Source organism: Fictibacillus aquaticus (assembly GCF_002245695.1).
Taxonomy (GTDB): domain Bacteria; phylum Bacillota; class Bacilli; order Bacillales; family Fictibacillaceae; genus Fictibacillus; species Fictibacillus aquaticus.
In genome coordinates this window covers 1,088,400-1,145,461 of the sequence record NZ_NOII01000001.1, presented here as the reverse complement: position 1 = coordinate 1,145,461, position 57,062 = coordinate 1,088,400, and the positions used below count along the sequence as shown (strand labels likewise).

63 protein-coding genes (2 of these 63 cut by a window edge) are annotated in these 57,062 nt (G+C 40.1%); 49 read left to right on the top strand and 14 right to left on the bottom strand.

Annotated features, from left to right (window positions below; genetic code table 11):
* Positions 1-614: the 5' portion of a heme o synthase gene (gene cyoE / locus CGZ90_RS05970; RefSeq protein ID WP_094251393.1), read on the bottom strand. It extends 295 nt beyond the left edge of the window; the window shows 614 of its 909 coding nt (coding positions 1-614); the start codon lies at positions 612-614; the stop codon falls past the left edge of the window.
* Between the two features lie 209 nt (positions 615-823).
* Complete coding sequence (locus CGZ90_RS05965) at positions 824-1,702, bottom strand: AraC family transcriptional regulator (protein ID WP_094251392.1); 879 nt, start codon at positions 1,700-1,702, stop codon at positions 824-826.
* Positions 1,703-1,856: 154 nt separating this feature from the next.
* Between CGZ90_RS05965 and CGZ90_RS05960 the strand changes: the two genes are divergently transcribed.
* The 7 genes from CGZ90_RS05960 to tatC all read left to right on the top strand — a co-directional run bounded on the left by CGZ90_RS05960 (position 1,857) and on the right by tatC (position 8,202).
* Positions 1,857-2,753: an aminoglycoside 6-adenylyltransferase gene (locus tag CGZ90_RS05960; protein ID WP_094251391.1), complete on the top strand. Its 897-nt coding sequence runs from the start codon at positions 1,857-1,859 to the stop codon at positions 2,751-2,753.
* Entirely contained in the window at positions 2,750-3,094 is a 345-nt protein-coding gene (locus tag CGZ90_RS05955; protein WP_094251390.1) for a beta/alpha barrel domain-containing protein, read from the top strand. Before CGZ90_RS05960 ends, CGZ90_RS05955 begins: the two co-directional genes overlap by 4 nt.
* Positions 3,095-3,129: 35 nt before the next feature.
* Positions 3,130-4,044, top strand: a complete 915-nt coding sequence (locus tag CGZ90_RS05950; RefSeq protein ID WP_094251389.1) for a DMT family transporter — start codon at positions 3,130-3,132, stop codon at positions 4,042-4,044.
* Positions 4,045-4,101: 57 nt separating this feature from the next.
* Positions 4,102-5,361, top strand: a complete 1,260-nt coding sequence (locus CGZ90_RS05945) for an aminopeptidase P family protein (protein WP_094251388.1) — start codon at positions 4,102-4,104, stop codon at positions 5,359-5,361.
* A gap of 205 nt (positions 5,362-5,566) precedes the next feature.
* Complete coding sequence (locus CGZ90_RS05940) at positions 5,567-7,201, top strand: PhoX family protein (protein WP_094251387.1); 1,635 nt, start codon at positions 5,567-5,569, stop codon at positions 7,199-7,201.
* An 11-nt stretch (positions 7,202-7,212) separates the two neighbouring features.
* Positions 7,213-7,398 (top strand): twin-arginine translocase TatA/TatE family subunit, encoded by a 186-nt coding sequence (locus CGZ90_RS05935; protein ID WP_094251386.1) that lies wholly within the window; start codon positions 7,213-7,215, stop codon positions 7,396-7,398.
* 57 nt (positions 7,399-7,455) lie between these two features.
* Entirely contained in the window at positions 7,456-8,202 is a 747-nt protein-coding gene (gene tatC / locus CGZ90_RS05930; RefSeq protein WP_094251385.1) for a twin-arginine translocase subunit TatC, read from the top strand.
* A gap of 39 nt (positions 8,203-8,241) precedes the next feature.
* Here tatC and CGZ90_RS05925 read toward each other — a convergent pair whose 3' ends face one another.
* Both CGZ90_RS05925 and CGZ90_RS05920 read right to left on the bottom strand, forming a co-directional pair.
* Positions 8,242-9,207 carry a TIGR03943 family putative permease subunit gene (locus CGZ90_RS05925; protein ID WP_094251384.1) on the bottom strand — a complete coding sequence of 322 codons (966 nt, stop codon included), beginning with the start codon at positions 9,205-9,207 and terminating at the stop codon, positions 8,242-8,244.
* A gap of 9 nt (positions 9,208-9,216) precedes the next feature.
* A complete protein-coding gene (locus CGZ90_RS05920; protein ID WP_240515355.1) occupies positions 9,217-10,242 on the bottom strand; it encodes a permease in 1,026 nt (341 codons plus the stop codon).
* Between the two features lie 107 nt (positions 10,243-10,349).
* Here CGZ90_RS05920 and CGZ90_RS05915 point away from each other — a divergent pair, with 107 nt between their 5' ends.
* Together CGZ90_RS05915 and CGZ90_RS05910 are read left to right on the top strand one after the other, a co-directional pair.
* Positions 10,350-11,279: a CobW family GTP-binding protein gene (locus CGZ90_RS05915; protein ID WP_094251383.1), complete on the top strand. Its 930-nt coding sequence runs from the start codon at positions 10,350-10,352 to the stop codon at positions 11,277-11,279.
* 41 nt (positions 11,280-11,320) lie between these two features.
* Positions 11,321-12,340: a Gfo/Idh/MocA family protein gene (locus tag CGZ90_RS05910; protein WP_094251382.1), complete on the top strand. Its 1,020-nt coding sequence runs from the start codon at positions 11,321-11,323 to the stop codon at positions 12,338-12,340.
* 154 nt (positions 12,341-12,494) lie between these two features.
* On the opposite strand, the gene CGZ90_RS05905 is transcribed toward CGZ90_RS05910, so the two are convergent.
* Positions 12,495-12,677, bottom strand: a complete 183-nt coding sequence (locus CGZ90_RS05905) for an alpha/beta-type small acid-soluble spore protein (protein WP_094251381.1) — start codon at positions 12,675-12,677, stop codon at positions 12,495-12,497.
* A gap of 155 nt (positions 12,678-12,832) precedes the next feature.
* Between CGZ90_RS05905 and CGZ90_RS05900 the strand changes: the two genes are divergently transcribed.
* The 3 genes from CGZ90_RS05900 to CGZ90_RS05890 all read left to right on the top strand — a co-directional run bounded on the left by CGZ90_RS05900 (position 12,833) and on the right by CGZ90_RS05890 (position 16,783).
* Positions 12,833-14,980, top strand: a complete 2,148-nt coding sequence (locus CGZ90_RS05900; protein WP_094251380.1) for a type IA DNA topoisomerase — start codon at positions 12,833-12,835, stop codon at positions 14,978-14,980.
* 161 nt (positions 14,981-15,141) lie between these two features.
* Positions 15,142-15,705 carry a phosphatase PAP2 family protein gene (locus CGZ90_RS05895; RefSeq protein ID WP_094251379.1) on the top strand — a complete coding sequence of 188 codons (564 nt, stop codon included), beginning with the start codon at positions 15,142-15,144 and terminating at the stop codon, positions 15,703-15,705.
* A 298-nt stretch (positions 15,706-16,003) separates the two neighbouring features.
* Positions 16,004-16,783: a TerC family protein gene (locus CGZ90_RS05890; protein WP_094251378.1), complete on the top strand. Its 780-nt coding sequence runs from the start codon at positions 16,004-16,006 to the stop codon at positions 16,781-16,783.
* An 82-nt stretch (positions 16,784-16,865) separates the two neighbouring features.
* Here CGZ90_RS05890 and CGZ90_RS05885 read toward each other — a convergent pair whose 3' ends face one another.
* Together CGZ90_RS05885 and CGZ90_RS05880 are read right to left on the bottom strand one after the other, a co-directional pair.
* Entirely contained in the window at positions 16,866-17,411 is a 546-nt protein-coding gene (locus tag CGZ90_RS05885) for a hypothetical protein (protein ID WP_094251377.1), read from the bottom strand.
* A 58-nt stretch (positions 17,412-17,469) separates the two neighbouring features.
* A complete protein-coding gene (locus CGZ90_RS05880; protein ID WP_094251376.1) occupies positions 17,470-19,038 on the bottom strand; it encodes an ATP-binding protein in 1,569 nt (522 codons plus the stop codon).
* Positions 19,039-19,185: 147 nt separating this feature from the next.
* Between CGZ90_RS05880 and CGZ90_RS05875 the strand changes: the two genes are divergently transcribed.
* From CGZ90_RS05875 to CGZ90_RS05845, 7 genes are all read left to right on the top strand, one after another.
* Entirely contained in the window at positions 19,186-20,412 is a 1,227-nt protein-coding gene (locus CGZ90_RS05875) for an MFS transporter (protein WP_094251375.1), read from the top strand.
* Between the two features lie 224 nt (positions 20,413-20,636).
* Positions 20,637-21,068: an RNA polymerase sigma factor gene (locus CGZ90_RS05870; RefSeq protein WP_276206761.1), complete on the top strand. Its 432-nt coding sequence runs from the start codon at positions 20,637-20,639 to the stop codon at positions 21,066-21,068.
* Positions 21,040-21,960: a hypothetical protein gene (locus CGZ90_RS05865; RefSeq protein ID WP_094251374.1), complete on the top strand. Its 921-nt coding sequence runs from the start codon at positions 21,040-21,042 to the stop codon at positions 21,958-21,960. Before CGZ90_RS05870 ends, CGZ90_RS05865 begins: the two co-directional genes overlap by 29 nt.
* A gap of 114 nt (positions 21,961-22,074) precedes the next feature.
* The gene (locus tag CGZ90_RS05860) at positions 22,075-22,296 is read left to right on the top strand and encodes a hypothetical protein (RefSeq protein WP_094251373.1); all 222 of its coding nucleotides are present in this window, start codon (positions 22,075-22,077) and stop codon (positions 22,294-22,296) included.
* 39 nt (positions 22,297-22,335) lie between these two features.
* Positions 22,336-22,713, top strand: coding sequence for a DUF4440 domain-containing protein (locus CGZ90_RS05855; protein WP_094251372.1), 378 nt, complete (start codon positions 22,336-22,338; stop codon positions 22,711-22,713).
* A 61-nt stretch (positions 22,714-22,774) separates the two neighbouring features.
* A complete protein-coding gene (locus CGZ90_RS05850) occupies positions 22,775-23,332 on the top strand; it encodes a GNAT family N-acetyltransferase (RefSeq protein ID WP_094251371.1) in 558 nt (185 codons plus the stop codon).
* A gap of 230 nt (positions 23,333-23,562) precedes the next feature.
* Positions 23,563-24,831, top strand: coding sequence for an MFS transporter (locus tag CGZ90_RS05845; protein WP_094251370.1), 1,269 nt, complete (start codon positions 23,563-23,565; stop codon positions 24,829-24,831).
* A gap of 68 nt (positions 24,832-24,899) precedes the next feature.
* On the opposite strand, the gene CGZ90_RS21270 is transcribed toward CGZ90_RS05845, so the two are convergent.
* Complete coding sequence (locus CGZ90_RS21270; RefSeq protein WP_094251369.1) at positions 24,900-25,304, bottom strand: hypothetical protein; 405 nt, start codon at positions 25,302-25,304, stop codon at positions 24,900-24,902.
* Positions 25,305-25,482: 178 nt separating this feature from the next.
* On the opposite strand from CGZ90_RS21270, the gene CGZ90_RS05835 reads away from it, so the two are divergent.
* The 9 genes from CGZ90_RS05835 to CGZ90_RS05795 all read left to right on the top strand — a co-directional run bounded on the left by CGZ90_RS05835 (position 25,483) and on the right by CGZ90_RS05795 (position 33,162).
* Complete coding sequence (locus CGZ90_RS05835) at positions 25,483-28,227, top strand: CHASE3 domain-containing protein (RefSeq protein ID WP_094251368.1); 2,745 nt, start codon at positions 25,483-25,485, stop codon at positions 28,225-28,227.
* 16 nt (positions 28,228-28,243) lie between these two features.
* The gene (locus CGZ90_RS05830; RefSeq protein WP_094251804.1) at positions 28,244-29,089 is read left to right on the top strand and encodes a CheR family methyltransferase; all 846 of its coding nucleotides are present in this window, start codon (positions 28,244-28,246) and stop codon (positions 29,087-29,089) included.
* Positions 29,090-29,194: 105 nt separating this feature from the next.
* The gene (locus CGZ90_RS05825; RefSeq protein WP_094251367.1) at positions 29,195-29,623 is read left to right on the top strand and encodes a hypothetical protein; all 429 of its coding nucleotides are present in this window, start codon (positions 29,195-29,197) and stop codon (positions 29,621-29,623) included.
* 22 nt (positions 29,624-29,645) lie between these two features.
* Positions 29,646-30,116: a DinB family protein gene (locus CGZ90_RS05820; protein ID WP_094251366.1), complete on the top strand. Its 471-nt coding sequence runs from the start codon at positions 29,646-29,648 to the stop codon at positions 30,114-30,116.
* 97 nt (positions 30,117-30,213) lie between these two features.
* A complete protein-coding gene (locus CGZ90_RS05815) occupies positions 30,214-30,681 on the top strand; it encodes a hypothetical protein (protein ID WP_094251365.1) in 468 nt (155 codons plus the stop codon).
* 116 nt (positions 30,682-30,797) lie between these two features.
* Positions 30,798-31,163, top strand: a complete 366-nt coding sequence (locus CGZ90_RS05810) for a hypothetical protein (protein WP_094251364.1) — start codon at positions 30,798-30,800, stop codon at positions 31,161-31,163.
* A gap of 21 nt (positions 31,164-31,184) precedes the next feature.
* Positions 31,185-31,709 carry a 2'-5' RNA ligase family protein gene (locus CGZ90_RS05805; RefSeq protein WP_094251363.1) on the top strand — a complete coding sequence of 175 codons (525 nt, stop codon included), beginning with the start codon at positions 31,185-31,187 and terminating at the stop codon, positions 31,707-31,709.
* A gap of 62 nt (positions 31,710-31,771) precedes the next feature.
* On the top strand, positions 31,772-32,416 hold the full coding sequence (locus tag CGZ90_RS05800) for a uridine kinase family protein (RefSeq protein ID WP_094251362.1): 645 nt from the start codon (positions 31,772-31,774) through the stop codon (positions 32,414-32,416).
* A gap of 314 nt (positions 32,417-32,730) precedes the next feature.
* Positions 32,731-33,162: a GNAT family N-acetyltransferase gene (locus CGZ90_RS05795; protein WP_094251361.1), complete on the top strand. Its 432-nt coding sequence runs from the start codon at positions 32,731-32,733 to the stop codon at positions 33,160-33,162.
* Between the two features lie 53 nt (positions 33,163-33,215).
* On the opposite strand, the gene CGZ90_RS05790 is transcribed toward CGZ90_RS05795, so the two are convergent.
* The 3 genes from CGZ90_RS05790 to CGZ90_RS05775 all read right to left on the bottom strand — a co-directional run bounded on the left by CGZ90_RS05790 (position 33,216) and on the right by CGZ90_RS05775 (position 36,372).
* Positions 33,216-34,352: a SpoIIE family protein phosphatase gene (locus CGZ90_RS05790; RefSeq protein WP_094251360.1), complete on the bottom strand. Its 1,137-nt coding sequence runs from the start codon at positions 34,350-34,352 to the stop codon at positions 33,216-33,218.
* Between the two features lie 305 nt (positions 34,353-34,657).
* On the bottom strand, positions 34,658-35,209 hold the full coding sequence (locus CGZ90_RS05785) for a hypothetical protein (protein WP_094251359.1): 552 nt from the start codon (positions 35,207-35,209) through the stop codon (positions 34,658-34,660).
* Between the two features lie 452 nt (positions 35,210-35,661).
* Positions 35,662-36,372: a phosphatase PAP2 family protein gene (locus CGZ90_RS05775; protein ID WP_094251357.1), complete on the bottom strand. Its 711-nt coding sequence runs from the start codon at positions 36,370-36,372 to the stop codon at positions 35,662-35,664.
* A 173-nt stretch (positions 36,373-36,545) separates the two neighbouring features.
* On the opposite strand from CGZ90_RS05775, the gene CGZ90_RS05770 reads away from it, so the two are divergent.
* From CGZ90_RS05770 to CGZ90_RS05735, 8 genes are all read left to right on the top strand, one after another.
* The gene (locus CGZ90_RS05770) at positions 36,546-37,028 is read left to right on the top strand and encodes a DinB family protein (RefSeq protein WP_094251356.1); all 483 of its coding nucleotides are present in this window, start codon (positions 36,546-36,548) and stop codon (positions 37,026-37,028) included.
* An 82-nt stretch (positions 37,029-37,110) separates the two neighbouring features.
* Positions 37,111-37,662 (top strand): NUDIX hydrolase, encoded by a 552-nt coding sequence (locus tag CGZ90_RS05765; protein WP_094251355.1) that lies wholly within the window; start codon positions 37,111-37,113, stop codon positions 37,660-37,662.
* A 22-nt stretch (positions 37,663-37,684) separates the two neighbouring features.
* Complete coding sequence (locus CGZ90_RS05760) at positions 37,685-38,251, top strand: DUF2199 domain-containing protein (RefSeq protein ID WP_094251354.1); 567 nt, start codon at positions 37,685-37,687, stop codon at positions 38,249-38,251.
* Positions 38,252-38,267: 16 nt separating this feature from the next.
* Positions 38,268-38,663 carry an NUDIX hydrolase gene (locus CGZ90_RS05755; protein ID WP_094251353.1) on the top strand — a complete coding sequence of 132 codons (396 nt, stop codon included), beginning with the start codon at positions 38,268-38,270 and terminating at the stop codon, positions 38,661-38,663.
* Positions 38,664-38,700: 37 nt separating this feature from the next.
* Positions 38,701-39,135 (top strand): SMI1/KNR4 family protein, encoded by a 435-nt coding sequence (locus CGZ90_RS05750; protein WP_094251352.1) that lies wholly within the window; start codon positions 38,701-38,703, stop codon positions 39,133-39,135.
* A 143-nt stretch (positions 39,136-39,278) separates the two neighbouring features.
* Positions 39,279-39,536 (top strand): hypothetical protein, encoded by a 258-nt coding sequence (locus tag CGZ90_RS05745; protein WP_240515353.1) that lies wholly within the window; start codon positions 39,279-39,281, stop codon positions 39,534-39,536.
* Between the two features lie 35 nt (positions 39,537-39,571).
* Positions 39,572-39,838 carry a YesK family protein gene (locus CGZ90_RS05740; RefSeq protein WP_240515385.1) on the top strand — a complete coding sequence of 89 codons (267 nt, stop codon included), beginning with the start codon at positions 39,572-39,574 and terminating at the stop codon, positions 39,836-39,838.
* A 50-nt stretch (positions 39,839-39,888) separates the two neighbouring features.
* Positions 39,889-40,818 carry a phosphotransferase enzyme family protein gene (locus CGZ90_RS05735; RefSeq protein ID WP_094251350.1) on the top strand — a complete coding sequence of 310 codons (930 nt, stop codon included), beginning with the start codon at positions 39,889-39,891 and terminating at the stop codon, positions 40,816-40,818.
* A 327-nt stretch (positions 40,819-41,145) separates the two neighbouring features.
* On the opposite strand, the gene CGZ90_RS05730 is transcribed toward CGZ90_RS05735, so the two are convergent.
* Together CGZ90_RS05730 and CGZ90_RS05725 are read right to left on the bottom strand one after the other, a co-directional pair.
* Positions 41,146-41,592, bottom strand: a complete 447-nt coding sequence (locus CGZ90_RS05730) for a GNAT family N-acetyltransferase (protein WP_094251349.1) — start codon at positions 41,590-41,592, stop codon at positions 41,146-41,148.
* A gap of 94 nt (positions 41,593-41,686) precedes the next feature.
* Positions 41,687-43,117, bottom strand: a complete 1,431-nt coding sequence (locus tag CGZ90_RS05725; RefSeq protein WP_094251348.1) for an aminotransferase-like domain-containing protein — start codon at positions 43,115-43,117, stop codon at positions 41,687-41,689.
* A 127-nt stretch (positions 43,118-43,244) separates the two neighbouring features.
* Between CGZ90_RS05725 and CGZ90_RS05720 the strand changes: the two genes are divergently transcribed.
* From CGZ90_RS05720 to CGZ90_RS05675, 10 genes are all read left to right on the top strand, one after another.
* Positions 43,245-44,006, top strand: a complete 762-nt coding sequence (locus tag CGZ90_RS05720) for an ABC transporter permease (RefSeq protein ID WP_094251347.1) — start codon at positions 43,245-43,247, stop codon at positions 44,004-44,006.
* Positions 44,003-44,782, top strand: coding sequence for an ABC transporter permease (locus CGZ90_RS05715; RefSeq protein WP_094251346.1), 780 nt, complete (start codon positions 44,003-44,005; stop codon positions 44,780-44,782). Before CGZ90_RS05720 ends, CGZ90_RS05715 begins: the two co-directional genes overlap by 4 nt.
* A gap of 13 nt (positions 44,783-44,795) precedes the next feature.
* Complete coding sequence (locus CGZ90_RS05710) at positions 44,796-45,776, top strand: ABC transporter ATP-binding protein (protein ID WP_094251345.1); 981 nt, start codon at positions 44,796-44,798, stop codon at positions 45,774-45,776.
* Positions 45,777-45,793: 17 nt separating this feature from the next.
* Positions 45,794-46,225 (top strand): GNAT family N-acetyltransferase, encoded by a 432-nt coding sequence (locus CGZ90_RS05705; protein ID WP_094251344.1) that lies wholly within the window; start codon positions 45,794-45,796, stop codon positions 46,223-46,225.
* Between the two features lie 97 nt (positions 46,226-46,322).
* Positions 46,323-46,910 carry a histidine phosphatase family protein gene (locus CGZ90_RS05700; protein ID WP_094251343.1) on the top strand — a complete coding sequence of 196 codons (588 nt, stop codon included), beginning with the start codon at positions 46,323-46,325 and terminating at the stop codon, positions 46,908-46,910.
* 176 nt (positions 46,911-47,086) lie between these two features.
* Complete coding sequence (locus CGZ90_RS05695; RefSeq protein ID WP_094251342.1) at positions 47,087-47,296, top strand: helix-turn-helix transcriptional regulator; 210 nt, start codon at positions 47,087-47,089, stop codon at positions 47,294-47,296.
* 1 nt (position 47,297) lies between these two features.
* Positions 47,298-47,594, top strand: coding sequence for a hypothetical protein (locus CGZ90_RS05690; RefSeq protein WP_094251341.1), 297 nt, complete (start codon positions 47,298-47,300; stop codon positions 47,592-47,594).
* A gap of 143 nt (positions 47,595-47,737) precedes the next feature.
* Positions 47,738-48,238 (top strand): DinB family protein, encoded by a 501-nt coding sequence (locus tag CGZ90_RS05685; protein ID WP_094251340.1) that lies wholly within the window; start codon positions 47,738-47,740, stop codon positions 48,236-48,238.
* 144 nt (positions 48,239-48,382) lie between these two features.
* A complete protein-coding gene (locus CGZ90_RS05680; RefSeq protein ID WP_094251339.1) occupies positions 48,383-49,069 on the top strand; it encodes an HAD family hydrolase in 687 nt (228 codons plus the stop codon).
* A gap of 148 nt (positions 49,070-49,217) precedes the next feature.
* A complete protein-coding gene (locus CGZ90_RS05675; RefSeq protein ID WP_094251338.1) occupies positions 49,218-50,240 on the top strand; it encodes an HNH endonuclease in 1,023 nt (340 codons plus the stop codon).
* A gap of 40 nt (positions 50,241-50,280) precedes the next feature.
* Here CGZ90_RS05675 and CGZ90_RS05670 read toward each other — a convergent pair whose 3' ends face one another.
* Positions 50,281-51,264, bottom strand: a complete 984-nt coding sequence (locus CGZ90_RS05670) for a Gfo/Idh/MocA family protein (protein WP_094251337.1) — start codon at positions 51,262-51,264, stop codon at positions 50,281-50,283.
* 188 nt (positions 51,265-51,452) lie between these two features.
* On the opposite strand from CGZ90_RS05670, the gene CGZ90_RS05665 reads away from it, so the two are divergent.
* The 3 genes from CGZ90_RS05665 to CGZ90_RS05655 form a co-directional block, all read left to right on the top strand.
* Entirely contained in the window at positions 51,453-54,128 is a 2,676-nt protein-coding gene (locus CGZ90_RS05665; protein ID WP_094251336.1) for a DEAD/DEAH box helicase, read from the top strand.
* On the top strand, positions 54,119-56,818 hold the full coding sequence (locus CGZ90_RS05660; protein ID WP_094251335.1) for a DEAD/DEAH box helicase: 2,700 nt from the start codon (positions 54,119-54,121) through the stop codon (positions 56,816-56,818). Before CGZ90_RS05665 ends, CGZ90_RS05660 begins: the two co-directional genes overlap by 10 nt.
* A 165-nt stretch (positions 56,819-56,983) precedes the next feature.
* On the top strand, positions 56,984-57,062 hold the start of the coding sequence (locus CGZ90_RS05655) for a UvrD-helicase domain-containing protein (protein ID WP_165766780.1). Its footprint extends 3,125 nt past the window's final position; the window shows 79 of its 3,204 coding nt (coding positions 1-79); the start codon lies at positions 56,984-56,986; the stop codon falls past the right edge of the window.

Below are 57,062 nucleotides of genomic sequence, written 5' to 3'. Positions count from 1 at the left end.
TTGGCTGCCTTATACTCGTCATGGCGCCGTATTGCGATCGCGTAAAAATGAGGCATCTGCCAAATTACTTGAATGATAAACAATGCGAACACTGCAGGATGGGCAAGGGTTCCTGTCATTGCAGCCCAGCCTATGAGTGGCGGCATCGCGCCGGAGATGCTCCCGATTTCCGTGTTGTAAACGGTTCTGCGCTTGCTCCACATCGTGTACGGCACCACATAAAAGAACAAGCCAAGAAAGCCAAGCACGGCAGCTAGCGGCGTTGTGAATGCGAGAGCGGTGATACCTGCTGCCGCCATTACAGCTGCAAGCATAAGTGCAGTCTTGACTTTGATTTCCCCTGTAACGGTTGGCCTGTTTTTCGTGCGCTCCATAATTGCATCAATATCACGGTCGTAGATGTTATTAAACGTTCCGGCAGCTCCGATTACGAGAATCGTCCCAATCAAGACAAAAAGCACATCTGCTAGCTTTTCAGCGGGATTCAGATTGTACGTATATAATGCCAGCGTCAGACCCGCAAACATCGGAACAAGATTGGACTTAATGATCCCTGTCTTCACCGTTTGGGAAAGTACACCTGGCTTTTTCTGTTTTTTTAACTTTCTTTCCATGTGAACAGACACCAACTTCACTATATTTGTATTTCTCTTTTTATACCATCTTTTTAAGTATATCCTGAAAATGGTACTAATAGAGTAGAGTCGTGCTGTTTTATTTTATAGAAAAAGAACGGAAAATCCAAAGAACTTTTCGTGAATTTTTTTAAATAAGCATCAAAAAGGAGCGTAACAGCATGATTTAGCTGTTACACTCCTGGATTTTAAAGCGCTCTTTTTTTAACGGGTATCCAAATTTCGCTCCTGAACGTTGGGGAAGTGACGTCTTTATGTTCGTTCCACAAGATCTCAGGACCGTTAATTTGCTCATAGATTGAGGATGGGAACCACTCGGAATAAACGCGGCCCCAAACATCCTGCAGTGTTTCTGGAAATGGACCAACTGCTTCAAAAACGGCCCATGTGCCAGCAGGAATCTCATACTTTTCAAGGTCTCCACGGCAATCTTTAGTAGTCGCCGCACCGATATAGTGATCGAGCTCGCCTTTTTCCTCCATTCTTCCTTCAGAAAAATTTGCTGAGGCACTGATCAAGCCATGAGGTTCAACATTGGATAAGTTCTTAAGCAACTGGATGGTTTCACTGTTAAGACTCTGCCACATAGCGGCGATTTCAGGGTTCACACCATTAAACACAAGCGGAACGCGTTTTTTTATCCCAGCAATATGAAAGGCCTCTTTATCAACTAAACGATAGTTCATTTCACTTCCTCCTTTAATGGACAGCTGGAAGGTCATGCGAGGATATGCTTTCAGCGAATGGCTGCTGTTTTTCGCTTCAGACGGTGTAATGCCGTGAAGCTGCTGGAAAGCTCTTGTGAACGAATCAGGTGACTGGTATCCGTATTTCAACGCGATATCAATGACCTTGACGTTCTGTTCCCTGATCTCAAAAGCCGCCAGTGTCAGCCTTCTGCGTCGAATATATTCAGACAATGAAATACTAGCAAGAAAAGAGAACATCCGTTTAAAGTGGTATTCCGAACAATACGACATCCGAGCGGCTTCTTTTATATCAATGTTGTCTGTTAAATGGTCCTCGATATACTGCATCGAACCATTCATAGAAGCAAGCAAATCCATGTTCTGACCTCCTTTATCTATACATTAACAGGAGCAATCTGCCGCAGCCCGACTTTCCGTGCCGTGTTCTGCAGGGGCTGTTATTCTCAGTATAGAGGAAGAGCCGGTATGATAGCGAATATACATACGACCTGAAATGAACAGGAGGTACCTTATGCGCAGCGAAAGAGAAATGATGGATTTAATTATAGAAACAGCGGAAAAAGATGACCGTATACGAGCGGTGTACATGAACGGCTCGCGCACCAACCCGAGAGCGCCACGAGATCTGTTTCAAGATTATGATATCGCGTATGTCGTAAAAGAAACAGCGTCATTCTTAGCTGATGAAGAATGGATATCAGTCTTTGGCGACCGTATCATGATGCAGGAGCCGGACAAGCTTGACCAGATAATCGGACAGAAAGTGAGCATCGAGGAGTCATACGCGTATCTTATGCTGTTTTCAGACGGCAACCGTATCGATCTGACGTTAAAAACAGCAAATCGAGCGATCGGTGAATATACCGGAGACAGCCTTACGATTCCGTTGCTCGACAAAGACGGAATATTACCAGACATACAACCGGCGAACGACTATGATTATCATGTAAAAAAACCTACCGAGGCGCACTACTTTGGTTCTTGCAATGAGTTCTGGTGGGTGTCACAAAACGTAGCAAAAGGACTTTGGCGTGATGAACTGCCTTACGGGAAGGCAATGTTCGAACGGTATGTACGCGCAAAACTCGATGAAATGGCATCCTGGTGGATCGGCATGCACCATGATTTCAACGTTTCACCAGGAAAGCTGGGGAAGTATTTCAAAAAGTACCTGCCGGAAATCTATTGGACTTTGTACAAAAAGACGTATGCTGACAGCCATTCAGCCAGCACATGGGACGCTCTGTTCTCAGCTGTCGAACTGTTCAGAACACTCGGAAAGGACGTAGCGATAGAGCACGGTTTTACGTACAAAACAGAAGATGACCAAAATATGACGCGCTACTTAACGGCAGTACGCAGTCTTCCTGCAGATGCGGAGGCGTTTACGGAGGAAATAAAACGATGAAAAGGACACTGCACATTACGGCTTCACAAGCCGTGCGATTAAAGGATAGAACGAGCGGCGTTACATTGTTCAAACCTTCTGGGGTACGGTACTCATACCCGCATATCGATTTATCCAGCAAAATGGTCACCGCCATCGTTACGTTTGAAAACGAAACAGTGATGACGGTGAAAGTGGATGTGAAGAACGATAGAGTTCATGTGGAAGGGAACGTCGATGGTCTCGAAGAAATATCGCTGGACAAAGAATCATTCCTAAACATGTTCAAACACCAAGCAAACTATTTTATCGAAAACAACATCTCCAGTGAGGAGGAGTGGAAAGAAAGGTTGCGTAACTAAATCGAGGACAACTAATAATCAGGAGCAAACACACCATGACTAATTTTCTTTACATCTTTTGTTTAATCATATGGGGGCTTAATTTTATTGCAGTGAAAATACAAGGCACACCAGTCAGTCTTGAACTGTCCTTAACCTATCGTCTCGCCGCGACAGCCTTGCTGTTCTTAGTGCTGCTGCTCGTCATGAAGCCAGCAGGAAAGCCAACGAGAAAAGACTTGCCTTACATTATTACGTTTGGGCTGTGCAACTTTGCATTAAGCTATCTTTGTCTGTATTACGCGACCATCATGAGCTCGGCGGCAATCGTCACCCTAATTTTTTCATTAAAAGTTATTCTGACACCGGTCGCGCTGCGTATCTTTTTAAAAGAAAAGCTGCATGCACGCCTGCTTACTGGAGGCATTCTTGGCGTGTTCGGCGTATGTCTCGTGATCTATCCTAACTTATCAAGCCTTCAGATGACGGATCTGCAGGGGATATCGTTGGCTCTGCTCGGAACGGTCATAACTGCAATCGGGGATGTGAGTTCTGCACGAAACGCACGAGCTAAAGTTAACCCTGTGTATGCCAATACGTTTGGCTTTACAGCAGCGAGCTTGGTAATGGGAGCACTCGTCCTTTATCAGAACGGACCGATTCTCATGCCAACAGCACCGACTTATCTTGGCGCACTTCTTTATTTAACAGTCGTAGCTTCATTCCTAGCGTGGCTTTTCTATTTAAAGCTTATTGAAGACATTGGCGGTGCAAAAGCAGGCTACATGGTGGCACTTTTCCCAGCAATCGGGGGTATCGCTTCTGTACTGATAGGAGAATCAGAACTGACTTTATTTCTTGTAGCAGGATGTGCTGCGAGTTGTATCGGCGCTGGTATAGCTCTTGGAATTAAGCTTCCGTTTTTTTCTTCAAAACAAAAAGGTATCCATGATTTAGGAAAGAACTTATAATATAACTATATAAATAAACTCATTAGTCTATTTAAAAACCCTAAAGGAGGATTTTAAATGAACAAAGACTTTTTTACTCAAAACCGCAGCCGTTTGCAAGAGGTTCTGCCTGACGAATCAATGACCATTCTGTTCGCTGGCGAAGCTCCGTTTAAGAGTGCCGATGAACGCTATAAATTCACACCGAACCGCAACTTTTATTATCTTACTGGAATCAATGAGCCTAACGTGACGCTTGTCATCCAAAAAAGCGGAAGCGATGTGAAGGAAACACTTTTCATCCAAAAAGCGGATTCAGTGATGGAGAAATGGGTAGGGAAGACGGTTTCTGAGGACGAAGCGAAAACAATTTCCGGAATCGAGAACATCCAGTTCAATGAGAGCTTTGAAGGGATGCTGACGGGAGCTTTCTTTAGAGAAAATCAAAAACTTGTGTGTTTAGACTTAGAACGCAGAGAGTGGACAGGCGCACAGACGAAAACGCTGCAGTTCGCAAAGCATCTAAAAGACCATTATCCTCACGTTGCAATCCACAACATTTATCCAGAAATCTGTGAACTGCGCGTGATTAAGACTGAAGAAGAGATCGAAAAGATAAAAGAAGCGATCGCAATCACTAAAGACGGCATCTACAATGTACTAAAAAATGCGAAACCTGGCATGATGGAAAATCAGCTTGAGGCGCATTTTGATTTCACTTTAAAATCTGCAGGCGTAAAGGATTTTGCATTTGGAACGATTGCGGCGAGCGGCAAGAATGCGACCGTTCTGCATTATGAGCATAACAATGCGAAAACGAACAGTGGTGAACTCGTCCTGCTTGATCTGGGTGCGCAGAAGGATTATTACAACGCGGACATCAGCTTCACGTTCCCGGTAGACGGCACGTTTACACCTCGCCAAAAAGAGATCTACAACATCGTGCTAAAAGCGCTGAAAGAAACGACTGAGCTTATTAAGCCAGGATTAAAGTATGCAGAGCTAAACGAGCATGCACGCAAGGTTTTGGCGGATGAACTGAAGAATACCGGTCTCATTCAAGACGACTCTGAAGTGTCGAAATACTATTACCACAGTGTCGGCCATTTTCTGGGGCTGGACACACATGATGTCGGATCGTATAAAGACCGTGTGCTTGAGCCAGGCATGGTCCTGACTATTGAGCCAGGTCTGTATATTGAGGAAGAATCTATCGGAATACGTCTCGAGGATGATATTCTCGTAACGGCTGAAGGATATGAGAACCTTTCAAAGGAGATTATCCGCACGGTGGATGAAATCGAAAGCTTTATGGCGGAAAATAAACAGCTTATATAAGCAAAAAAAGCCCGGTCTTAAATTAGACTGGGCTTTTGTATTTTACGTATTAACTTACTAGATTGGCAGTGATATTAAAAATACTGTTTTTACAATAGTGTAATTATAAATTACATAAGGTTTGTATTTTAAACATATGGGATTAACAATCTAACGATATAGTTACCTTGAAACAGAGCTTAAATACTCATGTTGGAGGTAGCACATGGAAAACAAACCACTGAATAGACGTACTTTTTTAACATACCTTGGAACAGGAGCAACTGCTTTGGCTGCAGCAACTTCGGGGTTAGGGGTCTTAAGTGAAACGGTTAACGCACAGTCAAATAGCTTAATGCGTATGAAGCCAAGAAAAACAGGCTTTAAGTTTCAGCCAATTGAACCATCAAGCAAGGATGAACTCGTGTTGCCAAGAGGCTATACGTACGATGTAGTAGCATCCTATGGCGATATCATAAATCCATCAAAAGATACATTCGGCTATAACAACGACTATACACTGTTCTTTCCAATGAAAGAGGATGAAGACCGAGGTTTGCTTTGGGTCAATCATGAATATACAAACCCCCTATATGTAGAGGGAGAGAAGGTTAACGATAAATATACACCTGCACAAATCGAGAAACATCTATATAACCAGGGTGGATCAATCATCGAAGTGTATCAAGATAAGGACGGAAGATGGAAACTTGACCGCACTTCAAAATTCGCTCGCCGTGTCACGGGACTAACGCCTTTCGCGTTGACTGGACCTGCTAAAGGGTCAACGGCTGTGAAGGGTGCAACGGAAGTTCAGGGAACATTTGCGAACTGTTCAGGTGGACGTACTCTATGGAACACGGTTTTGTCGTGTGAAGAGAACTTTGAATCGACTTCAGAAGAAGCAGGGCTAGAGCCTGCTCATTACGGATGGGTCATTGAGGTCGATCCGTTCGATCCTGCCTTTAAAGTTCGTAAACACACAGCGCTAGGCCGTTTTAATCACGAAAATGCATCTATGGGAATCGCTAAAGACGGCCGTGCAGTCGTATATATGGGCGATGATAAGAAGGATGCCTGCGTCTACAAATTTATAAGCAAAGGAAAATACAATAAAGCCGCTGGGAAGAAAAATTCAGCACTATTAGAAGAAGGAACTCTTTATGTTGCCGATCTTAAGAAAGGAAAATGGACGGCATTAACGATTGAAGCGGTACGTGAGGCTGCGAGCGGGAAAGCGGATCTGCTTGAGAAGTTTAAAACACAGGGAGATGTTGTGGTGAACTGTCACGATGCAGCCATCCTTTTAGGCGGTACACCGACTGACAGACCTGAAGATGTGGAAATTTCGCCATTTGACCAAACGATCTTTGTGGCTCATACAAACAATGATAAGCATGGCAACATGCATGGCCACATCACTCGATTCTTTGAAAAGGATGGAGATTTAGGTTCAGAAGAGTTTGATTTTGAAATTTTCGCAGCAGGCGGACGCCAAAGCGGATTCAGTGCACCCGATAACCTGACCTTTGATAGCAATGCAAATCTATGGACAGTTACTGATATTTCTTCAGACAAACTAAATACGGCAGTATGGAAAAGCTTTAAGAATAATGGAATGTTCATGATTCCTACAATCGGTCCAGACAAAGGGATCGCGTACCAATTTGCATCAGCACCTGTGCAGGCAGAGCTTACAGGGCCTTGTTTTACACCAGATGAAAAAACGCTGTTCCTTTCCGTCCAGCATCCTGGTGAAGAAACAACAGATAAAGCAAATCCTACAAGTACATGGCCGCAAATCAGAGGCGGCAACATGCCACGGCCTTCTGTAGTAGCCATTCGCGGATTTAAATTTTAAGGAGGTACACTATGTTTCAAAATATTGGAGTACCAGGATTAATTCTGATTCTTGTTATCGCCCTTATTATATTTGGGCCGTCCAAACTTCCTGAAATCGGACGGGCATTTGGAAGCACATTAAGAGAATTTAAGAATTCAGCAAAAGACTTAATGTCATCAGATGAAAAAGAAGAAAAAACATCTTCAACAAAATAAGTAATGCAGGGTGCAGGGAAATGTCCTGCACCCATTTTACAAGGGGAGGGGAACCCTATGAAGAATCAAGAAATGCTGTTTGTTGAACATTTAGGAGAACTGAGAAAACGTATCTTAATTACTCTCGGCGCGTTTCTTCTATTTTTCTGCGCCGGGTTCTATTATGTCGAGGAAATTTATAATTGGCTGGTAAGAGATTTAGATCATAAGCTGGCAATACTTGGTCCAAGTGATATTTTGTGGATTTATTTTGTCATTAGCGGCGTCGCTGCATTAGCGTTTACCATTCCGGTTGCCGCTCATCAAACATGGATGTTTGTGAAGCCTGCTCTTGGAAAAAGAGAGCAGCGCATCACACTTTCTTATATCCCAGCACTATTTCTTTTATTTCTTAGCGGGCTGTCATTCGGATATTTTATCGTCTATCCGATGGTGCTGCAATTCTTGATGAAGCTGTCAGAAGGCCATTTTGAAGTGTTCTTCACCTCTGAAAAATACTTTTCCTTCGTCTTGAACCTAACTCTTCCGTTTGGTTTCTTATTTGAAATACCATTAATCGTTATGTTTTTAACTTCTATTGGTATCATTAATCCGGAAATGCTGAAAAAGTCCAGGAAAATCGCATACTTTGGATTGATCCTTGTTTCGATTACGATTACACCACCCGATTTTGTTTCCGATTTTCTCGTTACGATTCCGTTGCTGCTCTTGTATGAAGTGTCCATCTCGATTTCTAGAATCATGTACAAAAAAAAGCATAGGAATCAGCATTTAAAGGCAGTTGAAACTGAAAAGGCATCATAAAAAACCCCCAATATGGGGGTTTTTTGTGATGAGTTTGGATTAATTTATCCCTAAACTTTCGCTGCTCGGATAAACATAAGGATCTTTTGGTTCTTTTACTTTTTTATATTTGTTTACAATAATCAGCGGGAGCTTTTGTCTGTTGAAAGTTGTTTTATCTATCGTTCCGGATATTTCGTACCACGTATCTTTCTTCCAGGTTTTTACGTCTGGTCCGGTAACGATTGTCCCGTAAACAGCTGAATCAGCAGAACAGCAGTTCATAGCGAAACGGGCGATCACCGCTTGGTCTTCAGGCATATTTTCCTCACGGTAGACGAAGCCGAGTGTTGTCATCTCTTTCCCTAAAAAGCGGTCCAGATAGATGTCAACAACACTCATCACGTCCAAGTAATTTTCAGATGTCACGTTGATTTGATCTTTGTTGTCTAATTTAGAAGCAAACTCTTTATAGTAGTCGTTAACATCAACATATTGTATTGGATTTTCTTCCTGAATATTTTCTTCTATTTTTTCAATGTACGCTTCAGGGTCTTTTAAATATTCATCAACATCTACTTTTGGAGTTGGAACGGTTTTCCCGTCTGCCGTTTCCGTTGTTGGTTTCGTGTATAGTCCAGAACCGTACTTTACCCCTCGTTTATCAGCGATTGAACTATCCATTGATTTTTCAGGTGAAATGAATCCCGTCAGAATAGGTATGACGAATAACAGGTACACAAAGAAATGCTTCATTGAAGATCCTTTAGGACGATGGTCAACACCGCAGTCGCAGGCCAATTCTTCTTCTTGGCCTTTTTGGGTGCTTCTAAAAAACTGAGTAACACCAAGCACACCAAAAACCACGACAGCGAAATAAGCAAAAGGTTTCATTTTCGGTGCGATAAAGAGACCCAATTTGCCATTAGCGATAAGGCCAATCAGCAACAGCATGAATCCTATTAGAATAATACCTCTGATATACGTATGAAATCCCCAGTCTTGTTCTTCCTTCAACTTGATCATCCTTTCCTCTTAGTGCAGGACAGTTTGGTTAAGCAGCAACGCACCAAATAACACTAGAATCGTAGCTATGGCCATGTAAAATACTACAAATTTGGTTTTGAAGTAAGCCAGCAGCATCAGTGTGTTTTTGACATCAAGCATCGGGCCATAAACGAGAAAAGCAACGATTGAGCCTGCTGTAAACGTGCTGCCAAATGACGCAGCGATAAACGCATCAGCCTCGGAGCAGATAGAAAGTAAATAGCCAAGTCCCATCATGATACTAATTGAAGTTAAATCATCCGTTGCGATTGAAAGCAGATCTTTCCTGTTCATCAAAACCTGGAATAAACTTGCGATAAAAGCTCCGAGGATTAAATATTTTCCTGTATCAAAAAATTCATCTGCTGCGTGGAAAAAGGTTTGTTTCCAGCGGCTTAATTTTTTTTGTGCAGGCTGTACTAATACTTGTCCAATCAATTCTTCTTTTGTCCATTTAAGCTGCTCACTGCGCCGGAAGATGATATAGACCAAAATTCCAATTAAGCAAGCGGCGGCAAATGCAAGACCCATACGAGCATAAACGATTTGCATGTTTGTACGGAAAGCATAAAACGTTGACAGGAAAACGACGGGATTCAATATTGGAATAGCTGCTAACATAACAACACCGATATGTAAGGGCATCCCTTTTTTGATAAGACGTCGAACGACAGGAATGATGGCACATTCACATATCGGAAAGATTAATCCAGAAAAGGAGGCGGCAATGACACCGGCGATTGGATTTCTTGGAATTAATCTTTGAATCATCTTTTCAGAAACAAACGTTTGAATGAGAGCGGATACGAAAACACCAAGTAAAATAAAGGGCACAGCTTCAATTAATATACTAAGGAACACAGTGTTCACATGAATAAATGCTCCAGGAAGCTTTTCAAAGAGTGGATCCGACTTGAGTTTGTCCATATTTAAAAAACCAATAAGAAAAATAGTTAACAATAATACTCCAACCATTTCTTTTCTAAATGACCGGTTAGTTAATAATACCTTCAAAAAAGTACCTCCTTAAAACGTAAATATATTGTGGTACAATCTAAATCATAACCATTACGATTTAAGTTGCGCAAGTTATTTTTTATTAAAAAAGGCAGGGAGTACTTATGTTAAATGAAAAATTACCAGTATATGTTTTAACAGGCTTTCTCGGCAGCGGGAAAACAACCGCTTTATTACATATTTTAAAAAACTGTAAAAAGAGAGGGTTACGTCCAGGTATTTTATTAAATGAGCTGGGCTCGGTTAATGTTGAAACCCATCTATTCGAGAACGAAAAATTAGTTGAAGTACTAGACGGGTGTGTTTGCTGCACGGTCAAGGAAGATTTTAAGAAAGAACTTGGTTATTTTCTAAAATCGGAGAATAAGGTCGATCTTCTTTTCATTGAAGGTACAGGAGTAGCCGATCCTGGAGAGATTGTTGATGCGGTAGCTTCACCGGAACTCTTCGACTATTTTGAAGTATGCTCGGTTATTAGTGTAGTTGACGCCAGCAGGTACTTGGAATACAACAGTATGTTTTCTAGTTCAAAGGAGATCAGGAAGATGCTTTCTGGTCAAATTGAAAACAGCACACTGATCTTGCTGAATAAAACAGACGGAATATCAGCCCCCAAAAAAGAAAAAATTCTTAAAAAACTAAAGAAGCAAACTGAAGGACGAATAGAAATGATAGATACTCAATTTGGTGCAGCTGATATTGATCTGTTGTTAAAACAAAGGATGGAATTTGTTCAAACGAAGCAGTATACAAGCGAACATCATACAGTTAATCATACATTTCAAGCAGTGAAAATAACCGATCCTGAGCTATTGAACGGTAAAGAACTGGAAAGAAAATTGTCCCAGGTTTCTGATAGTTTAATACGAGCCAAGGGAATCATCACGATTGATAATGAAAGGTATCACTTTCAATACGCTTCAGGTTCTCTTTCTCTTCAGCCCTATCAAAATAATGTGAGCGATTGTATTATTTTAATAGGTTATAAATTGCCTGTAGATCAAATAAAAGCTTTGTTCAATCGTTCAAATTAATTAGACTCTCTTCAATCGACTAACTAAAGGAGGAATTAAACATGAACGTCGCACTGTTAAGCAAGTGGCACGTCCACGCGGTGGATTATGCGCGTGAAGCGTTAGACAACGACTCAATCACGATTCAACAGATTTGGGATGAAGAGGCTTTGCGGGGGAGGAAGTGGGCGCAGGAATTAGGTGTGCCTTTTGAAGAAAACATAGAAAATGTGTTATCTAATCCAGACATCGATGGCGTAATTGTCACGACCCCTACCAATATGCATAAGGATGTAATTATCGCTGCGGCCACTCATGGAAAGCACATTTTTTCGGAAAAAGTACTGGCGCTAACTGCAGCTGATTGTGAGGAGATTTTCGCTGCGGTTGAAAAAAACAGTGTGCATCTCATGCTGTCATTGCCAAGACTGACAGAGAGCTTTTACCTTTATGCGCAGGATGTGGTAGATCGAGGGTTGCTCGGAACGGTGACAAACATTCGATGCCGTGTTGCACACAATGGAGCTGTACCATTGGAAGAAACAGGCAAAGGGTGGCTCCCTGAACATTTTTTTGATCAAGAAGCATGCGGAGGCGGTGCATTGATCGACTTAGGTGCGCATCCTATCTACTTAACGAATAGATTAGGCGGAAAAGTAAAAAGTGTTAGTGCGAGCTTGAGCACTCTGCAAAATCATGTTGTGGACGATAACGCGGTCGTGATGGTGGAGTATGAATCTGGTGCGATCGGGTTTATCGAAACAGGCTTTCTATCGTATGGCAGTCCGCAGCAGCTTGAAATCTACGGAACAGAAGGCACGCTGCTGATTGAAGACCGTGTGGCCAGGATAAAGAGCAAACATTTACAGAGTGAAGATTGGGTGTCGCCGGAATATCCGAATCCTTTGCCATCAGCGATGGAGCAGTGGGTTGCGGTGGTGGAGAAGGGTGTTAAGCCGGTGATTACGAAAGAAGATATAATTAATCTTACACTGATTAATGAGGCGGCGGCTTTGTCTCATGATGAAGGGCGCCGGGTGATGGTGTCTGAGGTAGCGGGGGCGGAGCCGAAATTGCGGTAGACCCGTAAATTTGGATTTAGACCCGTAAATCCTGGAATAGACCTGCAAATCTGCTACTTAGACCCGTAATTTTCAATTTAAACCCGCAAATGGCAAACACGCACAAAAAAAACGCTCAGGAATCGAGTTCCTGAGCGTTTTTCTCGTGAAATTATTATCCTCTGTATCCAGAAAGAGCTTGAGCAACTAGACGCTTTGTGATTTCTCCGCCAACTGAACCGTTTTGACGAGCTGTTGTGTCAGGTCCGAGGTGTACACCGTACTCGCTTGCGATTTCGTGCTTCATTGCATCAAGTGCTGCCCAAGATCCTGCCATAGGTTGTTGATTTTTCGCCATTGTTCATTCTCCTTTTAGAGATGTATTTTTTGTTGCTTACGAGTAGTGTGTGACTAAATATGAAAATTATACACATATTTTCATAAATACTTTTTAAAAGAGAAGGAGTATGTAAAACTGATAATATCGGAACACGAAAGAAAGGGGAAAACACAATGAAATTAATCATTGCCGAAAAACTATCTCAGGCGCAGGCACTTGTGGCTCCCTTTAAAAATGTGAAAAAGCATAAAGGATATTTTGAGATTCCGCCAAATGAATTTTTCCCGAAAGGCGCGTATTTAACGTTCTGTGTCGGGCATTTATTGGAGTTAGTGAAGCCAGGAGACTATAAACCGGAATGGGAGAAATGGAAACTGCAAGACTTGCCGATGATCCCCGACAGGTTCAGATTCAAAGTTTCATCTTCTAAATATGCGCAATTTAACATTATCAAGAAGCTCGCTTTCGACAGCAAAGTTACCGAAATCATTGGCGCTACGGATGCTGGGCGTGAAGGTGAGTTGATATACCGGTCGCTGCTTATCACTATAAAATGCAAAAAGCCAATCAAGCGTCTCTGGATTTCTTCCTTAACACATAACGCCGTTTTAGAAGGCTTTCGAAATTTAAAAGATGGCAGCGAAACGATTCCGGTATTCATGGAATCTTACTCGAGGGCGTGTGCTGACTGGCTTGTCGGGCTTAACACAACCAGAGCGTTTACACTGCTTATGAAAAAAAGAGGTGTCCGCGAAGTTTTTGCCACAGGACGGGTAATGACGCCGACGATCGCGATGATCGTACAGAGAGAACACGAGATTGAAAACTTTAAACCGGAAATTTTTCATGAGATACTTGCTGACTTTGATATAGACGGGAAAGTTTATTCAGGCAAATGGCAAAAAGGCGAGAAGTCGAGGTTCGACAAGAAAGAAGAGGCGGAAGAAATACTGAAAGAGATTAAGGGCCAGCAGTGCGAGGTCGCTTCCATCAAGACAGACCGGAAAGAGTACCAGCCGCCGCTGCTGTTCAACTTGTCGGCATTGCAGGCAAAGGCGAACCAAATTTATAAATACTCACCGGAGAAGACACTGAACATCACGAGCGGGTTGTATTTAAAAAAGATCGTCAGCTATCCGCGTTCTGACAGCTCATACATAACAGAAGAAGAGGCGCGCGGAATTCCAGAGATTTTAAATAAATTAAGTTCGTTTGAATCTTATCAAAACATTCTTCCAGCTCCAAAGCGGTCGATTTCCGGAAACAAGAGGTTCGTCGATGCATCAAAGGTAAGCGACCATTATGCCATTATCCCGACGGAGAACGTGGTGAATCCGGCCAAGCTGAGTGGTGAAGAACGGAACATTTATGATCTCATTGTCAGAAGCGTTATCGCTGCGCATTATGATAAAGCGATTTTTGATACGACGACCATTCACACAACAGTTAACAACCACAATTTTGTCAGTAAGGGCAACGTCCTCATTCAAGAAGGCTGGCGTAAGGTTCTTTTTGAAAAGAATGACAAAAACGATGAGGATAAGGTGCTGCTGCCGAAAGTGGAGAGCGACGATCAAGGTGTCGTGAAAAATGCGAAGGTGAAGGACGGCAAAACACAGCCTCCGAAACGGTATACACTCGGGAATCTGATCACGCTCATGAAGACCGCCGGTAAGACAATTGAGAACGAAGAGCTGAGCAAGGTGCTGAATGAAGCGAAAGGTCTTGGAACCGAGGCGACCCGAAGCGGCATCATCAAGAAGATTGAAGCTCTTCATTACATTAAAACACAGAAAAATCAGGTGTTCGCGACGGAAAAAGCAAAAACACTGATCGCGGCAATCGGCAAAGACTCGATTCTCACTTCGCCTGAAACAACCGCCGTTTGGGAACAGAGACTCGCGGAGATCGGAAAAGGAAAAGCCGATGCGAAAGCCTTCATGGACCTGACAAAATCGATGACCGAAAAAGTGATCGCCGAAGCCGTTGAAGGGTCAAAGGAATGGGTCGTTTCTCCGTCAGCAGCCTCCTCGTCGGCCAAGAAAAGCTACGAACCTGTCGGGAACTGTCCGTTCTGCGGTAAGGAGATGTTTTATAGCAAGAAAAGCCAGTTCTACGGGTGTACAGGCTATAAAGAAGGCTGTAAGTTTACAATTTCGAAAAAGATTGCAAGGAAAACCCTGACTGACGCACAAGTTAAACGGCTGCTGGAAAAAGGCGAGACTACCTTGCTTAAAGGGTTCAAAAAAGCGGATGGCCAATCATTTAGTGCAGCGTTGATGCTGAATAAGGAAGAAAAGAAGATTACGTTTAAGAAGTAAAAGTTGAGGGCGGTGCCGGATTTGGTATCGCCCTTTGTTGTATTTATACAGTTATTGTTAATTAAAGGTAAGTGTTTTGAGTAAGAAATAAAAGAATCGATGGAATAAAATGTAATTAAATGCTACTATCTAAGTGAAATAAATGATAAGGAGATATTAGGATGTTATTCGATTTAGATAATAAATGGCTTTTGTTCATTAATAAACAAGTTCAGCAGTACCCATGGATCGATCAATTAATGATTTTCTTTGCCGAGTATGTCCAATATGCGTTTGTTCTTTTGATTCTTTTTTTATGGCTGCTTAATAAAAGTCATTTCCGAGTTATAGCCTTTCAAGCTATGTTGGCGTTTACTCTTGCGTATTCAATTAACCGCATAATTGAGCTGTTTTTCTTCCGAGATCGCCCCTTTATCACGCAAGAAATCTTCCAGCTTGTGGACCATTCTGCGAACTCCTCTTTTCCAAGTGACCACGCCACATCGGCAATTGTTATTGCCGCAACCGTCTGGCTTTCATCACTTAGATTTAAAAACATATGGCTCGCTCTTGCGCTAGCTGTTGCTTTCTCACGGATTTGGGTAGGGGTTCACTATCCATTAGATGTTGCAGCGGGGATTTTAAACGGTATGCTTATCGCGTTGCTTACACACCACGTGTTGTTTAAAAAAGCAAAGCTCATAACCTCTTTAATAAGTAGACCCGTTTTTCAAGGAAGAGGGTAACTTTTTAAACCAAAGGGGACTAAGTTTGAAGAGGTATGGAGTAAATAATGCTAGTGGCACTTCACAATTTTAAAATATGTTTTAAAGAAACAAGCAGCCATCACAAGGACTGCTTGTTTTTTATGCCGCCTATTAGTCGATTAGAAGTATTACTCACCTTGTAGAAACAAGTTAGTCTATTTAACGTTTATTAAAGGCAATCAAAAGGTATAATTTTATTCAAGGTTACATTCTTGCGAAAATGGTCATTCTATAGTTAGATACAATAGTACATATTTAAATGGAAGCAGGGGAGTAAATGGAGTCAATTTGGTTAGAATATGCTTGGGCTTTACTGATACTGATCGGCTTAGAAGGGTTATTATCAGCGGATAATGCTCTTGTATTAGCGGTAATTGCAAAGCATTTACCGGATGATCAGAAAAAGAGAGCGATAAACTACGGCATCATCATGGCATTCGTTTTCCGATTTGGAGCACTTTTTGCTATTTCATTTATCGCGAACGTTTGGCAAATACAGGCTGTAGGAGCAGCATATCTCCTTTACCTTGGATTAAAGCACGTTATCAAAGCCAAATTTGGAAAAGAGAACAAAAATAATCGTGAAGATGTTGAAGAAGAATCAGCAGGAAAAGGTTTTTGGCCAACTGTAGGAAAAATCGCAATAGCCGATCTCGCTTTTGCAATTGATTCAATCCTTGCCGCTGTAGCTTTGGCACTTGGACTACCAGATTCGCCGCTTGAAGATTTTGGCGGAATGGACGGAGGGAAATTTATTGTTGTTGTTCTCGGAGGCATTGCTGGACTTATTCTTATTAAGTTTGCTGCAACGTGGTTTGTACAGCTTTTAGACAAGCGTCCGGCATTAGAAACAACAGCTTATGCAATTGTAGCGTGGGTGGGTGTAAAGCTAGCCGTCATTACGCTTGCTCATGAGGATATTGGTGTGTTAGATTCTCATTTTCCACATAGCACCGTGTGGTCGCTGATTTTCTATGGTGTTTTAGTAGGTATTGCACTGCTAGGATGGTTTGCGCCTGGGAAAAAGCCTGAAACAGAAAAACAAAATACTCTTTAATTTTATTTCGTCCAAGCAAAAACCCAAGAGCGCTGATATATCAGCATTCTTGGGTTTTTTTGACCAATTTTATTCATTTGTATTAAAGCATTTGTTTGGCTATCTCAATAACTTGCTCCTTGTGCTGCTCATCCGAGATATTCTCGTTCGTGTAGCTGACTTCATAATAAACCCCGTCTTTCTCAAACGTCAGGTTTCCTCCATCTAAGCTGCCTTTTACGTCGTCAGAAAGCTTTACTTCAGTACCGGACCCCGAATACTCAACCTTAAAATTGTGCGCGGTGATTTGTAATAGAACGTTCTCGGCATCTTTTGCTGTTGTAGTGAACGTGACTCTTAATTTTTTGCCGTCGTGTTTGAAGTCATCGATGTGAGAGATAGCCAAAGGCTTTGCATCAAAAGGAAATTCTTTTGGCAAGGTGATGTCAAATGGCAGTGCATCAAGCCCTTCTTCAACGGAAGAAGCTTCATAGCTGATTGGCATGCTTTTTAACACATCTTTAGAAACATTACCTTCAGGCTGCACTTTTACTAATTCCGTCTTATCAAGTGTTCCACTCTGTTTATCCTGACAGCCGAAGAGTGCGAGACTTACTAACAGCAGAGAAAAGAGCCATGATTTCTTCAAATAAAATTCCCCCGGTTTGATTATATTTTTCTTAACACATTCAACATATGATGAGCACCTAGCTTGTTATACTCAAACCCGCTTCTGAACTTTCCGGCTGTCCTGCAATCTGAGGACGTGTTGGGAGTGTGATCGTGAAGGTTGTACCTTTTTCCTGCTCGCTTTCGACCTGAACGGTGCCTTTATGATTTTGGATTATTTTAAAGCAAATCATCAGTCCGAGTCCTGTGCCGTTGCTCTTTGTCGTAAAAAAAGGTTCCCCAAGCTTTTTGACCTGTTCATCAGTCATGCCGATTCCGTTGTCCTGAATCGTGAGCAAAACGTTCTTTCCGTCTTTTGCGACAGAAAGCTTGATATACCCGCCAGAGGACAGTGCTTCGATCGCGTTTTTCAAGAGATTGATCATCACCTGAGTGAGCTGGTTCTTCTCGCCGTAAACTTCAATCACTTCATCATCTGTTTCAAAAACAATCGCGACGTTTCTCAGATTCACTTCCGGCTGAAGCAGCTCGATCACGTTACGAGTGCTTTCAATGATATTAAACCAGCTGAAATAGACGGCATGTGGCTTGGCAAGCACCATGAGCTCACTCACGATAAAGTTGATCCGGTTGATCTCGGTCAGGATAATCTCCTTAAAAAAGGCGTTCTTCTCAGGATTGAGTTCATCGATCAGCTGGACGAGCCCGCCGATTGACGTCAATGGATTGCGGATTTCATGTGCGATGCCCGCCGCAAGTTCACCGATCAAAGAGACTTTTTCAGATTTCAACAGAATATCTTCTGTTTTCTTTTTTTCGGTCACATCATATTGAATTGAAATGTGCTGATACGTCTCCCCGTCCTGATCCAAAAACGGAATGATCGTCGTGTCGACCCAATAAAGTGAGCCATCCTTCGCTTTGTTGCAGATCTCGCCTTTCCAGACACGTCCGCATTGAATCTCATGCTTTATGTTTTGCACAAACTCTTCAGAGTGAACACCTGAAAACACGAGCTTTCCGTGATCCTGTCCGATCAGTTCGCTGCGGTCATATTTCGTGATGCGGCAGAAATGATCATTTACTTGCAGGATGCGGTCGTTTTTATCTGTCAGTGTAAAAATGGTCGCTTCATAGAGCACATTCTTCATGTTGTTCAGATCTGCTATAGATATGTCGAGGTATTTATTGGTGAGCTGCAAAGCGTTTTGGGTATCGCGGATCGTCTGGGTGTAGATAGAGACGACAGTATTGGCTGCAAGCTCAGTCAATGCAGTGATTACTTTAAAGCATTCAATCAGCTGGATATTCAGTACAGGTTTGGATTCTGTTTCATTTTCAATAAGCTGATAGATGAGCATTCTGGACTTCAGGATAAAGTGTAAACAATGATCAAGAGGAATATTGCAATTCGATGCACGTTTTCCAAATGCATCGGCCCATTTTTCCATCTTTAATTTTACAGTTCCATCATCACCAAAGAGACCTTCCCCAAGGTAACCTAAAAACGTCTCTACCCAAGGTGAAACTTTTTTAGTGTAGTCGCTAAATTCAGCTTCTAAATTCTCAATAGGCGGAATGCTCTCAACAAACTGCATGCGGTCGTTCATTATTTTTATGCCAAGGGCTCTTCGGAAATCTTCCATAATGACCCTCCTAGAGTAGTTTAGTACTATATTTTTTCGACACAAACGGCAAGAAACCTGCTGATTTTATCAAAATTTACCATAGAGTAAGTTGTAGGTTATTCTAAATATAGATAAAGATAGAAAGTTTTCGAAATGTGGTGGCATATGAAGAAAAATGTATTGACTGACCGCGGATTTGTTTCATTGTGGTTGGGAACGGCGATATCTGAACTTGCGGGAGCGTTCGGAACTTTTTGTAATTCCATTCTGATTTATGATATGACAGGCTCGAAAATAGCATTAGGAAGTATGTGGCTGCTTTATTTTCTTCCATCCATTATTCTTCAGCTCGTCAGCGGCCCATTTATTGATAAATGGAGTAGAAAAAAGATCATGATTTTTTCTCAGTGGACAAGGGCTGTGATTTTTTTACTGTTACTTCTTACAGTAGTGAGTGGAAACATAGAGTCGTGGCATGTTTATGCTGTCCAGATTGTCATTGGATTACTGGCACCATTTTATGTGCCGGCAAGTCAGGCGATCACCCCTACTATTGTTTCAAAGGAACAATTAAGTACAGCAAATGCTTATCTAGATGGTACTTCTCGACTTATGATGTTTTTGGCACCCGTTTCAGGCGGGATTGTTATTGAATACATCGGAATAAAGTTAACGTTATTGTGTATTGTTGTTTCGTTAACTATCAGCGGATCAATTCTTTTATGGATTAACGAACAGCGAATCGTAAAAGAGATACGCTCAACATGGTTAGAGCAATTTACTGAAGGAATAAGCTATTTCTTTAAAGAACGGCGAATTGTCTGGTTAGGCATCTTCTTAGGCTTTGTTCAGTTCGGTGTTGGAGTAACAATGGTGATAAATCTCCCTTATATTATTGATGTTTTACACGGAAACTATGATGATTATGGAATTTTTATGGCGGGATTTCCGCTGGGCTATGTTATCGGATCTCTCGTAGTGAGCAAATTCAAATACAAGAGCAGAAGAATGATCATGTTAGGAGCTCTTGTGATAGGCGGATTGACATATGTCTCGTTGGGAGTCACAGACAGTCTTTACGTTGCTATTTTAGTAGAGATCGTTGCCGGCATCGCTATGGCATTTTTTAATGTACATAACACAACGATCAATCAGCAGACCGTTCCTCAACATTTGATGGGAAAAGTGTTCTCCGTGCGCTTAGTAATTATTAGAGGGGTCATGCCGCTTGGTGTATTGGTTGGTGGGGTTGTTAGTGAATTATGGGGAATCAGGCCGTTATTCATATTAATTGGTGCATTAATTTCAACTGCATCCATCATAGGAATTGTCTTACCTTACTTTAAGTTTATTGATGTTCCTGACCAGGTTAATGAGAAGGAAGCGTCATAGTGTAAAGTGTTCTAAACATAAGAGCTGAAAAGTCAGCTCTTTTTCATATATTTATATATTGTATTTTTTTCTATTCGACTGTAATAATCACGATAGTTAACCGTCTAATGAGTAAAGGAGGGGGTCTTGTGGATGAGGGGACGATTGAGCAATGGTTTTATGATTATGAAAAAGATATTACAAGTTTTCTTACTTACTTTACAGGAACGACTGAAGTGTAAGACTTGGTTCAGGATACATTCGTGATGGCGATAAAAAAGCTGGCGATGTTTAAAGGGAAGTCGCACCCGAAAACATGGCTGATTTCAATTGCACGTAATCTTGTAATTAACCGGTACCGGAAGAATAAAGTTTGGGACAGAATTAAGCATTTTTTGGCGCCGGAAAAGCCAGCTTCTAATCAGATAGAAGAACAAACACTGAAGAATTTAGCAAATTCTCAGCTGTATGATGCGATTCTAAAGCTTGCGCCTCCGTTTAAAGAGGTGATTATCCTGCGAGGTATATTGGAGTTCTCACCGAAAGAAACAAGCAGTATCTTAAACTGTTCTCCGAATAAGGTAAATGTGATGTTTCACCGTTCACTCAAGAAACTGCAAGTACTGCTAGAAAAGGAGGGGTTCACTCATGAAAGATACTCAAACTATTCAGGATGAACTTAAAAGCCTTTCTAAATATTCGTTAAGTGATGTTCAAAAACAGAGAGTGCTGACTGCAATAAGAGACAAGAGAAACTCTGGTCGTATGAAGGAGAGATCACCATTATTCATGCCGATTCTTTCAAGTGCAGCTATTATGATTGTCATATTTATTCTCGTTGCTTCAGAGTTTCCGAACCTGAAATATTGGAGTTCAACAAGTGGTACAGAGACCAAGAAACAAATCGAGTTTCATACACCAGACGGAGAGCGGTTTGAACTGGAAAATGGTCAAAAAGTAATCGGTGTCCCGAATAAAGTGGCATTTTTAGATGGGATGAACTTTGTTGCGAAAGATAAGCGGCGCGGAGCTAAAGTAATGGTCTATTTTTGGGGAGATCCAGAAAAATTAGCAGGGAAAGGATTTAAGATTAAAGGCACGAATCGTTACGGAGAGGAGTTAGTTCTGTCTGAAGGGACGTTAGGTGGTGCTATTTCAGACGATGATGCACATGCACCCACTCGGTTTGCTCCTTTCCCAACAGATGGAGAGTGGAAGCTATCATTTTTTGTGGATGATAAGTTGCATGGAGAATTCCAGTTCAATGTGCTGCCGCCGTTCCCTCAAACAAAACACTACACATTAGATACCTCGCCTAAAGAAATGGCAACAGGTAAAGACTTTAAACTATCTATTGAGAGTACGAAGAAAAAGAAAGAAATCATGGTTCAATTAATGAACAAAGAAGGAAAGCTAATAAAAGAGGAGCGGTTTAAGCGCACAGATACTTTTACAGATGATGACAGCTCACAAGTTATTTATCAATACGATGGTAAAATAGAGCTCCCTGAAAAGGGAACATGGATGCTAATTATTGATGGTGAAAGAACACAGGTTTTTAAAAATTAAAACTTTGTAGCAAGCCGCCTAAACAGGCGGCTTGTTGTTTCAATGGGTGGTTACAGCAGGAAATGGAAAATTTTTGTCGAAATAGAATTTTAGTTTGAAAGGAAGGTAAGGTTTATGGCAAGTTTTAAAAAAATAGCATATGGAATTTGGACAATAGTGATTGGAATCATCTTTAAATTTGTCATGGCTTCTTTATATGATAACGGATCAGATGGGTTAGTTAACGCTGGTGTTGTATACAACGGGATAATGTTTTTAACAATGGCCATTATTTTTCTATGCGGAACAATGTTTGTTTGCACACTAATGATAGTAGAAGCGATAAAGAATAAGTAATAATGTTACCATAAGTAATTTAATAGGGCGGGACTTTAAATGAAGCAGATAGAGGAAGTGCTTGAAGACTACTTCAAGAGTTGGAACGAAGGATTCATCAGCAAAAATAGCGATAAAATCAAAAGCTTTATGTCCGATGACTTTACTGGTTATTGGGCGCATTCCGATATAGAACGGCCCGATCCGTATGGTTATGACTATGACCTGTACGCGGTTCTTAAACAAATGGATGACGCAGAGAAAAGTTTTGAGATCCTTTCTATCACAGAACGGAAAAACGGGGAAGAAGTTATCGTTTTTGGAAGAGAAACGAATGTCATTAAGGGGACACCATATGCTGCGCAATGCATGTTTGTTTGGAGAAAAGAAAACAGCGAGTGGAAGCTGCTGCGGGAATATATTGAACTGGAAAGATAATACAAGACAAGCAGGAATTCAACCTGTGAACACTGAAATAGATATAAAAGGGGGCGTCATCATGAGTATACAAAAATCGGAATTAAAAAGCGGTACGGTCCATATTCGCTTTCTAACGGTTGAAGATGCGGAGGCTATGCTTCATCTACAATTAGAAAATAAAGCATTCTTTGAAAAGACTTCAGCGGAGCGGAAAAGTGAGTTTTATACGCTTGAAGGAACAAAGGAAAGGATAGCTTCTTATGGAGAATCCGCCGAAAAGGATGAGGACTATTTCTTTGGCATTTTTAAGAATGACGACGGCTCGCTGATCGGCACGATTAATCTGTTTGCGGTCATGCGCGGCTCCATTCAAAGTGCGTTTACTGGCTATGCTTTAGATGAAAAGCATAACGGAAAAGGCTTAATGACAGAAGCGCTGAAACTGATTATAGACTATGGATTTAATGAGCTTAAACTGCATCGGCTCGAAGCGGGAGTGATGCCTCATAACATGGGATCGCTCCGTGTACTCGAAAAAGCAGGTTTCGAAAGAGAAGGATATAACAGGAAAAACGTAAAGATTAATGGACAGTGGGAAGATCACGTACATCTGGCAATCGTTAATCCAAATGATTAAACACAAACTTAACTAAAGGTTTAGGATGCGAGAAAATTTATTGCAATACTTTAGGCGTACCGTTATCCACTCGGTACGCCTTTCTCTTTTTCCTGTTAAGGCTTAGACATGGTTAATGCTTGAATTTCTAGTCAAAACTTTAATAAGAAAGTGAAGTCCTTTTAGTACCCGAAATAAATGGATTATGCCATTATATAGTAATCAGTATCTTATAAGAAAGGACCATCAAGATGAACAAACAGGAAAGCGGCTACAGATGGATCGTTTTTGGAACCGTCTTACTGGCTTACTTTTTGATTGTGAGCCAGAGAACCGCGCCAGGTCTTATTACAGACCAATTAATGCATGATTTCAAAGTTTCGGCTGCGGTCATCGGCCTTTTGAGCAGCATTCAATTTTTGGCTTATGCCGGATTGCAGATTCCAGTAGGGCTGCTATCTGACAGATATGGACCAAATCGCTTTCTAATCATCGGCACACTCCTTAATGGACTGGGGAGCCTTATGTTCAGTTATGCTCCGAATGAGTATGTGCTGATTTTTTCGCGTTTTTTAGTAGGTATAGGTGATTCGATGATTTTTGTTAACGTGGTCCTCATTTTAAGCCGATGGTTCAAGGTACATGAATTCGTAGGATTGATCGGAGTCGTTTCCATGGTAGCGAGTCTTGGATCTTTGTCAGCCACGCTGCCATTTTCTTTATGGATTCAAAGTACAGGCTGGAGAACGCCGTTTCTTACGATGGGAATTGTACTGCTGTTAATATCCTATCTCCTATACACCACTCTAGTTGTAACACCTAAAGAAAAGTTTAAAGAGGAAGAATCAAAAGCAAAGAAAGCTGCCACTAAAAAACGTGAAAATGTCTGGGTCATTCTCCGCAGAGTATTCACAGCCCGCCAAGCATGGGCCACATTCCTTTGCCACTTTGGTGTGGTTGGAACGTATGTAGGGTTTATCGGATCTTGGGGCGTTCCATATGGCATCCAAGTATTTGATTTGTCACGTTCAGAAGCAAGCCAGCTGATCATGTACGGCCTTCTTGGAGCGATGATAGGAGGTCCGTTAATCAGCTGGATTACAAGCCGTTTGGATTCGATAAAAAGAACATACACCATCATACATTTAATTGTGTTTTTCAGCTGGATAGGATTATTTGCAGCAGGTGTGAAACCTTCATTCAGCATGGTAATCTTATTGCTGCTGATCATTGGATTTGGAAATGGGGCAAGCTCCTTGACATTCGCCGTCGTCCGAAAATCCTTTCGTATTGAAGAGGTGGGCGTCGTTTCGGGATTTGCCAACATGGGTGGATTTCTAAGCGCGGTTTTGCTGCCGAGTTTTTTCGGAAGTGTGCTTGATCTATTTCCGCAATCGTCAATAAACATCGGCTATCATTATGGTTTTATCATTCCTGCTCTGTTTTCATTGCTGGGATTGTTAGGAGTTCTATTAATTAATGAGGAAAGCAAGGAAAAACAACCTATTCGTGATGTGTGATCCCATTATAAAAAAGCTGCCTAAGATGGTCTTAAAGGACTCTCTCGGCAGCTTTTTTGGTAACTTCATCAGAAGCACATAAAGTTACGAATCTGGTTATAGTTGTAGCGGACTCTTTGCGCTCGGTTGCCGCGCCAAATGTAGCCAGATACAGAGTTGATGCGGATCTCAGAAGGGTAGAACCAGAAGTCTCTTCCAAAAGGACCTTGAGACCGCAATCCCATAAGTCCCCATCTTCCTAAGCAGCGGCACATCATAGACCGGATCTGCTGCGGAGAGGCAGGCGGGGCAGTGAAAAATGATTGTGGTACTTGAGACTGAGAAAACTGCTGCGGCGGGCCGTACTGAGGAGTATCTTCCTCAGGCGGACCTGGAGGTGGTCCAGGAGGTCCGCCAAATTGCTGGCCATACTGACCCGGATACTGCTGTCCTCCATACTGGCCATACGGGTTAAACATTTGTCTATCATTCATTAAATATTGCTCCTCCTTTTATACTATTCATGATTAATTTATGCAGCTTATCCCATTGTTGAAGCTTGTACTTACTAAAATGGACGTCTAGCACATTCGTACTAAGCTCAAACTATCTAACTAGGAATAATAGGACTATAATGAGGTAATAACGATTTTTGTAAAGGCAGGATGAATTATGAAAAATAGAATACGTTTTGGGATTCGCGAAAAAATTGTGACGGGCTATGTCGTGATTATTGTTTGTTTGATCGTTGCGATTCTGGCCGTCAATAACCAGCTCGAAACGATGCAGAAGGAACGGAACTTTATCATCAACCATGATATTACGGTGAGAGATCTAACAAGCCAGATTGAAAAAGATCTGCTTAAGATGGAGACCGGGCAGAGGGGTTATGTCATCACGGGAGATGAAAACTATCTTCAGCCTTATAACGAGGCACGTGCACAATGGTACAAAGATTTCGAAAAACTGAACGAGCTGATGGCCGATAATCCTAAACAGCAAAGAGATATATCTGCCATTAATCAAAACATTGAGAAATGGATCGGAGTAGCAGCTGAGCCGTCGATTAAGCTGCGGCAGCAGAATGATTCAGAAGGCATTCAGCGCTTCTTTAAAGAAGATCCAGGCAAGAAAGAGATTGAACAGGTGCTGCAGCAATTCGATTCATTCCGTGATGATGAGAAAGCACTCACAGAGAAACGGGCAGAAAAGCTGAACGAGCAGAACAATTATTTGGATATCGGTCTGTACAGCTTGCTCGCTTTTGTGATCATCACTTCGTTCACGCTCGCGTATTTCATCTCGGGCTCCATCATTAAAACAATCAGAGCAGTTGTCGGAACAATACGCGCGATGGCGACTGGCGGTGACTTGACCGAACGTATTCATGTGAAGTCGAATGATGAGATCAGAGATTTAGGCGAAGCGACAAATGAACTTCTAGATACGTTTGAGGACCGCGACTGGCTGCAGAGAAGTGTGACAGACGTAGTAAGCAAGAACCAAGGCATTGCATCCGTTGAAAACCTTGCAGAGACAGTTCTTTCATCTGTAGCTCAAATGACACAGTCTTCACTCGGCGCTTTTTACATACGAGAAGGAAAAGACAGCAGTGCTGTTTTTGTTAAAAAAGCTTCTTTTGCAGGTTCGGCAGATGATATTGGCAGAAATAGCTTTATCCTTGGACAAGGCATGATCGGCCAATGTGCACTTGAAAAACGACTTCATGTGATCAGCAAAATTGAGGACGATTATGAGCTCATCTCATCTGGTTTAGGTGAAGTGAAGCCGAGGAGCATATTGATCGCGCCTGTGCTGCATGAAGATGAAGTGATCGCGGTCATAGAGCTTGCAAGCCTGAAGGAATACAGTAAGCTGCAATTAAACTTTATAAAAGAAGTTGTTGAAACGTTCGGTATGACGATCAACCGTGTGATCGACCGGATGGAGATTTCGAGATTGCTGACCGAATCTCAAGCAATGACCGAAGAGCTGCAGGCACAATCAGAAGAGCTTCAAACGCAGTCAGAAGAGCTGCAGATGCAGTCAGAAGAATTGCAGATGATTAACGAGCAGCTTGAATCGCGCTCGCATGAAGCCGAGGAGAAATCGAAAGATCTTGAAATCGCCAAGCAGGAGCTGGAAGAGAAAGCGAAGCAGCTCACGCTCGGTTCGAAGTATAAATCCGAATTCCTGGCGAACATGTCTCATGAACTGCGCACACCGCTGAACAGCATCCTTATCCTGTCTGAGATGCTTGCAGAGAACGGCAGCCAGTCGCTTTCAGAAGAGGATAAAGAGTTTGCTAGAGTTATCCATTCCTCCGGCCAGGACTTGCTGAATTTGATCAATGATATATTGGATCTTTCCAAAGTGGAAGCTGGTAAGCTGGAGGTTATGCTCAGTGAAGTGAACATGAGCGAGTTCCCTGCAAGTCTGGAACGAAACTTCGCGCATGTTGCCAACCAGAAGGGGATCGACTTTAAGATTCATAGCGACCACGATGTTCCTGTACTTTTCCAGACAGACGAGAAGCGCTTCCAGCAAATTGTTAAGAACTTATTATCAAATGCGTTTAAGTTCACTGAAAAAGGATCGGTGTCTGTTTCCATTAAAAAGGTCGCGAGCGGTATGAAGCACGCGGGTATAGATTATTGGCTTGAGCTGTCGATCACCGATACTGGGATCGGAATTCCGAAAGATAAGCACGATTTAATCTTTGAAGCTTTCCAGCAGGCGGATGGTGCAACGATCCGCAAGTTTGGCGGAACGGGCCTCGGGCTTTCTATCAGCAGTGAGTTCACAAAATTGCTTGGCGGACACCTCAAGTTAGATAGTGAAGAAGGAAAGGGAAGTACGTTTACCCTCATCCTGCCGAGTATTACAGATGAAAGCTTTGCTGCTGAAACGTTCCAAGGTGCATATGCAGAAGCAGCTGTTGCTCTTGAGACGCCGGTGCAGGAGATTGGGACATCTGAACAGCCAGCGGCGATTGAAATGCCGGCAGCATATGAACCGCAAGACAGTGAAGGCAGCGTGTTTTATGGGAAAACGGTGCTGATCACCGATGATGATAACCGTAATATATTTGCGCTAAGAACAGCTCTTGAGCAAAAAGGGATGAAGATCCTGACGGCGAACAACGGGATTGAATGTTTAGAGGTTCTTGATAATAAAAAGGGAATTGACCTCATTTTAATGGATATCATGATGCCGGAGATGGACGGGTACGATACGATGAAACGTATCCGTGCACAGCATGAATTTAAAGAAATACCGATCATTGCGCTGACAGCAAAGGCGATGAAGAACGATCGTGAGAAGTGTCTTGAGGCAGGAGCGTCTGATTACATCAGCAAGCCGCTCAAACTCGAGCAGTTATTTTCATGTATGCACGTCTGGATGCAAAGTAAGTGAGGATTGAACAGAGATGATGGACCAATGGAAGTTAGAAGAGGAAGAAACGAGCTATAAAGAAAAGTTAGAGATGGATCTTTTGCTTGAAGGGTTATACCGTGTATCAGGCTTTGATTTTCGTGAGTATATGCAGTCATCGGTTCATAGACGCATAAAAAACAGGATGCAGCTTGAACACATTCCGACCATTACTCGTGTCCTTGAGAAAGTGCTTCATGATCCGGCATTTATGACGAAGATACTCAACGACTTGTCGATCAACGTGACAGAGATGTTTCGTGACCCGGAATTCTTCAAAGTTTTCCGGGAACGGGTCATTCCTATGCTTCGCGATTACCCTGAGATCCGTATCTGGCATGCCGGGTGTGCGACGGGGGAGGAAGCGTACTCGATGGCAATCTTAATGGAAGAGGAAGGCCTCAGCCATAAGACGAGATTGTATGCTACCGACATGAACGAAGCCGTGCTAATGAAGGCGAGCAAGGGGATTTTCCCGCTTACGAAGATGAGAAACTATACGAAAAACTATATGCAGGCGGGCGGGACACAGGCATTCAGCGAATACTACACAGCGGATGGCCAATTTGCCTATTTGAAGCCTTCGATTCTAAAGCAAATCAGCTTCGCGCAGCATAATCTTGTTACAGATCATTCGTTCAACGAATTTCACGTGATTCTTTGCCGCAATGTTTTGATTTACTTCACCGTAGGCCTTCAAAATAAAGTGCACGATCTGTTTTATGAAAGTCTTTCGCCAAAAGGGTTTCTCGGCCTCGGGGATAAAGAGTCGATGCAGTTCGCTGACTGCGCTGAAAAATATAACGATTTTGCAGAGTGTGTGAAGATTTATCAAAAAAAATAGTTTTACAGGCGCGCAGATAATAGAATCTGCGCGTCTTTTTTAATAAATAGAAGTTAATAGTTCAATAATGACTTATGTTAAAATTTACTAAAAGGAGGGTGGTGGATGGTTTACACTGCAAAAACGGAAAGAGTACCGTTAGTCTTTTTATTAACTATTATCATTGCATCGATTTTCATGGGTGATATTTCTGGATGGTTGTTTTATTTTCAGCTTGCTATCGCTATGTTTATTTTTGCAGCCCTCTTTATCCGATTTAAGCTTGAGATAGCCGTTCAGGGTTTAACCTATGAAATACTATTTATCACATTGCCAATTCATAAAAAAATAGTTTACCCCAATGAAATAATCAAGCTTGTTTTTAAGCGATATGGCTGGACGACCAAAGGTGCGCGGATACAACTAAAGAAAGGATTTAACATCCGTATTGTTAACTTTGTTCCAGAAAACATATTTAGTGATTTAAATGATTTTGCTAATCAGCATATGATACCGATTTCAATTGCAAAGGATTATCAAATCTTAGATCGATAAAAATATAACAGGGGAGATAAATATGAATCGTATTAACTTGCTTCTGAATGTGCTCGACTCAACATTTGATAAAGAGAGCTGGTTCGCTCCACTTAAAGATGCGATGGAAGGTATTACGGCAGCACAAGCAAGGTGGAGGCCGGATGGAGAAGCAACAAAATCCATCTGGGAGAACGTAAATCATCTTATCTATTACAAAGAGCGGCTTGTGGCAAACCTTGAAGGCCGTGAATGGGTAAATCACTTGAGCGGTGATGAAAATTTCTTTCTCACGGAGCAATCAAATGATGATAGTGAATGGCAGAAAGTCGTTGAACGTGCAGAAAACGCCAACCTTAGTTTACGACAGGTGCTGAGCAACCTGTCTGTTGAGAAGGTTGATCAGCAAGACCTTGATATGAAGCTGATGGACATCTTCCTTCACGACGCTTATCATACAGGTCAAATTATGCAGCTCAGAAAAATGCAAGGATCCTGGCCATCACATCGTTAAAGAAATGAAACCTGTTGTAATTGGACTAGACATCATTACGTCAGTAAATTAGGATTATAAGTAGCGTGTAATACAACAACTTCTAGAGGTGAACGGAATGAAAAGAGCGTTACTTATTATCGTTTGTGCGTTACTATCTCTATCTTTAACAGCCTGTGGGAAAAGTGACAAAGAAGATTTTAAAGAATATGTATCCAAGCGCAATGACATCGTTAAAAAAGAGCAAAAGCTTTTTAAACAAGCCAGAGAGGCGGTTCCTAGTCTTGTTAAAGGCAAGGGTGTCGATGAACAGAAAAAAATTGTCTCAGACTTCGATAAACTGGTGAAGGAAGCCAAATCATTAGACGTTGAATCAGATGACCTTAAGAAGTCCAACGATGAGTTCGCAAAAGCTGTTGCAGCGAACGCCAAAGCAGTCGAACTCAAGATGCAAGGTGCCGAAAAAAAGGATCCAGGACTGGAGTTTCAATCACAGTCGAAATTGAGAGAAGCAGAACGGCTTGGTGAAGTTAGTGAAATGAAGTTAAAGGAATTTGCACAGCAATATAATTTTGAGTTGAAGTGATGAAGTATAACTTAATAAAGTAACAATGACATATGAATTATTCGTATGTCATTTTTTATTGTTATGGTAAATTTAGGATAAAGCTAAAACGCAGCTAATAACAGGGGGGAGAATATATGAATCTCAAAAAAACGATGTTAGTTGTATCTGTTGGACTTAATTTCGTGCTAGGATTTATTGTTTATCAAGCTGCTAATAAAGATGGTCCGGTTGATGTAGGATTGTCGTTTAAAGAAGCTGTCAGAGTGGAGAATTACGCCCTAGCTCAAACGCTTGTGGCTGAGGGACGGAAGAAAAATGTTTCAAAAGAAACGTTAAAAGAGATAAATGAAATCATGAGTGCAGGTACAAGCTACAAGACATATCAGCTGTTAGAATTTAATAATGATGAGATGGTTTTGCTTCATTTAACTCCCGACAAAAAATATGAAATTCAAGATGTCGTCATTGTTCCTGAAGAGTTAAAATCTTTATTTAAATAACTTTACGAAAAGAGGACACCGATGCAATACTTCATAGCGATCATTCCGCCAGATGAATACAAAGACAAGATCATGAAATTTCAGCAAGAGTGGATAACCATCGACTCAGAGCCGCATATCACGGTTAAAGCTCAAGGGGGATTGAATTCAGACCTTACATGGCTAGAAGAAGTAAAGAAGGTATGCAAAGAATTCTCCCCTTTTTCTGTATCCATTAAACACCCTGCTTACTTTGGCAGTGAAGTACTGTTCCTGGGGGCTGAATCAGAGGGTGTTGTTGAGCTGCATAGGAGGCTGGTTCAAGCTGTATCACCATCAGCTGATTTGATTCAAAGGTATTTTGAATATGATCAATTCATCCCTCACCTTACATTAGGCCAAACTAGCTGGGGATTATCACAAAATGATTTGTCATTAATGATGAGTCAGGCTGAAACTCTTTTACAGCCTTATCCTTTATTTGAGGCTCGTTTCATTAGGGTTTATAAAGAAGCGGAACCAAATAAATACGAGCCATTAATGGATATTGAATTGGGAGATTACTAGCCCATGAGTTAGAGTGCGTGCGTAGATAATTCTAAAGGAACTTTTTAAAACTGGGGGCAAATATGGACAAAGTGCTGCAAGAGATTGCTAACTTAATTGGCAATGAAGATAAACGAATGATTATTGGTATTTCGGGTCATGGTGCATCCGGAAAGACAACGTTTGCGCATAATTTATTAAAGCGCCTGGGACATGTTAATGTGAATTACATCAATACAGATACATACATAATAGGCTCGAGTCTTAGAAAGTACACGTTTATAGATTATGAATATGAGAATGAACATCATCGTGATAAAATGACAGCTTGTCATCCTGCTGCTCATCATGCTTTCGCTTTAGAGCGAGACATTCGTATGTTAAGAGATGGTTTAGATTTTTATACGATCGGCACGAATTACACAAAAAGCACACTCATTTCCTCGAAAAACAAAGTGAATATTGTAGAAGGCATGACCGTTGCCTTTACAGACCCTAACTTGTACGATCTAAAAGTTTACTTATATACCGACGGAGAAACCGAGCTGCTAAGAAGAGGCATACGCGATGTTTCCGAGCGAGGAACAGATATCAATTATTTAAGAAAATCTCATAGTCAGCGCCGAATTCAATATGAATTATTCATGCACCGTTTTCATCAGAATTTTGATATCGTTATTAAAAATTCCAATGAGGAGTATGTACTTGAAAAAGGATGTTTTACGTAAAAAAATCTGAAGCGAGGATAACGAACTTGTATCTAAAGGATAGAGATCTTAATATTTGCTGCAGCCTATTGGGGAGGTGTTCATTATTGTAAAAGTATTATTTTGCTTTCTTATTTTGTTCGATTTGTACTTTTTACTTCCTAATAATTTGATAGGTAGTTTGTCTTCTCAATTAGGGATGGAGCCTCATCACTTGAGATACAAAATATTTACACTTATTACAATTGTACTTTTTGTTTGGCTAGGTGTTTTAACTGTTTTATTAACTTTAAAATCGTTAAAGAAGCACACCAAAGATTTCTAAGAGGTGACTAATGACAATTACAAAGGCAAGGTTATCTGATTCTGAAGAAATTGCCAGATTATCAGGTCAACATGGGTATGAGGTTACTGAAGAGGAAGTATATCGGCATCTCGAAAAAATACTGTCTGATAAGGATCATGCCGTTTTTGTTATCAAATTAAGTGATCACGAATTGGCAGGATGGGCACATGTTCATGGCAGACACTTAATCGATGTCAATCCTTTTGCTGAAATTGGCGGTCTAGTCGTTGATGTAAATTATCGTCGGAAAGGTTATGGAGAACAACTCGTACGCATGTGTGAAAAGTGGGCAAGAGAGAATCACTATAAAGAGGTTCGTTTAAGAAGCGGCGGCCATAGAAAAGAAGCACACGAATTTTACAAAAGAATTGGCTATGACAATATTAAATGGCAAGAAGTGTTTTCTCTTAAACTACAGTAACGATTATTACAAGAACAGCCTGCCAGTGAACTCACATTAGCAGGCTGTTCTCATTATTTCGCCTGAATCATCATCAGACACATATCATCGTGCTGACCGGTGTGCTGTTCTTCAGGCAGCACAAGGTGAATTGGGGAGCGGACGTTGCTCCATTTCTCAGATGCTACATAGCGAAGCTTCTTCATCATGTGCTCTTCTTCACCGCCGTTTGCTTCGAGCACGCCATCTGTGTACAGCAGCAGCTGAATGCTGTCTTCGTACTGGATGACGGACTTTTTCACATCAATCTGGTTAAAGAAGCCGACCGCACAGCAGCCTCTTTCAATCGTGTGAAGCTCCGTTCCGTCTACAAGGACATAGCCCTCCGGATGCCCGGCATTTACATATTCCACTGTCTTTTTTTCCGTGTCTACCAAAAGATAAACGCCTGTGAAATAGTAATCATACTCATTGTTCGGGTTATGCAGCAGCACCATGTACCTGTTCAGCTCTTGTATGACGAGCTCTGGATCGGTCAGTTCTTTGATGATATCGCGCAGAACGGACGAGATGAACATACAGACGAGAGAGGACGAGATGCCGTGCCCCATCATGTCGAGCAGGATGATGCCATACTTATTCTCGGAAAACTTGTGCCAATAGTACATATCGCCGGCGAGCTTAAATGACGGCAGGTGGGAAACATTGATCCGTATGTTATCTTCTTCAAGCGGCGGGTTCAGCAGTCCCTTCTGCACATGCATAGCCAAGTCCAGTTCACGCTGAATCTTCTGCTCCTGTTCAGCGTGCCAATCTTTTTCATATTTCAGACGCAGTGCTACACGAATTCGCGCTAGCAATTCGACTTTGTTAATTGGCTTCGTCACATAATCCATCCCGCCGGCATCGAGCGCGTCCGCCAGCTTGCTAGAATCTTCAATCGCCGTGATGAAAATAACCGGAATGTCTTTAAAGCGCTCATCCTGCTGCAGTTTCTGACAAGCCTGTATGCCATCGACTTCGGGCATCATAATATCAAGCAGAATCAAATCAACAGGCGACTTGCTGCTCTGTTTCTCATTATTCTCCATATAATCGAATAATTGTTTTGCAGAGGAAAGTGAAACATATTCTTCGTAGCCTGCATTCTTCAATATTTTCTCTATTACAAATAAATTGACTGGATTGTCATCAACGATAAGAATGGACATTCATTTTCCCCTTACTTACTATTTATGTACGATAAATATCTCTTTTTATAAGTATACAAGTAATTAGGGAAATCGTATATTTTCTTGCATCTCTGTACGAAAATGCAAAAGTGATCTGTGATCGTTCTTCTCTTATCACTTCTTTAGACACAAGTCTTGAAAGTGCTTCCGGGTTTATGCAAAATGCCATGTTTGAAGATGAGCGACAAGCAAGGTGATGATTCTGATTCTGTAGTAACTCTTTAATGCGAACAAAAGGAAGGCAGTCGACGGGCTGCCTTCCTTTTGTTTGTTCTAAAAAACTATTATTTCCCCTTATTTTTCACCCAATCTTTATATTCAGATATCGTGTATTCGTCCGTTTTTACGACGATCCACTGATTGTCTTTCTTTTCTAGAAATACTTTGATTAAATACTCTCCACCAGAAGAACCGAAATCATTTATTGTATAAATAATGCTGCCATGAACTAAAGCAATTACCTCATTCTCATTAATGGTTTTCACTTTTATTCTTTCATAGCTTTCAATGTCGTAATTGGCATCTATTAAATCCAAGCCTTCATTTAATGAATCAACTTCCATTTTCTCTCCATTGACCCCTTGTCTTAAATCAATATTATCCTTTAGAGCCGGATATTGATCCCAAAGAATATGAATATCATTTTTTACCACAGCTTGAGTTCTGTAGTACATATATTCATTTAAAGATTTGCTATAATCCACCCAACCGGATGGCTCTGGTTCTATAAAACCTTTCATGTCTTCACTTGCTTTTGCTCGTTTTTCATACAACTGATAACCTGACAAGGATAAAAAACTTACAGCTAGTAAACTCGTAAAAAGAATTTTTTTCATAGTTCTCCTTTATTACAAATTGGAATTTAGTAGTGCAAATGAAAAAGCGTTTATTTCCTCTTGCTCAACTTTTGTGAAGTTGTTAAAAGTAGCATAAAAACTACTTAAAAATGCAAAATGTTTATTGAACATTTTCGTATTTTTGGTTCTCAAGATTTTTAACTTTGTTCAACACATGGAATAGTAAAGTTGTCACAAAACTTAGCTGGACAAATAAAAATATTCCAATGAAAAAAGCTGTATCCATCGTTGTTCCTGCTGTGCTGAGAAGGAACATTAAAGTAAAAAAAACAATTACTCCACCAATAATATTCGCTATAAAAACAAATAACCAATTGTCCAATGTCTTTAAAACCGCCTTTCAATACTTTTTATAAATTTTACCACATATTTACTATTTTTATTTTAAAACAAAGAGAAAAAGCATCACCGCAATACGGCAACGCTCTTTGTCACGACGTCAGATTCTGAGCCTTCAATACATCCACAACCATTCCGCCGATTTGCTTTCCTAATCGCATTCCTTCATCATTATCGGCTTTGAAGTGGACGCCAGCATACAAACGGGATAATGCACATTGTTCCATTACGTTTATGATTCCTGGTGCTTCTGGAGGGAAGAAATAACACAATACCGCATCTGCACATCCAGCAACCGTCGCATGAGCTGAAGGATAGGCTGGAAAACGCGGTGTGGTCAATACTGTATTTAAGTTCCGGCCATATTGATTTGGACGTGCCACATCCCAAAGATATTTAAAATGCCACGACATGACAAAGGTATCGTTAACCGCAGCATGAAAATTACTGAGAATCCTGGCGATGTACGGTGATCCCAGCTTATATTTTTTCCCTAAGCTGTAAATCATGGACGTCATAATTTGCGTAGCTTCCACCGTCCCCCAGTATTGCGCGCTGTATATTTGCTGTGGAGTTAATGATGATAACGTTTGTTCGACTAAGAGTAATTCTTTGCCCCAATCAATCTCCAAAGGATTTTTAATCTGCCATACAATTCGCTGTCCAAAGGGATCCAGAAATTCACTGCTGCTTTGCCTGCGGATAAAAAACATTGGGAAATAGGCAGGTGCCGGTTCAGGAGTCGGCGGGGTCTGCTCGCCTTGGTAAGGATATTGTGACCATCTTCTGTAATTGGATCTCATCACATCTAACCCCTTATCTTTTTCTCCGTATCTAAAAGAGTATATGTTGGGAATTTACGTAATTGATTGATAATCAGCAAGAAGACGCTGAAAAATAATAAAGGGATAAAGCTTTATAAAGTAGAAAGGTTATGATGTTCGGCCAAAAAATGTTTATCAGGAGTGTGCAAAGCATGGTACATGTAAAAGACTTATTGTCTGATCAATTATTAGCTAATGCGAATGATGGTAGTTGGTATCTTCCATTTACTGATTCAGTTGCCAATTTATCTGAAGAAGATGCGTTTTGGAAGCCAAACGAAGATGGTAATAGCATCGCTGAAATTGTTCAGCATCTGATTTATTGGAATAAAACATGGCAAACCAGGTACGAAAAATCTACCGTTCATGCTGTTCCACCTATAGGTGATAATAATAAAAGCTTTATCATTCCGGAAAATGAAACGTTTAATGACCTAAAAGGACACCTTTTAGAGGTGCTGTTAAAATGGCAAGAGCTTTTAGCGGAAGAGAAAATCGAGAGTGAAGTAAAAGGTTTCCCTGAACCTGCAAAATGGTGGCAGATTCTTGGAAATGTTGCAACACATAATGCATATCATATCGGGCAAATCATCTATATACGGAAGCTGAAAAATAATTTTCAAGTGGATGCTTGAGATATATAAGATTAGGTTAAAGTGGAGGACGCAATCTAGAACAAAGAAAGCGTCTTTTATTCATTATTGAAAGGAAATGCAAATGGAAAAATGGAAAACATTAAACTCGGAATATTGTTATCAGACGCCGTTCGGAAACTTGCGAAAAGACCAGTGTGAACTGCCGAACGGGGTGGTGATCCAAAATTATTATGTGAATGAATACGCTGACTGGGTGAACGCCATAGTCATGACAAAAGACAACCAGATTGTTCTGGTAGAACAATACCGATACGCAGGGGATGATTGTTTTTTAGAAATTCCGGCTGGGAAAATAGAAGCTAATGAGTCGTATGAGGATGGGATACTTAGAGAAGTGAGAGAAGAAACAGGGTACACTTCCAGAATGAAACCGATAAAATTAGGTGAGTTTATGGTAAACCCAGCTACACAAACGAACAAAATCATCACGTATCTTATAAAGGATGCTTATAAAGAATATGAACAGAATTTAGATGAAACCGAAGAGATCAATGTATATGAATTTGATTTTAACAGTTTTGGAGAGTTAATCAGGAGAAACCAGATAAAAACACAGCTGTTTACAGCACATGCTTATTATATGGCTAAGGACTTTCTTGCAGATAACGGTTGAAACGGTGAAGGAGGGAATAGCTATGGCAGAGTTAACAAAAGGGTACATATGCAGCTGCTGCGGTAAATTTCATAACAAACTTCCATTTGATTATGCAAGCCCTGCACCGATTTATTATGAAGAAGCTACGCGCAAGGAACGTAAGAAGCGTTTTGAAATTAACGATGATCTATGCGTAATGGATGGCGAGCATTTCTTCATTAGAGGCTGTATTGAAATACCTGTCATTGATTCGGATGAAACCTTTGTTTGGGGTGTCTGGGTCTCCTTAAGTGAAAAAAATTTCGAACTTACGTTAGAACATTGGGATGACCCAGATTGTGAAAAATTAGACCCTATGTTTGGCTGGTTATCTACACAGCTTCCACTGTATCCTGACACACTAAATTTAAAAACGTTTGTACATACACGTTCAGTGGATTTACGGCCATATATTGAGCTTGAACCAAGCGATCATCCTCTAGCCAAAGAACAAAGAGAAGGCATAACAATGGACCGTGTTAAAGAAATTGCGCAGTTTTTCTGTAATAACAGTCCTTCCGAAAAATCGGTTCTAAACTTGTTCAGAAAAAAGAAAAGAACCAAATAATTATTAGGGGAAATAGATGAGAGATAGAGGGTCAGTGGTTATAGTCGAGAATAGTAAAGTAGCTCTCATTAAAAGGGTTCGAGACGATTCCGTCTATTTTGTATTCCCTGGTGGTGGAATAGAAGAAGGAGAGACACCTAAAGAAGCAGCGAAAAGAGAAGCCAAAGAGGAATTAGGTGTTACGGTTCATATAAGTGATTGTATTGCAGAAGTTGAGTTTACCGGTACTCAATACTTTTTCAATGCTGAGATAATAGAAGGGGATTTTGGTACAGGGATGGGTGTAGAGTATACAGATTCCAACAGAAACCGAGGAACGTATCTTCCGGTTTGGATTGAATTAAATCAGTTAACAAATATTGATGTAAGACCGAAAGAAGTGGTTCTAAAAATTCAAAAGTTATTCAACTAAATAGGATAGGCGGAGTCAATGAGAGCGAGGCGATTCAATGGAAGACTTATTAAACTTTATTCAAACAAGAAAACCAGGAGTGAGTGAACTAGATTTAAAGGCAGCAGAGGATAAACTTGGCTCTGTTTTTCCAAAACAGTATAAAGAGCTTTTTACGTTAGTTAATAACGCAGAAATAGGAGAATGGATACTCCATCCTGTTCGGGAGAAAAGTAATCCTAAAAAGACTTGGGATGATATTGTAAGGCAAAATACAGAAGTTAAAGATGAAAAAATCCCAGATGACTTTATTGCTATTGGAGAAGATGGGTCTGGAGATAAGTTATGTTTCAAAACAAGTAATGGAGTAATGGGGGATAAAATATATTATTTGTATCACGAAGATGGAGTATTGGAAGAATGTGCTCCTAATTTGAGAGCATTTATACTTGCCTCAGAAGAATATGCTGAAGTTGATTTAGATGATGAATAAATTTATTTTACAAACGGATGCTTATCTGAAATAGGTAAGCGCCTTTTTAATTGGTAATAAAAGGTTGAGTATATCCGCGTAATTTGAAATAATTGGGATTAAGTGTGAGAGAAAGTTTGGGAACAAATTTTTTTAGCAGGGGGATGAAGACAATTAATAAATTTGGAGTTGTTTCAATTCTAATGGTTGTGGCTAGCGCATGTATGTTTTTTATTTTAAGAGGACCAAACGCTGATTTGAGGTTAGCCATTGTCATTCTAAGTTCAACTTCATTTATTGGAATTATATTTGCGTTAATCTCTAAGCGGTGGTTATCCGGGATAATTGGTGTGTTAACGAATGGAGCGGTGCTGGTCTTTGTTTTTTTCTTATTGCTAGCTAAAGGGATTGGTGAAAACTAATTGGCTTACCTTAAAAGGAGGAGAATGAAGTGGGAATGCTGTTTGGGATTGGGTGCTTGGTTGGGGTTATCATTCTCTTATTAACAGTTTACTTAAAGATAAGGTTCAATAGCTATATCATTCAAATACCTGCGCTGCTAGGTTTAACTTCATCGGTTGGAATTATTGCTTACAGCTATTTTGTTGTCAGGGGCTTTGAAGGTGGAGCCATAGGATTATTGGGTTTTATCATTTTCTTTTTTTCAGTGATTGCATTGTTAATTAAAAATAAAAGAAAAGCGGGGTTCGCCGAAAAAGGATAGAAGGAAATGATACCTGCCAAGCTAAAAAACATAAGACAGGAGAAATAAACATGAATGCAAGCAGCTACATTCAAGTTCCAAATCAATGGGGATTGAAGATCTTGGAATGGAAAGAGTTATCTCCAAGGGTTACTTTAGTAAAAACAAATAAAAATAAATACATAATAAAGAAAAAAGACAATGTAGAAAGTGTGCTGGCAGAAGTTACGCTTTTGAAAAAATTAGATGAAGATCTGATAAAAGTTCAGTTGCCTGTGGCAAGTCAATCAGGAGAGTTTACTTTCTTGCAGAATCAAGAAATTTACACTGTCTATGAATTTATAGAAGGTGACATTAAACAAGCTAATCATGCATTGGAAGACTCTACCATATCCCTTTCTCTTGGTGAAACAATTGGTTTTCTGCATAAAAGTTTAGTAGGTACATCCTTAGCTGATAAATTTCCGGATCGGGATTTATATCAGATCGTTTATCATTGGGCGTTTAAAGAAGTCATGAAAATACATGATGATCCACAATTAAAGAGTATCTACCAATCTATAGAGACAGATATCCAGAAGATAGCTAATGAATTACCGAAACAGCTCATACACCGCGATACTCATGTTTCCAACTTTGTTTTTAAAGGCGAACAAGTAGAGGGGATTCTAGATTTTGAAATTGCCGAAGTAAATGTGAGAATCTTTGATCTGTGCTATTGCTCAACAAGTGTTCTGAGTGAAATCTTTGGCGATGATAAACAAAGAGAAAAATGGGACGAGTTTATTGCTCATTTAGTAAAAGGGTACTCGACTGTAAATCCATTGAGCAGTCAAGAAATACTTTCAATTTGGCATGTCATGTTGTGCATTCAAAGTATATTTATGGCTTTTTTCTGTCATGACGCATCTCTTTTTGAAACAAATAAACAAATGTTTTTATGGATTTATGAGAACCGCAGCAAGATAGAAAGGGCATTAGAGTGTTCTCCTGCAAAATAATAAGAATCTCCTTTAGGTTCAAATAGAATCCTTATGAAAGGTGCATTTAATAATGAGAAATTTATTACTGGAGTTCTAATTATGACACTTAGATTATTGTTAGTTATAGTAGCGTGCTCTTCATAAGGGCATAGTGACTGTTTATGAAATTAAGACAGATTAATACGATTGGTAAAAGGATGGAAAAGCCCTCACGAAAGAAAATAATTTTCTACTGGTTTAATAGATTTTTAGAAATAAAATCGATGTGTAGCCCAGTTCTTATGGACGGGGCAATTTTTTTAAGTCTATGCACATATTTATCCGGGCAAATAACTTTAAATATTATTAACTATTTGTTTGAGGCTGCAATCTCTTTTTGTATCCTAGCTGTTTATCATATCCAACCTTTTCATAAAAGGAGTGTGCATCGGTTCTCACCTCACCAGATATTAGGATTACATAATTGCAATTATTTTCATTTCCGATTTTTTTAAGAAATTTCATTAATAACTGACCTATACCTTTTCCTCTAAAAGATGATGTAACGACTACATTCTCTATCAATAAAAACGGGTTACAGTTACCAACCAGGTCGCTGCAGATAATCCCCATGGCAGTCCCAACAATAACTTGATTATCTTCTGCAACAACCACAAAATAATTAGGATTGTTTGAAATTACTTTAAAATTTCGTTTCATTAAGTCAAGATTTGTTTTATACCCGCTCAACTCAGTATATAGGTCTGATAAAAATGACAAATCACTCAATTCAGCTTTACGAATTGTAACCATACATGCCCCCAACCATAATGATTTTTAATTGTTAGAGAATCTTAGTTTACTGAAAAAGATTAGCAAATTATTGTATTAGATAAATGTTAACCAATTAAACACTCAGCGCCCGCTTAAACCGCATAATCCCCTCAACAATTTCGTTCTCATGGCAGTGCGCGTAAGAAAGCCGCACATATCCTTTATCTGCTCCATAAATACTTCCTGGTACCACCATGACCCCTTCTTTAATACAAGATTCCAAGAGTTCAAGTTCGTTACATGTTTTCCTCAACTTCCCCCAGATCGTGCCTCCGCCTCCTGGTGTACTCCAATCAAATTCATTGCTTAACTCTTCTGTAAGTGTACGGTTCATCAGCTGTTTTCTTTTCGTGAGTTCTGCTGTGTACCGTCTTACATTATTCGCCCAGCTGCTCGAGATATATTGTGAGGCAATGTGCTGTGAGATGGCTGATGTACCAAGATCGATTTCGTGTTTCACTTCAGACAACCGTTCGATAATTGACTTTGAACCGATGACCCAACCGATTCTCATGCCGGGTGCGACTGTGTCTGACAAACTCTCGATATGGATGACCAGTTCCTTGTTGGCATCCAACGCCAACAGTGATGGCGAGGGAGGGTCACAATCATTATGCACTAAAGGGTTCATAAAGTTGATTTCTACAATCGGAATCTTTAGCTCACTGCAAATTTCCAGCAGCTTTTTTCTTCTATGTAAGCTAAGCGTGGTTCCTGTTGGATTTTGAAAAGTAGGGTGGGTAAGTACCATGCGAATTCTATGCCTTTTATATAATTCTATTATTTCCTCAGGCCGCATTCCTTCTTCATCCACAGAAAGCCGCACCATTTTCACACCGGCTACAGCAAAGCATTTTAAAGAATACGCATATGAAGGGCACTCGACCGCTACACTGTCTCCGGGGTTAAGCAAGCATTGGGTGATCAAGGTGAACGCTTGCTGTGCGCCTGACGTTACCAAGATTTCTTGTGTGTCAGCACTAACCTCATATTGTTTCTTTAAATGGTCAGAGAGTGTCTTTCTAAACTCGAGATCGCCTTTCACATCGGAGTATTCTAAGTTGGCGGTAAGCTCTATGTTTTGCAATAATCTTTGAAGTTCTTCGACTGGATATAAGCTCTTTGAAATGCCGCCGTTGGCAAAATCAATCATTCCAGGGGTTCGGCTGACTTCACGAATGCGTCTGTTAATTACAGCCGTTGGATTGAATGCCACTCCCTTGAAACGGTTCCAGTTGATCAGTTTAGGAGGATCGATTTCCCATGAATATTCACTGACTATCGTACCGCTTCCTTTTATCGACGTTATTAAGCCAGAAGCCTTCAGCTCATTGTAGGCACTTTTTATTGTGCTTCGGTTCACCCCTAGCTGGATGGCCAGGTTACGTTCTGTTAAAAGGCGAGATCCTGGCAGCAGCTCACCTTTGACGATAAGACTTTCGTAATGTTCGGCAATCTGTTTATAAATAGGCACTCCCGCCGAGTGGTCTGGTAACCAATTCATGTCTGTTGTTCCTTCCTAATGTAATTGGGTGGGGAAATTCACACCACATTGGGTGGCGACAAGTAACAAACAAGTACGTACTATTAGTAATTATACAGAAATTAACACTTGTTAGGGGGAAGAGACATTGTTTTATCACATATTGAAGGTCCAGCAAGCGAAGATGCTTGGAGACCCGACCATCATTTTTCAAATCTTCATCCAGCCAATCATTTTCACCTTGTTATTCGGTTATTTGTATCAATCCTCAGGAAAAAGCGACGCTGCATTATTAGCTGTTTTTATTGGTGTAGCTCAGATGACCATGTGGCAAGTGCTGCTATATGCAGGCGGCATCATCGTCAGGCATGAGTTTAACCGTGAGAGGACGATATTTTACAGTTTATTATCGCAAACCGATCTGTTCGGAATATGGGCAAAGCGGCTGTTCTTTTGTATCCTGCTATCGACTCCGAGTTTTGTTATAAGCATTGTAACGGGAATAACCGTTTTTCAAATATCACTCGGAATGACCGATTTCATTTACATCGTCATCGGCATCTTATTATACTCCGCTGCGTTATACGCCATCGGACTGCCAATTGTCTTACTCCTATTCCTTACAATTCACGGCGGCAAGATTATCCAAACGGTCACGTACCCGATTTTCTTGTTATCCGGCATGATTGTTTCAGTCGATTACTTTCCACCTTTCATAAAAGGAATTGCCTATTTGTTCCCGATTACATGGAGCACCCACTGGATACAGGACGTTTTCATTCATAACAGAGTAGATTGGATGTTTCTTATGTATACACTGTTGATTTCAATACTTTATGGACTCTTTGCCCGAGTTATCTATCAATTCATCATGAACAAAATTAGAGTGAGGGGAGAGATTAATCTATGAATACGTTTCAGTTTGTTCTTTATAACACGAAGCTGTCGTGGAGGATGCAGAGAAATGAACTTCCTCTCAAGATATTTATCGGAACGTTCGCTGTACGAATTATCTTTCAATCATTGTTCTTCATATGGATCGCGAATATAATCGGCGGCCAGGGGATGAGAGAGTTTGCGATGTACGGCAATATTTTAATCCCCGCTGCCCACATTTTATTTATCGATGTGTACAACGTATTACGCGATGAAATTGATGAGAACCGTATTGATCTGTTAACTATTTCAAAGACGTCATTGCTGCTGATTTTAATCGGGAGATCCATCGTTTATTTTATTAAAGGCTTTTTCATCATCCTCTTTACATATGCCGTCATCAGCTCGCTGCTGATTCCAGGGCTGGGACACTGGCTTAAGCTGTTTGCGGCCATTCCATTATTACTGCTGTTTTCACTTTCGGCGTATTCGTTCGGAATCTTCTTAGCTGCATTAAACTTAAACGATAAAATCAGCCAGATGCTGCCTAACTTCTCGCTTGTGTTTCTCATGTTAGTAGGAAATTTCACGGTGCCAGTCGAGAAACTTCCGCCTATTTTTCAAACGCTCTCGGAATTTGTTCCGCTTAGGCATTCAGTCGATGCGTTCCGTGCATTCCTGACGGATAATATCCCATATTGGACGAATCCGGATGTTTATATCGAGTTGTTAATCTTAACGATATTCTCTGTTGTGGGATACAGCATCTATTTAGAGTCAGTTAATAAATTCAGAAAACACCCAGCCTAAGGAGGTTGAGACAATGGAATATGTCATCAAAGCAAATAAACTGTCACGAGAGTTCAACAATAAAGGTACAGTAAAAAAAGCCGTTCAGGATCTTACGTTCACAGTGCAGAAAGGAACCATCTTTGGCCTTCTAGGTCCGAACGGAGCTGGTAAATCCACAACAATTAAGATGATGAATACGCTGCTGCTCCCTTCATCTGGAGAGTTAGAAGTTCTAGGGTATAACATTTATAAAGATGAAAAAAAGATCCGGACAAAGATTGGGTTTCTGTACGGAGGAGAGACCGGATTATACTGGCAGCTGAGCGGACGCGATAATCTGCGCTATTTCGGATCACTTTTTAAAATACCGACTGATGTTCTAGAGGAAAGAATTGATTATTGGCTAGGACGGTTAGGTCTGACGAATGCTCAACATCAGCTTACGATGAGATATTCGAAAGGGATGAAACAGCGACTTCATATTGCTCGGACGCTGATTCATGAACCAGAGTTGCTTTTTATGGATGAGCCAACATTAGGCCTTGATCCTGAAGGGACGAAGGATTTGCGAGAGATCATGTTGGATCTGAAAGCACGCGGAAAGACCATCATATTGACTACACATGATATGGAAGAGGCAGAAGAGCTATGTGATGAGATTGCCTTTATCATGGATGGAAGAATCATCACAAAAGGGACGATAGAAGAGCTGCAGGAAATGTATGAAGAAGAAAATCGGTATGAGATTGAACTTAGTGAATACCCAAAATTATCTATGAAAAAAATGGAAAATGGTATAATTATAGAAACGCCAATAACCGTTTCAAATGGAAATACAATCATCAACATTAGCGTACCGAAAACACAAGTGGCAGAACGGGTATTTGGAGAGATTGTTTCGCAGCTTGTACCGTTTAATATCAGACAGCTTGTGAGGAAGAAGATGGAGTTGCGGAAGATTTATTTGGAGATTGTGAGTGGACAAACGAAGGGAAATCAGACGGTTAGTTAAATGAGGAGAGAGTCAGAATGGTAATTAGAGAAGCGCAGAAAGGCGACATCCCCGAACTGGCTGTCCTAATGGGAGATTTGGGATACCCGACAGAAGAAGAGCAAATGAAGAACCGTTTTGAGAAGATTAATCATGATCCTAATTACCACACTTTGGTTGCCGATGAAGACGGTGTTCTACTGGGTATGGTTGGAATGTTTAGAGGGTATGCCTATGAGAAAGACGAATTATATGTAAGGATCATTGCTCTCGTCGTAAAAGAAGAGCATCGCAACAAAAGAATCGGAAAACAACTAATCAATAGTGCGGAAGAATGGGCACAAAAGCAAGGGATTAATAAACTTGCGGTGAACACAGGAAAACGACGAGTTGACTCTCATCATTTTTATAGAAGTAAAGGTTTTGAAGATACAGGTGCAGGTTTTTATAAAACATTACAAGGAAAGTAGCCTTTAAATTAATTATGGCTAAGTTATTTCAAAAGGTGCGACATTGTAAGAAGTGTCGCACCTTTTTATACATCCTTAAAGCCTATTGGAGGAAAGTATGAGTACGTTTGTTTATATGGTAAGGCACGGTGAGTCGCCTAAAGAAGGTAATGAAAGAACAAGAGTTTTAACCGAAAAGGGTCTTGTAGATGCTCAGCGAGTAACTGATTTATTGAAAGATGAGCAGATTGATATCGTGGTTTCAAGTCCATACATACGTTCTATTTCAACTGTCGAAAATTTAGCAAAAAAAATAGGAAAGGATGTATTAGTGATTGAAGATTTGAAAGAAAGGATATTTTCCCCTGATGGAAATCGGGTATCTGATCAGGAATTGGCTCCTCTGTTAGAAAAGTCATTCTTAAATCCCGACTTTACTTTAGAGGGCGGAGAATCAAATGCTGATTGTCAACAAAGGGCGGTTACCGTTTTAAAAGAACTGTTAAACACCTATCGAGATAAAAAAGTTGTTTTCGGTTCTCACGGAGCTGTTATGACGTTAATGATGGGATATTTCAATGATCATTACGACTTGAGTTTCCTAAAAAATACAACAAAACCTGATATTTATAGAATGGAATTCAACGAACTGGAATTAGTGAATGTCCAAAGATTATGGAGTGAGGAGGTAGAGGTTAGCTCATAAGTATTCGTATAAAAGCTTTATGTCAAGCTCAGAGCGTTAAAAGCTCTGAGTTTTTTTGTGCAAATTTACCTGTAAAAGGACTTGCTGAAGATTATTCACGTGTAATGTATTTTTGACATTTTGTATAAAATATATTACAATCAAGGAAAATCATAAGGAGGGAGGATGGAAGGTTTATGAAGCTGAAAAACAATCTGCATGTACTGCGGGCTGAGCAAAAGTGGACGCAGCAGTATGTGGCAGAGCAGTTGGGCGTCAGCCGGCAGACCATTAACTCCTTAGAAGCCAACAAGTATAATCCTTCATTAATTCTTGCTTTTCAAATCGCACGTCTTTTCGGCAAAGAGGTAACGGACATATTCTCAATTGAAGAGGAGGAAAAATAAGATGACAGTGATGACAGTCATGATGGTAATCGTATTTTTAGGCTATATGATCGGTAGTTTTGCTTATGTAAAGTTTGTTCTCAGTGGCGAAGGAAAGGACGAGAGAGGCCAATACATCTTATCCAAAGCATTTACCAATTCATTCATCATGCTTTCAGCCGGCTACGTTGTTTACCTCTGTTCAAAGCTGTATCTAGATGTCAGCTCTCAGACACTGGATTTCATCGTCATGTCATGGATGAGTGCGATTTTCTTTACGATCGGGCTGACTATTTTTGTTGTGAAAAAACGGGTGTGAAGAAAAGAGCATTGCCGAGTTGGTAATGCTTTTTTTCTATGTAAAAGAAGCATGCAGAGTATTAATTCGGGGTATTCACCTTTTATAAAAAGAACTGATTTGAAGTTTAATTTCTTAAACTTAAATGAAAGAAGTGATATAACATGAGTGATCTGAAATTGATTGAAACATATAAACGTTTTTTGCAGAACTATTCACCAGAGCAATTAAGGCATATACCTGAGCAAGGTGTTTGGTCTCTCGGTCAAATGTATGACCATTTAATTGTTGTGGCTCATGAATATCTGGATAGTGTTGATGCTTGTGCGAACACGGCTATAGAACAAAAGCAGGGGAAGACAGAGTTTGGAGAATACTTATTTAATATTGGCATGTTTCCGCCAATTAAAATCAAATTACCGGATGAACTTAATAGCCCGCCTGACAATACAAAAAATAGAGAGGACATAATGCTTGAGCTGGATCAGCTAATGAATAGAATGAAAGAATTAGAAATGAAAGTAGAAAGTATATGCCCTAATTACAAAGATGAACATGGGGGCTTTGGCTGGCTGAATGCACAGGAGTGGTTTGTTCTTGTCGGAATGCATTTTCGCCATCATCTGCGGCAGAAATATGAACTGGATCAAAAACTAGGGTTGTAAACAAATAGTTGGCAAACGATATATAGGCCGGTTATGGGTTATTTACTACCAAGTATGAACAAGTTGAGTAAATGAAGCGTGCTAAGCGGCAATTAAGGGTATCCACCCTTTATACAGAGAATGCAAGGATAGGAGAGTGCCATTTTGATTAAAGCTGTATTGTTTGATTTGGACGGGACGCTTTTGGATCGCGACACGTCCGTTAAGAAGTTTGTAGACGACCAGCATACCCGTCTGTCTCCCGTGCTGTCTCATATCCCCAAAAAGTTATTTGCAGAAAAATTCATTGAGCTTGAGCAGAACGGATACGTGTGGAAGGATAAAGTGTATCAGAAGTTAGCCGAGGAACTCGCTGTCAGGAGAATGCCGCCTGGAGAACTTCTGAATGACTATTTAGCACAATTTAAGCATCATTGCACACCGTTTCCGAATCTTGTAGACACACTGGATGGACTTAAGAAAAAAGGGCTGCGCCTAGGTTTGGTCACAAACGGATACGGAGTCTTTCAAAATGATACCATCAAGGCATTAGGCATTAAGGAATACTTCGACACAATCCTTATATCTGAAATGGAGGGACTGAGAAAGCCCGATCCACTTTTGTTCGAGAGAGCAGCAGAGCGTTTAAACGTGAAGACATCGGAGTGCATTTTCGTTGGCGACCACCCGAAAAATGACGTAGAAGCCGCAAAGAACACTGGAATGACAGCTGTTTGGAAAACTTGCCCCCACTGGGACGAAGCCGAAGCAGCCGATTATGCGATAGCTGATTTGGGCGAACTGAACGAAATTATAGAAAATATGGAAAAGGCCGTACAACCTGTAAGATAAATAAAGAAAAGGGCATTGCCGTAATTCGGCAATGCCTTTCGCTTTTTAATTCTTAACTCCTGTAGTAAGTAAGAAATTGTTTCCACTAATTTCTACCTTTATAAAGTAATATGAAAATAATACATATTTATCTAAAGGAGACTATATCATGGCTAACCCTATTACAATTATCAAAAATGATGAGCTTTTATTCGAAGCAGAATCTATTCAAGAAGCAGCAAGATTCCTGTCAGAGCACCTGAGCACAGCTGTATCGAAGTGCTATGACCCCATCGAGCGTGGCTATGTTTATCACATTCCATACACAAAAGGCCAGGACGAATATCTTTTTATTGCACCAGAAGAAATTGCAAAGAAGCGGCGCAAAGAACTTGAAGAAAGTGGACATCCCAATGCAAGACGTATTTGGCTACTGTCAGCTAATCCCAATGAATATGACATAGACCGTGCATTTAGCCGTTATGACATTTTAAATTGGAAACGCTCAAGAAATTTTGAAAATGGAGATATTGTATTTGTATATGTATCAAAGGGTGTTCAAAAAGTGCGGTATAAAGTTGAAGTAATAGAAGGCTTACTTCCAAAGGATGAAGTTCAATACAATAGCATGTTTTGGAAGGATAAAGACAAGTTTGAGCAATCCAAAGAGTGGAATTGGACAAAAGTACGATTAGTAGATGAGATTGATTCTACAGAATTATCTCTATTGCAATTACGTGAACATGGTTTGAATGGAAATATTCAGGGTCCAATGGAACTTAGCGGAAAACTTTGTAATTATATTATGTCATTCTTTGAACATGATTTAACAGAAGGTTTTTATCCAGAAGTAGTGCCTGAAACGTTAGAAGAAGGGCAGATTAAAACGGTAACCGTTAATGTATATGAAAGGAATCCAATTGCTCGAAAAAAATGTATGGAGCATTACGGAGCACAGTGCCACGTGTGTGAAATGGATTTTGAAAAGACCTATGGAGATGTAGGAAAAGATTTCATTCATGTTCATCACATTAAACCGCTCCACGAAATAAAGCAAGGCTATGTAGTGGATCCGATAAATGATCTAATTCCTGTTTGTCCGAACTGTCATGCGATGTTGCACCGAAAAGAACATGGCGAGTATTTATCAATAGAACAACTAAAAGAACGAATTTCCATAGCTGTTCACTAAAAAAGGGCATTGCCGTAAGCCGGCAACGCCCTTTTGCTATTTATTTCTGATCAGCAGGGAACACCAACCCAACCTGGCGTCTGCTCTCATCCATAATCTCCATCACGGTCTTAGAATTCGCATGAGAATTGATCCGCGACTCCAGCTTACCCGCGCGCACAAGCTCCATGAATCCCTTCGCTTCATAATACATGCTCGGCTTGTCCTGAGTGACTGAGATGTCCTCAACACTTCCGTCTTTATAGCGAATCTCGACCTTATCCATCTCCAGTATGCTGTGGATGAGGATGCTGCCGTTCTCGCCCTGTATCTCGCTTGGCACATACGAGTTCGTGATTTTCGAGTACATCACGACCGCCTCTTTGTCATTGTACCCCATCACGATGCTGCCTTCCCCGTCCACACCGGACTCGAGCATGTACGCGTTCGCCTTCACACTGTCCGGCTTGCCGAACAGCACGACCATCGGATACAAACAATAAATGCCGATGTCCATGAGCGAGCCGTTCGAGAACTCTGGCTTGAACGCGTTCAGTACCGTTCCTTCCTTATACGCATCATAGCGCGAAGAATACTGACACGCACTCCCAACAAAGCGGCGCACCGGCCCAATCTTCTTCAGATTCTCCATCACACTCTTAAAATTAGGAACGATCGTCGAACGCATCGCCTCCATCAGCAGCACACCATTCTCACGCGCCGCACGCACCATCGCCTCAAGTTCAGCAGAATTAGAAGCAGCCGGCTTCTCCACCAGCACATGCTTCCCATGATTCATCATCAAAATTGCCTGCTCAGCATGAAGTGAGTTGGGACTTGCAATGTATACTGCATCGAACACATCGCTTGTGGCCATCTCTTCCAGGTCGGTGAAGACAGAAGTAGAACCATGCTTAGTTGCAAAATCCTGTGCTTTTTCGAAGGTTCGAGAGTAAACAGCTGTAAGATTGAATTCTTCGTTTAGTTTTGCGGATTCTATGAAACGTTCGGTGATCCAGTTGGTACCTATTGTTGCGAAATTCATTTCTTTCCTCCTTTTTCTTCTTTAGTTAAATAAAATTTTCATCAGGTAATTCTATCGAGTTAAAGACAAAAAAGCCAGTTTGAAACCTTATTTGAAAAACTAAATCTCTTTTTAACAATAATACCAATTTATGTTATATTTGGATGTTATAATTTACTTACTCAAAATCTCTTAGGAGGCTAAAGGTCATGGCATTTTTACAGTGTACTTGTGGTTCAATGCTAAAAGGCATTCAATTTAGTAGGTTAGTTTCAACAAATGGCGAATTCAGGATAGTTAAATATGAATCCGGATTCGGAATGTCATTAGAAGAATGGAGTCAACTAGATGCGTCTACACAATGGCTAAATAATTTAAATGAAGGTGTTTACTGTATTTCTTGTAATGGACCAATTAATTTAGATCAAGCTGAATCTGATACATTATTAGATAAAAGAATTCCTGGGGTTTATGCCAAGGAATTTAACTCCTCTCATATTGTAGAACAGTTAGAAAAACTTAAAGAAAAGGAACGTTCAGAAATATTCGTGCAAAAAATTCCTGCACGTTCATCGAGATACGGACAAATTGAAGGAAATCTTCCGGTTGAATTGTCTGAAGCTTTAAATAGAATGAACATTTCCTCTCTATATACACATCAAGCTGAAACCTACAATGCCGTAAGAAAACAAAATGATGTAGTTTTAGTCACGCAAACCGCTTCAGGTAAAACACTGTCTTATAACCTACCGGTCTTGCATGGTTTAATAGAAAATTCAAATGCTAAAGCTCTTTATTTGTTCCCTACAAAAGCCCTTGCTGATGACCAAGTAGAGCAATTATATAGATGGACAGAAGAACATGGAACTGAATCTGATTCAGAGATTGATAGTTGGTTTGAAAGATTTATCACTCTCGGTAACAATAAAATTCATTATGGTAGATATGATGGTGATACACAACTAAGTTCAAGGAACAGACTTATTAAAGATGGAAGAATATTGTTTACTAACCCGGATATGATACATCATTCTTTACTGAAGCATTTTGCAGATCGGGGGAGGCAATATGCCCATATCAAAGAATTTTTAGAGAATTTAAAGTTTATAGTTATTGATGAAATGCACCTCTATAGAGGAGCGTTTGGTACCCATGTCTCTATGGTGTTACGTAGGTTGAGAAAAGTTTGTGAAGAACTTGGAAACAATAATATTCGGTTTATATTATGTTCAGCAACCATAGACAGACCAGATTTGGTAGCGAAAGATTTGACAGGCTTAAACAACTTCAAAGTCATTGATAATGATGGCTCGATGCAGAAAGAGAGAAGTGTTGTTTTTTGGAACCCAGGTGAAACTCTAGGAACTGGACAGAGGAAAGCTCCTTTAACAGATGCGTTAGCTATTACAGAAGATATCTTAGTTCAGGATAAAAAAGTAATACGTTCTATTGTATTTCAAGGATCTAGATTGCAAGGTAAGGTTACAGCCAAATACATGAAAGATATATTACGAAAAGTATTAAAATTACCTAGAGAAAGAGTAAATGGATTAAAGCTCACAGGCTTTTATAACGGGATGTTAAGTGTTGAAGAAAGAAAAGCGGTTATTGATTCTATAAAAAAGAACGAAGTCCATGTTGTTCTTGCTACCAACGCATTAGAAGTCGGGATAGATATTGGAGAACTTAGTTTTGCTTTGCTGATAGGTTATCCAGGAAGTAAAGCGGCTTTCTCTCAACAAATAGGACGTGTGGGAAGGAATGGAGAAGGGGTCTCAGTTATGATTGTTGAAGATGAACCTCTTCAACAATATTACATGAATAACCCTGAACTATTCTTGGAAAAACCACCTGAGGTTGTACGAATAGATCCCCGAAATAAACAACTATTGTTATTGCATCTCTCATATTTAGAGAAAGAATTATCTCGTACATTGACTACTGAAGATGTATTTTGGTTTGTTGAGGACGAAGAGTATGCTAGAAAACTAAAACAACAGATTATTTGTGAGGATGAAAGTAGTGACCGGTGTAATTTAAGATCGGGTTCTTCTGTCTTGTATAAGGTACTATCTACAAGGAATCGTGAGGTTCTTTTTGAGGGGATTGATGAATGGACGGCTTTTAGAGATTTCCATAAGGATGCGATTCATTGGAATGCAAATGAAAAAGCTTATCGAGTTGATGCAATAAATAAAAATAGTCTTCAAATTCTCTTAACACCTTTAAACGGTGAAATTGAATACTACACTCAATCCATCTTCAAAGATACAATTGATATAAATGAAAGTGAAAAGGTTCTTGAAATACAGGATTTGTTAGTGTTCACTGGAATACTAGATATTAGAAGAAATGTTTTTTCTTATCAAAAAACATATTTTGCATCCCGACAACAAGAGAAAGTGAATTTAGAAAGTCCGCTATCTACGATTTTTCAATCTGAAGGAATGTGGATAAGTATTCCAAGCATAATTACAGACAAATTAAAGACTGATTATGAAGATAAATTAGATGGTGCAATTCGTGCAGCAGAGCACGTCCTGCTATCTATTATTCCAGACAGTATCATTTGTGACGGAAAAGATGTTTCAAGTTTTTCAGGAGTTTCTTTAGCGAATTTTAATAATAGACCAATCATTGGATTTTACGGTGACCAATCAGGTGGTATGGGTACAACATTAGCAATTGCTGAGCATCTGCAGAGAATAATAAAAAATGGTTTATTGTTACTTCAGAAATGTTCTTGTAAAGGTGGATGCCCATCTTGCATTCAATATCCTGGAAAAGATAATGATAATCTCTCAAAGGCTGGTGCACAATTGGTACTTCAATCCTTATTAGAGGTTGCATGGCCTAAGCCAGAGGAGGAAATTATATGCCGTTAATTTGTCAGAAATGCTTAGATTCTGGTAATAAAGGAAGGGATTTTTACCAAATTAGCAGGCGATTTAAAAATATTCCTTTTAAAAGAAACATCCTGCAAGCAACTAATGGGATTCACAAGAAGGATTGGGTTAAAAGTAATAAAATTGACCTCAAACCAGATGGGATTTACTGTGGACAATGTAATATATCAATATTGGAAAATTTAATGAATAAAGAAGAAATAAAATTATTAAAAGATTATAGGATTGAGTCGTGGAATCCTTCAGAATTTCCGTTGGAAATTGTTTTACAAAAACTAAAAATTGCTGGTAATAACACCGGCGCAGAAGTAGAACATTATAGTGTCCCAAAAAGAACTGCACAATTTGGTGACATACGAACTTCATTACCAGAGCCAATTACAAAAAAAATGAATGAGTTTGGGATAAAAAAATTATATTCTCATCAAGCTGAAGCTATTAACGATGTTCGAGATGGGAAGAATGTTGTCATTGTTTCTGGGACTGCTTCAGGAAAATCCTTAGTATATACGTTACCTGCTTTAGAACAATTATTTACTAATGAAAATGCTACGATTCTTTACTTATCTCCTTTAAAAGCACTAACACATGATCAACTTAAGACGCTAAGTAAATGGAATGATGATGCAACTGAAAAAAATGACTTAAATGGATATAAAAAGATAAAACTCGGTGGTAAAGAAATTAGCATTGGTGTCCTTGAAAGTGGGAATGGTGAAGCGGCAAAAGAATTAACTTATAAAAACGCTAGGTATTGGATGACTAACATCCATTTTTTGCACTATCTATTACAAGGCCCATATCATTATCGAAATAAAGGTAACGATTGCACTCGTTTTTTTGCAAACTTAAAATATGTAGTTCTAGATGAACTACACGCTTATAATGGTGTACTTGGTTCTAAAGTATCTATGGTTATGCGAAGACTTAGAATGCTTTGCAAGAAGTTGGGTAACACATCTCTCCAATTTATAGCATGCTCAGCTTCAATAGGAAATCCAAAGGAATTAGCAGAAGAATTAACAGGATTAAAAGGAATTAGAGGCTTCACATTAATCGATAAGGATGGAAGTCCTTCATTCGAAAAAGAGATTTTAATGTGGAATCCCGCGTTGTTAGAAAATAAAAAAGAGCTACGGACTAGGCGTGCACCAGTTTCTGAGGCTATAGAAATTCTAAAACATATAGTTAGTGAGCACGGTATACTTCCGAAAACATTACTGTTTTATGGTAATAGAAGAGCTACATCTACAGCGAGCTTCGAGTTAAACCGTGCAATCCGTTCACGTATTATTGAACTTAATGATCAAAGAGATATCCCTAATGAATTATTTTCTCCCTTTCATGCTCAACTGACGACAATTAAAAAACACCAATTAATGAACCAGCTAAAGCAAGGGGAACTTATTGGTCTTGTAAGTACATCAGCATTAGAGATGGGGATTGACATAGGTGATTTAAGTTTATGTATTATGGTGGGGTATTCAGGAAGCAAAGCTAGCTTTTTACAACAAGCTGGCCGAGTTGGTAGGAACGGACCTGGATTAGTAATACAAATTTTTCAGGAAGATCCTCTTGAACAATATTATGCAAAGAATCCTATAGAGTTTATTGAAAGAGAACCTGAACATGTAACAATAGATGTAAACAATCCTAATATCATTTCAGAACATTTAAAATATGCTGCTTATGAGCAAAACGGAACTCTAAGTCTACCTCAATCTTTTTTTAGAGTAGGAAACATTCGAAAGGTGGAAGGATTCTTAGATAGTTGGGATGTTAAAGAATCCAAGTGGAAACTGAAACCTAAAAAAATTACATATAATAACCTCCTGATTAACGGAAGAGTATACAAGGTTGTTCTCAAGAATGGCATGAATACTGAAACACTTCTTGAAGGTGTAGACGAAAGGTCTTTGTTACGTGATTATCATAACGGAGCTGTTTTTCTACATGAAGAGAAAACTTATAAAGTACAAAGGATAATTCAGCAAAGTGGTGAAATACATGTCATTCAACAGCGATTTGAATATACAACACGCAGCCATATTACGGATTCCTTAGTGCTGAAAGAAAAAAATACCAAGTCCAACCTCGGTGAAATTTTTGAGTTAGGAAAAGGGACATTTGAGTTAATTCGAAGAATGTGGGGTTTTAAGAAAGTATCATTATACGGAGGACAAATCATAGAGGATTTACAAGAGTCTAACATGTATCCAGTTAAATATTCTACGGATGGATTGTGGATTAATCTATTGTCTTACGATGATTTCAAACAATACTTAACTGAAAGCAGCATTCATGTATTGGAACATGCTATAGCTTCAGCTATTCCAACAATTGTGAAATGTTCCAATTCCGATTTTGGGGTAATATCTTCAGTATCTATGAAAGAATTTTCCGATCTTCCTACGCTGGTAATTTATGAAACTGGAGGAGGCGGAGCTGGAATTGTGGATGCAGTAGAGGAAAGGTTTATCCACATACTGAGAAAAGCTAGTGGGATTTTAAATGCTTGTTCTTGCACGAATGGGTGTCCAAATTGTACTCATTTATCTGGATGTGAACAAGGAAATGAAAGATTAGATAAACAAGGAGGCATTAAGCTTTTAGAATTGTTACAAAAGAATATTAATCTACATGTAAATTCTTTGGTTAATGTTACTTAAGTTTGTTCTTAACACACCTTTTCACAAGGTGTGTTTTTTATTCTTTCTTGAAAAAGATGGCATCGATATATTAAAAAAGGAATGTTAAAATAAGGATGATTTATTTTTTTATCATATACCCCCATAAAAAGGATTAACTAAATAAAGTCGATGGAGGAAATATTTTTGAGTAATATAACAATTTCTAGGGAAGCGATTGTGGTTGACTTCATAGGAAGTTCCCAAAATATAGAGGATATAATAA

Bases quoted from the DNA above. Each gene is read 5' to 3' on its own strand.
- CGZ90_RS05960 (WP_094251391.1), top strand. From the start codon at position 1,857: ATGCGCAGCGAAAGAGAAATGATGGATTTAATTATAGAAACAGCGGAA.
- CGZ90_RS05890 (WP_094251378.1), top strand. From the start codon at position 16,004: ATGGAGTCAATTTGGTTAGAATATGCTTGGGCTTTACTGATACTGATC.
- CGZ90_RS05855 (WP_094251372.1), top strand. From the start codon at position 22,336: ATGAAGCAGATAGAGGAAGTGCTTGAAGACTACTTCAAGAGTTGGAAC.
- CGZ90_RS05730 (WP_094251349.1), bottom strand. From the start codon at position 41,592: ATGGTTACAATTCGTAAAGCTGAATTGAGTGATTTGTCATTTTTATCA.
- CGZ90_RS05875 (WP_094251375.1), top strand. From the start codon at position 19,186: ATGAAGAAAAATGTATTGACTGACCGCGGATTTGTTTCATTGTGGTTG.
- CGZ90_RS05845 (WP_094251370.1), top strand. From the start codon at position 23,563: ATGAACAAACAGGAAAGCGGCTACAGATGGATCGTTTTTGGAACCGTC.
- tatC (WP_094251385.1), top strand. From the start codon at position 7,456: ATGAAGAATCAAGAAATGCTGTTTGTTGAACATTTAGGAGAACTGAGA.
- CGZ90_RS05910 (WP_094251382.1), top strand. From the start codon at position 11,321: ATGAACGTCGCACTGTTAAGCAAGTGGCACGTCCACGCGGTGGATTAT.
- CGZ90_RS05925 (WP_094251384.1), bottom strand. From the start codon at position 9,207: ATGATCAAGTTGAAGGAAGAACAAGACTGGGGATTTCATACGTATATC.
- CGZ90_RS05740 (WP_240515385.1), top strand. From the start codon at position 39,572: ATGCTGTTTGGGATTGGGTGCTTGGTTGGGGTTATCATTCTCTTATTA.
- CGZ90_RS05685 (WP_094251340.1), top strand. From the start codon at position 47,738: ATGAGTGATCTGAAATTGATTGAAACATATAAACGTTTTTTGCAGAAC.
- CGZ90_RS05745 (WP_240515353.1), top strand. From the start codon at position 39,279: ATGAAGACAATTAATAAATTTGGAGTTGTTTCAATTCTAATGGTTGTG.
- CGZ90_RS05690 (WP_094251341.1), top strand. From the start codon at position 47,298: ATGACAGTGATGACAGTCATGATGGTAATCGTATTTTTAGGCTATATG.
- CGZ90_RS05950 (WP_094251389.1), top strand. From the start codon at position 3,130: ATGACTAATTTTCTTTACATCTTTTGTTTAATCATATGGGGGCTTAAT.
- CGZ90_RS05750 (WP_094251352.1), top strand. From the start codon at position 38,701: ATGGAAGACTTATTAAACTTTATTCAAACAAGAAAACCAGGAGTGAGT.
- CGZ90_RS05660 (WP_094251335.1), top strand. From the start codon at position 54,119: ATGCCGTTAATTTGTCAGAAATGCTTAGATTCTGGTAATAAAGGAAGG.
- CGZ90_RS05835 (WP_094251368.1), top strand. From the start codon at position 25,483: ATGAAAAATAGAATACGTTTTGGGATTCGCGAAAAAATTGTGACGGGC.
- CGZ90_RS05725 (WP_094251348.1), bottom strand. From the start codon at position 43,117: ATGAATTGGTTACCAGACCACTCGGCGGGAGTGCCTATTTATAAACAG.
- CGZ90_RS05815 (WP_094251365.1), top strand. From the start codon at position 30,214: ATGAAAAGAGCGTTACTTATTATCGTTTGTGCGTTACTATCTCTATCT.
- CGZ90_RS05705 (WP_094251344.1), top strand. From the start codon at position 45,794: ATGGTAATTAGAGAAGCGCAGAAAGGCGACATCCCCGAACTGGCTGTC.
- CGZ90_RS05805 (WP_094251363.1), top strand. From the start codon at position 31,185: ATGCAATACTTCATAGCGATCATTCCGCCAGATGAATACAAAGACAAG.
- CGZ90_RS05860 (WP_094251373.1), top strand. From the start codon at position 22,075: ATGGCAAGTTTTAAAAAAATAGCATATGGAATTTGGACAATAGTGATT.
- CGZ90_RS05850 (WP_094251371.1), top strand. From the start codon at position 22,775: ATGAGTATACAAAAATCGGAATTAAAAAGCGGTACGGTCCATATTCGC.
- CGZ90_RS05955 (WP_094251390.1), top strand. From the start codon at position 2,750: ATGAAAAGGACACTGCACATTACGGCTTCACAAGCCGTGCGATTAAAG.
- CGZ90_RS05735 (WP_094251350.1), top strand. From the start codon at position 39,889: ATGAATGCAAGCAGCTACATTCAAGTTCCAAATCAATGGGGATTGAAG.
- CGZ90_RS05770 (WP_094251356.1), top strand. From the start codon at position 36,546: ATGGTACATGTAAAAGACTTATTGTCTGATCAATTATTAGCTAATGCG.
- CGZ90_RS05905 (WP_094251381.1), bottom strand. From the start codon at position 12,677: ATGGCGAAAAATCAACAACCTATGGCAGGATCTTGGGCAGCACTTGAT.
- CGZ90_RS05760 (WP_094251354.1), top strand. From the start codon at position 37,685: ATGGCAGAGTTAACAAAAGGGTACATATGCAGCTGCTGCGGTAAATTT.
- CGZ90_RS05945 (WP_094251388.1), top strand. From the start codon at position 4,102: ATGAACAAAGACTTTTTTACTCAAAACCGCAGCCGTTTGCAAGAGGTT.
- CGZ90_RS05765 (WP_094251355.1), top strand. From the start codon at position 37,111: ATGGAAAAATGGAAAACATTAAACTCGGAATATTGTTATCAGACGCCG.
- CGZ90_RS05755 (WP_094251353.1), top strand. From the start codon at position 38,268: ATGAGAGATAGAGGGTCAGTGGTTATAGTCGAGAATAGTAAAGTAGCT.
- CGZ90_RS05865 (WP_094251374.1), top strand. From the start codon at position 21,040: ATGAAAGATACTCAAACTATTCAGGATGAACTTAAAAGCCTTTCTAAA.
- CGZ90_RS05700 (WP_094251343.1), top strand. From the start codon at position 46,323: ATGAGTACGTTTGTTTATATGGTAAGGCACGGTGAGTCGCCTAAAGAA.
- CGZ90_RS05800 (WP_094251362.1), top strand. From the start codon at position 31,772: ATGGACAAAGTGCTGCAAGAGATTGCTAACTTAATTGGCAATGAAGAT.
- CGZ90_RS05695 (WP_094251342.1), top strand. From the start codon at position 47,087: ATGAAGCTGAAAAACAATCTGCATGTACTGCGGGCTGAGCAAAAGTGG.
- CGZ90_RS05710 (WP_094251345.1), top strand. From the start codon at position 44,796: ATGGAATATGTCATCAAAGCAAATAAACTGTCACGAGAGTTCAACAAT.
- CGZ90_RS05940 (WP_094251387.1), top strand. From the start codon at position 5,567: ATGGAAAACAAACCACTGAATAGACGTACTTTTTTAACATACCTTGGA.
- CGZ90_RS05880 (WP_094251376.1), bottom strand. From the start codon at position 19,038: ATGGAAGATTTCCGAAGAGCCCTTGGCATAAAAATAATGAACGACCGC.
- CGZ90_RS05900 (WP_094251380.1), top strand. From the start codon at position 12,833: ATGAAATTAATCATTGCCGAAAAACTATCTCAGGCGCAGGCACTTGTG.
- CGZ90_RS05830 (WP_094251804.1), top strand. From the start codon at position 28,244: ATGGACCAATGGAAGTTAGAAGAGGAAGAAACGAGCTATAAAGAAAAG.
- CGZ90_RS05810 (WP_094251364.1), top strand. From the start codon at position 30,798: ATGAATCTCAAAAAAACGATGTTAGTTGTATCTGTTGGACTTAATTTC.
- CGZ90_RS05825 (WP_094251367.1), top strand. From the start codon at position 29,195: ATGGTTTACACTGCAAAAACGGAAAGAGTACCGTTAGTCTTTTTATTA.
- CGZ90_RS05790 (WP_094251360.1), bottom strand. From the start codon at position 34,352: ATGTCCATTCTTATCGTTGATGACAATCCAGTCAATTTATTTGTAATA.
- CGZ90_RS05785 (WP_094251359.1), bottom strand. From the start codon at position 35,209: ATGAAAAAAATTCTTTTTACGAGTTTACTAGCTGTAAGTTTTTTATCC.
- CGZ90_RS05935 (WP_094251386.1), top strand. From the start codon at position 7,213: ATGTTTCAAAATATTGGAGTACCAGGATTAATTCTGATTCTTGTTATC.
- CGZ90_RS05775 (WP_094251357.1), bottom strand. From the start codon at position 36,372: ATGAGATCCAATTACAGAAGATGGTCACAATATCCTTACCAAGGCGAG.
- CGZ90_RS05915 (WP_094251383.1), top strand. From the start codon at position 10,350: ATGTTAAATGAAAAATTACCAGTATATGTTTTAACAGGCTTTCTCGGC.
- CGZ90_RS05965 (WP_094251392.1), bottom strand. From the start codon at position 1,702: ATGGATTTGCTTGCTTCTATGAATGGTTCGATGCAGTATATCGAGGAC.
- CGZ90_RS05895 (WP_094251379.1), top strand. From the start codon at position 15,142: ATGTTATTCGATTTAGATAATAAATGGCTTTTGTTCATTAATAAACAA.
- CGZ90_RS21270 (WP_094251369.1), bottom strand. From the start codon at position 25,304: ATGAATGATAGACAAATGTTTAACCCGTATGGCCAGTATGGAGGACAG.
- CGZ90_RS05675 (WP_094251338.1), top strand. From the start codon at position 49,218: ATGGCTAACCCTATTACAATTATCAAAAATGATGAGCTTTTATTCGAA.
- CGZ90_RS05665 (WP_094251336.1), top strand. From the start codon at position 51,453: ATGGCATTTTTACAGTGTACTTGTGGTTCAATGCTAAAAGGCATTCAA.
- CGZ90_RS05795 (WP_094251361.1), top strand. From the start codon at position 32,731: ATGACAATTACAAAGGCAAGGTTATCTGATTCTGAAGAAATTGCCAGA.
- CGZ90_RS05715 (WP_094251346.1), top strand. From the start codon at position 44,003: ATGAATACGTTTCAGTTTGTTCTTTATAACACGAAGCTGTCGTGGAGG.
- CGZ90_RS05670 (WP_094251337.1), bottom strand. From the start codon at position 51,264: ATGAATTTCGCAACAATAGGTACCAACTGGATCACCGAACGTTTCATA.
- CGZ90_RS05820 (WP_094251366.1), top strand. From the start codon at position 29,646: ATGAATCGTATTAACTTGCTTCTGAATGTGCTCGACTCAACATTTGAT.